56 protein-coding genes (1 of these 56 only partly in view) are annotated in these 57,671 nt (G+C 58.4%); 18 read left to right on the plus strand and 38 right to left on the minus strand.

The window, feature by feature from the left end:
- Positions 1-309 precede the first annotated feature (309 nt).
- Positions 310-648, minus strand: coding sequence for a hypothetical protein (locus IEW73_RS04305; protein ID WP_188671003.1), 339 nt, complete (start codon positions 646-648; stop codon positions 310-312).
- 661 nt (positions 649-1,309) lie between these two features.
- Here IEW73_RS04305 and IEW73_RS04310 point away from each other — a divergent pair.
- Positions 1,310-1,672, plus strand: a complete 363-nt coding sequence (locus IEW73_RS04310; protein WP_188671005.1) for a hypothetical protein — start codon at positions 1,310-1,312, stop codon at positions 1,670-1,672.
- Between the two features lie 38 nt (positions 1,673-1,710).
- On the opposite strand, the gene meaB is transcribed toward IEW73_RS04310, so the two are convergent.
- From meaB to IEW73_RS04325, 3 genes are read right to left on the minus strand one after another with little or no spacing between them, the layout of a single operon-like run.
- Positions 1,711-2,703 (minus strand): methylmalonyl Co-A mutase-associated GTPase MeaB, encoded by a 993-nt coding sequence (gene meaB, locus IEW73_RS04315; RefSeq protein ID WP_188671008.1) that lies wholly within the window; start codon positions 2,701-2,703, stop codon positions 1,711-1,713.
- A gap of 17 nt (positions 2,704-2,720) precedes the next feature.
- Entirely contained in the window at positions 2,721-4,985 is a 2,265-nt protein-coding gene (gene scpA / locus IEW73_RS04320; RefSeq protein WP_229675739.1) for a methylmalonyl-CoA mutase, read from the minus strand.
- Positions 4,982-6,889, minus strand: coding sequence for a methylmalonyl-CoA mutase family protein (locus IEW73_RS04325; RefSeq protein ID WP_188671010.1), 1,908 nt, complete (start codon positions 6,887-6,889; stop codon positions 4,982-4,984). The genes scpA and IEW73_RS04325 overlap by 4 nt, the downstream gene beginning before the upstream one ends.
- 188 nt (positions 6,890-7,077) lie before the next feature.
- Here IEW73_RS04325 and IEW73_RS04330 point away from each other — a divergent pair, with 188 nt between their 5' ends.
- Entirely contained in the window at positions 7,078-7,857 is a 780-nt protein-coding gene (locus tag IEW73_RS04330) for a TVP38/TMEM64 family protein (protein WP_229675741.1), read from the plus strand.
- Positions 7,858-7,983: 126 nt separating this feature from the next.
- A complete protein-coding gene (locus IEW73_RS04335; RefSeq protein ID WP_188671012.1) occupies positions 7,984-9,480 on the plus strand; it encodes a flavin-containing monooxygenase in 1,497 nt (498 codons plus the stop codon).
- On the opposite strand, the gene IEW73_RS04340 is transcribed toward IEW73_RS04335, so the two are convergent.
- From IEW73_RS04340 to IEW73_RS04350, 3 genes are all read right to left on the minus strand, one after another.
- The gene (locus IEW73_RS04340) at positions 9,477-10,613 is read right to left on the minus strand and encodes an SPFH domain-containing protein (protein WP_188671014.1); all 1,137 of its coding nucleotides are present in this window, start codon (positions 10,611-10,613) and stop codon (positions 9,477-9,479) included. The two genes, IEW73_RS04335 and IEW73_RS04340, sit on opposite strands and share 4 nt — an antisense overlap.
- A complete protein-coding gene (locus IEW73_RS04345) occupies positions 10,613-11,044 on the minus strand; it encodes an NfeD family protein (RefSeq protein WP_188671016.1) in 432 nt (143 codons plus the stop codon). The genes IEW73_RS04340 and IEW73_RS04345 overlap by 1 nt, the downstream gene beginning before the upstream one ends.
- An 80-nt stretch (positions 11,045-11,124) precedes the next feature.
- Positions 11,125-11,952, minus strand: coding sequence for a DUF3097 domain-containing protein (locus IEW73_RS04350; RefSeq protein ID WP_188672876.1), 828 nt, complete (start codon positions 11,950-11,952; stop codon positions 11,125-11,127).
- A 66-nt stretch (positions 11,953-12,018) separates the two neighbouring features.
- On the opposite strand from IEW73_RS04350, the gene IEW73_RS04355 reads away from it, so the two are divergent.
- Positions 12,019-12,828 (plus strand): Rv1486c family protein, encoded by an 810-nt coding sequence (locus IEW73_RS04355; RefSeq protein ID WP_188671018.1) that lies wholly within the window; start codon positions 12,019-12,021, stop codon positions 12,826-12,828.
- On the opposite strand, the gene IEW73_RS04360 is transcribed toward IEW73_RS04355, so the two are convergent.
- The 8 genes from IEW73_RS04360 to IEW73_RS16515 form a co-directional block, all read right to left on the minus strand.
- Positions 12,789-13,871, minus strand: a complete 1,083-nt coding sequence (locus tag IEW73_RS04360) for a ferrochelatase (protein WP_229675743.1) — start codon at positions 13,869-13,871, stop codon at positions 12,789-12,791. The genes IEW73_RS04355 and IEW73_RS04360 overlap by 40 nt on opposite strands.
- An 11-nt stretch (positions 13,872-13,882) precedes the next feature.
- Positions 13,883-14,674, minus strand: coding sequence for an NADH-dependent enoyl-ACP reductase InhA (inhA, locus tag IEW73_RS04365; protein ID WP_188671022.1), 792 nt, complete (start codon positions 14,672-14,674; stop codon positions 13,883-13,885).
- 41 nt (positions 14,675-14,715) lie between these two features.
- Positions 14,716-15,447, minus strand: coding sequence for a 3-oxoacyl-ACP reductase FabG1 (fabG1, locus tag IEW73_RS04370; protein WP_188671024.1), 732 nt, complete (start codon positions 15,445-15,447; stop codon positions 14,716-14,718).
- Between the two features lie 70 nt (positions 15,448-15,517).
- Positions 15,518-16,498 carry a VWA domain-containing protein gene (locus IEW73_RS04375; RefSeq protein WP_188671026.1) on the minus strand — a complete coding sequence of 327 codons (981 nt, stop codon included), beginning with the start codon at positions 16,496-16,498 and terminating at the stop codon, positions 15,518-15,520.
- Positions 16,495-17,535: a DUF58 domain-containing protein gene (locus IEW73_RS04380; RefSeq protein WP_188671028.1), complete on the minus strand. Its 1,041-nt coding sequence runs from the start codon at positions 17,533-17,535 to the stop codon at positions 16,495-16,497. Before IEW73_RS04380 ends, IEW73_RS04375 begins: the two co-directional genes overlap by 4 nt.
- Before the next feature lie 21 nt (positions 17,536-17,556).
- The gene (locus tag IEW73_RS04385; protein ID WP_229675838.1) at positions 17,557-18,558 is read right to left on the minus strand and encodes an AAA family ATPase; all 1,002 of its coding nucleotides are present in this window, start codon (positions 18,556-18,558) and stop codon (positions 17,557-17,559) included.
- Positions 18,559-18,740: 182 nt separating this feature from the next.
- Positions 18,741-19,358: a C40 family peptidase gene (locus IEW73_RS04390; RefSeq protein ID WP_279344866.1), complete on the minus strand. Its 618-nt coding sequence runs from the start codon at positions 19,356-19,358 to the stop codon at positions 18,741-18,743.
- A gap of 229 nt (positions 19,359-19,587) precedes the next feature.
- Positions 19,588-19,986: an NlpC/P60 family protein gene (locus IEW73_RS16515; protein WP_372433592.1), complete on the minus strand. Its 399-nt coding sequence runs from the start codon at positions 19,984-19,986 to the stop codon at positions 19,588-19,590.
- Between the two features lie 82 nt (positions 19,987-20,068).
- On the opposite strand from IEW73_RS16515, the gene IEW73_RS16520 reads away from it, so the two are divergent.
- On the plus strand, positions 20,069-20,305 hold the full coding sequence (locus tag IEW73_RS16520; RefSeq protein ID WP_229675745.1) for a hypothetical protein: 237 nt from the start codon (positions 20,069-20,071) through the stop codon (positions 20,303-20,305).
- 378 nt (positions 20,306-20,683) lie between these two features.
- Here IEW73_RS16520 and IEW73_RS04400 read toward each other — a convergent pair whose 3' ends face one another.
- Positions 20,684-21,253: an Rv1476 family membrane protein gene (locus IEW73_RS04400; RefSeq protein WP_188671032.1), complete on the minus strand. Its 570-nt coding sequence runs from the start codon at positions 21,251-21,253 to the stop codon at positions 20,684-20,686.
- A gap of 283 nt (positions 21,254-21,536) precedes the next feature.
- On the opposite strand from IEW73_RS04400, the gene acnA reads away from it, so the two are divergent.
- On the plus strand, positions 21,537-24,356 hold the full coding sequence (gene acnA, locus IEW73_RS04405) for an aconitate hydratase AcnA (RefSeq protein ID WP_188671034.1): 2,820 nt from the start codon (positions 21,537-21,539) through the stop codon (positions 24,354-24,356).
- Positions 24,357-24,474: 118 nt separating this feature from the next.
- Positions 24,475-25,053: a TetR/AcrR family transcriptional regulator gene (locus IEW73_RS04410; protein ID WP_188671036.1), complete on the plus strand. Its 579-nt coding sequence runs from the start codon at positions 24,475-24,477 to the stop codon at positions 25,051-25,053.
- Between the two features lie 31 nt (positions 25,054-25,084).
- Here the strand turns inward: IEW73_RS04410 and IEW73_RS04415 are convergent, their stop codons facing one another.
- Complete coding sequence (locus tag IEW73_RS04415; RefSeq protein WP_188672884.1) at positions 25,085-25,303, minus strand: helix-turn-helix domain-containing protein; 219 nt, start codon at positions 25,301-25,303, stop codon at positions 25,085-25,087.
- Between the two features lie 154 nt (positions 25,304-25,457).
- Entirely contained in the window at positions 25,458-27,089 is a 1,632-nt protein-coding gene (locus IEW73_RS04420) for an ABC-F family ATP-binding cassette domain-containing protein (protein ID WP_188671038.1), read from the minus strand.
- A gap of 196 nt (positions 27,090-27,285) precedes the next feature.
- On the opposite strand from IEW73_RS04420, the gene IEW73_RS04425 reads away from it, so the two are divergent.
- Entirely contained in the window at positions 27,286-28,053 is a 768-nt protein-coding gene (locus IEW73_RS04425; RefSeq protein WP_188671040.1) for an SDR family oxidoreductase, read from the plus strand.
- Positions 28,054-28,062: 9 nt separating this feature from the next.
- The gene (locus IEW73_RS04430; protein ID WP_188671042.1) at positions 28,063-29,178 is read left to right on the plus strand and encodes a lycopene cyclase family protein; all 1,116 of its coding nucleotides are present in this window, start codon (positions 28,063-28,065) and stop codon (positions 29,176-29,178) included.
- Between the two features lie 5 nt (positions 29,179-29,183).
- Here the strand turns inward: IEW73_RS04430 and IEW73_RS04435 are convergent, their stop codons facing one another.
- From IEW73_RS04435 to IEW73_RS04465, 7 genes are all read right to left on the minus strand, one after another.
- Positions 29,184-29,576: a metal-sulfur cluster assembly factor gene (locus tag IEW73_RS04435; RefSeq protein WP_188671044.1), complete on the minus strand. Its 393-nt coding sequence runs from the start codon at positions 29,574-29,576 to the stop codon at positions 29,184-29,186.
- 2 nt (positions 29,577-29,578) lie between these two features.
- Positions 29,579-30,049 (minus strand): Fe-S cluster assembly sulfur transfer protein SufU, encoded by a 471-nt coding sequence (gene sufU, locus IEW73_RS04440; RefSeq protein ID WP_188671046.1) that lies wholly within the window; start codon positions 30,047-30,049, stop codon positions 29,579-29,581.
- A complete protein-coding gene (locus tag IEW73_RS04445) occupies positions 30,049-31,329 on the minus strand; it encodes a cysteine desulfurase (RefSeq protein ID WP_188671048.1) in 1,281 nt (426 codons plus the stop codon). The genes sufU and IEW73_RS04445 overlap by 1 nt, the downstream gene beginning before the upstream one ends.
- A gap of 2 nt (positions 31,330-31,331) precedes the next feature.
- Positions 31,332-32,093, minus strand: coding sequence for a Fe-S cluster assembly ATPase SufC (sufC, locus tag IEW73_RS04450; protein ID WP_188671050.1), 762 nt, complete (start codon positions 32,091-32,093; stop codon positions 31,332-31,334).
- A gap of 39 nt (positions 32,094-32,132) precedes the next feature.
- Positions 32,133-33,356, minus strand: a complete 1,224-nt coding sequence (gene sufD / locus IEW73_RS04455; RefSeq protein WP_188671052.1) for a Fe-S cluster assembly protein SufD — start codon at positions 33,354-33,356, stop codon at positions 32,133-32,135.
- Positions 33,356-34,762, minus strand: a complete 1,407-nt coding sequence (gene sufB, locus IEW73_RS04460) for a Fe-S cluster assembly protein SufB (protein ID WP_372433609.1) — start codon at positions 34,760-34,762, stop codon at positions 33,356-33,358. Before sufB ends, sufD begins: the two co-directional genes overlap by 1 nt.
- 62 nt (positions 34,763-34,824) lie before the next feature.
- Entirely contained in the window at positions 34,825-35,643 is an 819-nt protein-coding gene (locus IEW73_RS04465) for a helix-turn-helix transcriptional regulator (RefSeq protein WP_188671056.1), read from the minus strand.
- A gap of 131 nt (positions 35,644-35,774) precedes the next feature.
- Between IEW73_RS04465 and mptB the strand changes: the two genes are divergently transcribed.
- The 4 genes from mptB (at position 35,775) to IEW73_RS04485 (ending at position 40,277) form a co-directional block, all read left to right on the plus strand.
- Positions 35,775-37,448 (plus strand): polyprenol phosphomannose-dependent alpha 1,6 mannosyltransferase MptB, encoded by a 1,674-nt coding sequence (gene mptB / locus IEW73_RS04470; RefSeq protein ID WP_268236259.1) that lies wholly within the window; start codon positions 35,775-35,777, stop codon positions 37,446-37,448.
- Between the two features lie 11 nt (positions 37,449-37,459).
- The gene (locus IEW73_RS04475) at positions 37,460-38,404 is read left to right on the plus strand and encodes an ABC transporter ATP-binding protein (protein WP_188671060.1); all 945 of its coding nucleotides are present in this window, start codon (positions 37,460-37,462) and stop codon (positions 38,402-38,404) included.
- Between the two features lie 4 nt (positions 38,405-38,408).
- Positions 38,409-39,206 carry an ABC transporter permease gene (locus tag IEW73_RS04480; RefSeq protein ID WP_229675747.1) on the plus strand — a complete coding sequence of 266 codons (798 nt, stop codon included), beginning with the start codon at positions 38,409-38,411 and terminating at the stop codon, positions 39,204-39,206.
- 90 nt (positions 39,207-39,296) lie between these two features.
- Complete coding sequence (locus tag IEW73_RS04485) at positions 39,297-40,277, plus strand: COX15/CtaA family protein (RefSeq protein ID WP_188671062.1); 981 nt, start codon at positions 39,297-39,299, stop codon at positions 40,275-40,277.
- Here IEW73_RS04485 and IEW73_RS04490 read toward each other — a convergent pair.
- Positions 40,222-40,539 carry a hypothetical protein gene (locus IEW73_RS04490; RefSeq protein ID WP_188671064.1) on the minus strand — a complete coding sequence of 106 codons (318 nt, stop codon included), beginning with the start codon at positions 40,537-40,539 and terminating at the stop codon, positions 40,222-40,224. The two genes, IEW73_RS04485 and IEW73_RS04490, sit on opposite strands and share 56 nt — an antisense overlap.
- A gap of 73 nt (positions 40,540-40,612) precedes the next feature.
- Between IEW73_RS04490 and IEW73_RS04495 the strand changes: the two genes are divergently transcribed.
- Complete coding sequence (locus IEW73_RS04495) at positions 40,613-41,581, plus strand: quinone oxidoreductase family protein (protein WP_188671066.1); 969 nt, start codon at positions 40,613-40,615, stop codon at positions 41,579-41,581.
- On the opposite strand, the gene IEW73_RS04500 is transcribed toward IEW73_RS04495, so the two are convergent.
- Positions 41,582-42,583: a heme o synthase gene (locus IEW73_RS04500; protein WP_372433608.1), complete on the minus strand. Its 1,002-nt coding sequence runs from the start codon at positions 42,581-42,583 to the stop codon at positions 41,582-41,584.
- A gap of 266 nt (positions 42,584-42,849) precedes the next feature.
- On the opposite strand from IEW73_RS04500, the gene tkt reads away from it, so the two are divergent.
- The 4 genes from tkt to IEW73_RS04520 are packed head-to-tail and all read left to right on the plus strand — an operon-like array spanning position 42,850 to position 47,703.
- Positions 42,850-44,952 carry a transketolase gene (gene tkt, locus IEW73_RS04505; protein ID WP_188671069.1) on the plus strand — a complete coding sequence of 701 codons (2,103 nt, stop codon included), beginning with the start codon at positions 42,850-42,852 and terminating at the stop codon, positions 44,950-44,952.
- A gap of 35 nt (positions 44,953-44,987) precedes the next feature.
- Positions 44,988-46,115: a transaldolase gene (tal, locus tag IEW73_RS04510; RefSeq protein WP_188671071.1), complete on the plus strand. Its 1,128-nt coding sequence runs from the start codon at positions 44,988-44,990 to the stop codon at positions 46,113-46,115.
- Positions 46,116-46,132: 17 nt separating this feature from the next.
- Entirely contained in the window at positions 46,133-46,876 is a 744-nt protein-coding gene (gene pgl, locus IEW73_RS04515; protein ID WP_188671073.1) for a 6-phosphogluconolactonase, read from the plus strand.
- Positions 46,873-47,703, plus strand: a complete 831-nt coding sequence (locus IEW73_RS04520) for a hypothetical protein (protein WP_188671076.1) — start codon at positions 46,873-46,875, stop codon at positions 47,701-47,703. The genes pgl and IEW73_RS04520 overlap by 4 nt, the downstream gene beginning before the upstream one ends.
- A 110-nt stretch (positions 47,704-47,813) precedes the next feature.
- Here IEW73_RS04520 and secG read toward each other — a convergent pair whose 3' ends face one another.
- From secG to IEW73_RS04575, 11 genes are all read right to left on the minus strand, one after another.
- Positions 47,814-48,047, minus strand: coding sequence for a preprotein translocase subunit SecG (secG, locus tag IEW73_RS04525; RefSeq protein WP_188671078.1), 234 nt, complete (start codon positions 48,045-48,047; stop codon positions 47,814-47,816).
- Positions 48,048-48,213: 166 nt separating this feature from the next.
- Positions 48,214-48,996: a triose-phosphate isomerase gene (tpiA, locus tag IEW73_RS04530; protein WP_188671080.1), complete on the minus strand. Its 783-nt coding sequence runs from the start codon at positions 48,994-48,996 to the stop codon at positions 48,214-48,216.
- 3 nt (positions 48,997-48,999) lie between these two features.
- Positions 49,000-50,223, minus strand: coding sequence for a phosphoglycerate kinase (locus tag IEW73_RS04535; protein WP_188671082.1), 1,224 nt, complete (start codon positions 50,221-50,223; stop codon positions 49,000-49,002).
- Between the two features lie 17 nt (positions 50,224-50,240).
- Positions 50,241-51,290 carry a type I glyceraldehyde-3-phosphate dehydrogenase gene (gap, locus tag IEW73_RS04540; RefSeq protein ID WP_188671084.1) on the minus strand — a complete coding sequence of 350 codons (1,050 nt, stop codon included), beginning with the start codon at positions 51,288-51,290 and terminating at the stop codon, positions 50,241-50,243.
- 67 nt (positions 51,291-51,357) lie between these two features.
- A complete protein-coding gene (whiA, locus tag IEW73_RS04545) occupies positions 51,358-52,335 on the minus strand; it encodes a DNA-binding protein WhiA (protein WP_188672893.1) in 978 nt (325 codons plus the stop codon).
- A 75-nt stretch (positions 52,336-52,410) separates the two neighbouring features.
- Positions 52,411-53,361, minus strand: coding sequence for a gluconeogenesis factor YvcK family protein (locus tag IEW73_RS04550; protein ID WP_188671086.1), 951 nt, complete (start codon positions 53,359-53,361; stop codon positions 52,411-52,413).
- On the minus strand, positions 53,358-54,242 hold the full coding sequence (gene rapZ, locus IEW73_RS04555; RefSeq protein WP_229675749.1) for an RNase adapter RapZ: 885 nt from the start codon (positions 54,240-54,242) through the stop codon (positions 53,358-53,360). Before rapZ ends, IEW73_RS04550 begins: the two co-directional genes overlap by 4 nt.
- A gap of 57 nt (positions 54,243-54,299) precedes the next feature.
- Positions 54,300-56,282, minus strand: a complete 1,983-nt coding sequence (gene uvrC, locus IEW73_RS04560; RefSeq protein WP_188671091.1) for an excinuclease ABC subunit UvrC — start codon at positions 56,280-56,282, stop codon at positions 54,300-54,302.
- A 29-nt stretch (positions 56,283-56,311) separates the two neighbouring features.
- A complete protein-coding gene (locus IEW73_RS04565; protein ID WP_188671093.1) occupies positions 56,312-56,821 on the minus strand; it encodes a PH domain-containing protein in 510 nt (169 codons plus the stop codon).
- Positions 56,818-57,303, minus strand: a complete 486-nt coding sequence (ribH, locus tag IEW73_RS04570) for a 6,7-dimethyl-8-ribityllumazine synthase (RefSeq protein WP_188671095.1) — start codon at positions 57,301-57,303, stop codon at positions 56,818-56,820. Before ribH ends, IEW73_RS04565 begins: the two co-directional genes overlap by 4 nt.
- Positions 57,300-57,671, minus strand: the 3' portion of a protein-coding gene (locus IEW73_RS04575) for a bifunctional 3,4-dihydroxy-2-butanone-4-phosphate synthase/GTP cyclohydrolase II (protein WP_188671097.1). Its footprint extends 888 nt past the window's final position; 372 of the gene's 1,260 nt are visible here — the last part of the coding sequence; its start codon lies beyond the right edge, outside the window — the gene reads right to left on this strand; the stop codon is at positions 57,300-57,302. The genes ribH and IEW73_RS04575 overlap by 4 nt, the downstream gene beginning before the upstream one ends.

Raw genomic sequence — 57,671 nt, forward strand, 5'->3', positions numbered from 1 at the left:
GTCGCAGACGCCCCGCGCTCACCACGCGGGTATCTTGCTGCCTTGGATTGCAGCGTGGGCAGCTGAGCGGGGAGGTAGTCTCTACGCGTGCCGCGGTGCAATCTTCGGTGAATCGAAGCGAAATGCTGGGCCGTTGACATTCGGTGGACGCAGCGCTTCTGACCTTACCGACCTGGCCAAGTCAATTCGCAAATGCTGTGTGGTGTGTAGTCCCAGAAGTCGCTGCAAGCTAGGGCTGGGTCGCTTCGGGCTCCGGAATACAACTGTCCGCCGGTGATAGTTCGTAGGGAGCTTGTCATAACCTCGCGGTCAGACTTTCACCGTGTAGCGGAGGGCCGCACCCACACTCAGGGCAAATGCCGCAGGGATGAAGTACGCACCCACAGACAGAAGCCCGAGTACGCAATAGCCTACAAGGAGGATGGCGCATAGCAGCACGACGATGCGGTGCCGATTGACCAGTGCGATGATCCCTAGTATCACGGGCACTGACAGAGAGATGTAAGCAGTTGGACCGCTTGCATCTACGACATTTGTGGCCGTAAGAAAATACGTTGCGGCGGCTACGGAACACGCGATGCTGACTGCAGCAAAGGGTCGGTGACGAGGAGCCTCCGCATTCGTTGCACCACCGCGAACGTGCGTCATACTCGGATTTTACTCCCGTCGAAGTGCATCGAACTGTAGGTCGCATTACCTACCCGCGGCACGAGCAAGTGGTTTTTGCCGCCTGCGCGAACTCAGCCTGCGCCTTTACGATCGACCTCGGCGCGCCAGGGCACTGAAACGAATGGCAACTCTAAGCAACCGTTGTCTAGTTCTAGCGTTCACACCCCGGCTGGTTTTTCACCTGACCTGCGGCGCAAGCTACCGCCATACCGGAACCTTGCGCACACGAGGAAGGGCTCGGACATGCGGCCTAGGAGGATCTTCAGGAGACGGTGGCCGGGCAGTGTTCGATCACGCACACTAGATTCCAGAACAGGGGCGGCCGAGCTCCTCACTGCGGCTGGCCACGAGATTGACGACGAACTGGTAGCGGAGGCACTGATCCTTACCCAGCCTATTGGTGTTGTCACAGGCGTGGACGGCTGCCAGTGGGGCTACAGTAGGCTCCACTGGCAGGGCATCTGCACTACCTGTTTGGAGGCGTACGGACAGGAAGGCTGACCACATGTCCCGAAAAAACTCCCGGATCGAGATCATGGTCCTGCTACTGGTAGTGGTTGTGAGTGGAGCCTTTTTGGTCATGCTATTTCAGGAAGTGGGGAAACCCAGGGGCCCGGAATGCAAGGAAGTTAGTTCGCAGGTGACTGATCGGATCGCGAGTCGTTCCCAAGGCGTAACCATCGTTCCTGTATCAGCGTCTGCCGTGCGCTCTCCCTGGATAGAAAATCACCTCAGTGATGCAGGGGCTAGCGGCTATTACGTAGTCGCGATGACGTTTCTTGATTCTGATGGGGCGACGCAGAGCGCGGTGTGGGGCGTCAGGACCGCGGCACCGCTTGAAGTGACGGAGTTGGAGGTCCGACTCGCGAGTCCGGATAGTGAAGCTATTGTCAGCTTGGACGAGACCGCGCACAGGGTGACGGACTGGCCGGACTATGCACGCATCGAAGATGCCCTGGACCAGTGGACGCTTGATGATGTCGGTCAATGTCTAGATAGATAATGTAGACAAGCCCCGAATGTCAGTTCAGAGCTGTGTCGTCACCCACCAGCAGGCCCTGACGATCCGTCGAAAGCGTCGAGAATCTGCTGAGCTCCGAGGGCCGCGGTGAGTTCGCCGCTTCTTACCGCTGCCTCGACGCCGCTGCGCATCGCCTTCACATCAGGATTGTCAGCGAGCCGCTGGAGCAACTGGTCGTGCACCATCGACCACGTCCAATCGACCTGTTGTTGTCGTCGGCGTTCGTCAAACACCCCGGCTTTGGTCAAAGTGTCGCGGTGCTTGAGGACGGTCTCCCAGAACGTATCCACCCCGACGTCTTCGAGGGCACTCATCGTGAGCACGGGAGGCTGCCACAGCGATTCTTTGGGGTGAATTAGCCTCATCGCGCCCGCAAGTTCCCTCGCGGCTTTCTTTGCGTCACGCTCGTGGGGTCCGTCGGCTTTATTGACCGTCACGATGTCTGCGAGTTCGAGGACACCCTTCTTGATGCCCTGCAGCTGGTCACCCGTCCGGGCCAATGTGAGGAAGCAGAAGCAGTCCACCATGTTCGCCACGGTCACTTCGGACTGCCCTACCCCCACGGTTTCGACAAGTATGACGTCGTAACCGGCGGCTTCAACAAGAACCATTGTTTCGCGAGTAGCCTTCGCTACCCCACCGAGGGTTCCGGCGGTGGGCGATGGACGAATGTAGGCATTGGGATCAACGGCCAGTCGCGCCATGCGTGTCTTGTCGCCCAGGATTGATCCACCGGTGCGAGTTGAGGACGGGTCCACGGCAAGGACAGCCACTTTGTGCCCCTGCGCGACGAGGTGCATTCCGAGTGCGTCAATGAACGTGGATTTACCGACGCCCGGCACGCCTGTGATCCCAACCCTGTAGGCGGACCCCGAGTCTGGAAGCAGTTTCAACAGGAGCTGTTGGGCACGGTCGCGATGGTCGCGGCGGGTGGACTCAACTAATGTGATCGCGCGTGCGAGGTCGGCCCGCCGATTGCTTCTAATAGCGTCGGCGAGTGCGTCTGTGTCCATGATTCAGGCATCCATACTCAGGCAGGCTCGCTTAGGTCATGCCCCAACTGGTCAGCCAACTTCTCCAAGAGATTGACAGCTGCATCTGCAATCACTGTGCCTGGTGGGAAGATCGCTGCCGCGCCAGCAGCGTACAGTTCATCGAAATCACCCGGTGGAATCACTCCCCCGACGACGATCATGATGTCGGAGCGGCCAACGGAGGCGAGAGCGTCGCGTAGGGCTGGAACGAGCGTGAGGTGGCCAGCCGCAAGCGACGACACACCAACAACATGCACATCGTTGTCGGCGGCCTGTTGCGCTACCTCACCAGGTGTTTGGAACAGTGGGCCCACATCGACGTCGAATCCTAGGTCCGCGAATGCTGTGGCGATAACCTTCTGGCCTCGGTCGTGTCCGTCTTGGCCCATCTTGGCGACAAGGACACGAGGTCGGCGTCCCTCTGCCTCAGCGAACTTTTGCACCACTTCCGTTGCTTTTGTCACGTTGGTCGCCGACCCTGCCTCATCCTTGTAGACCCCACTGAGGGTGCGGATTTCTGCCTGGTGTCGCCCAAATACTTTCTCCAAGGCGTCAGAGATCTCGCCCACGGTCGCTTTAGCTCGCGCCGCATCAATCGCCAATGCCAACAGGTTGGTTTCGCCAGGCTCATCGGGGTGCCCGGCCGCAAAGGTCAACCTGTCGAGGGCAGCCTGGACGGCTTGCGGACCACGATCAGCACGAAGTTGCTGCAATTTCTCTAGCTGCTCCGTACGTACTCGCGAGTTTTCAACCTTGAGAACTTCGATTTCGTGGTCATCGTCAACTTGGTACTTGTTGACGCCAATCACCGGTTGGCGACCAGAATCGATCCGCGCTTGAGTACGGGCCGCTGCTTCCTCAATGCGTAATTTTGGAATTCCATCATCGATGGCCTGCGCCATGCCGCCGTGTTCCGCAACTTCGTCGATGCGGGCCCTGGCGCGTTTGACGAGTTCGTGGGTGAGCCACTCCACGTAGTAGGACCCGCCCCATGGATCGATGGGCCGCGTCGTTCCCGATTCTTGTTGCAAGAGCAACTGAGTGTTGCGGGCGATTCGTGCCGAAAAGTCCGTCGGCAACGCCAATGCCTCATCCAGTGCGTTGGTGTGCAGCGATTGCGTGTGCCCTTGCGTCGCCGCCATCGCTTCAATGCAGGTACGCGCAACATTGTTGAACACATCTTGTGCTGTCAGCGACCAACCTGATGTTTGCGAGTGCGTACGAAGTGACAGTGACTTCGCATTCTTCGGGTTAAATTCGCTAACCAGTTCGCTCCACAGCAACCGACCTGCGCGAAGTTTGGCAACTTCCATGAAGAAGTTCATGCCGATGCCCCAAAAGAACGACAACCGCGGAGCGAACTTGTCGATATCGAGGCCAGCTTCGAGACCTGCTTTGAGGTACTCAACCCCATCAGCGAGGGTGTACGCCAACTCTAGGTCGGCGGTCGCTCCGGCTTCTTGAATGTGGTACCCCGAAATGGAAATGGAGTTGAATTTCGGCATCTTCGTGCTTGTAAACGAGAAAATGTCCGAGATGATCCGCATCGAAGGTTTCGGCGGATAAATGTAGGTGTTGCGGACCATGAACTCTTTGAGGATGTCGTTCTGAATGGTGCCAGCAAGCTTTTCTGGCGGCACGCCTTGTTCCTCGGCAGCGACCACGTACAACGCCAGAATGGGTAGTACCGCACCATTCATCGTCATCGATACCGAGACGCTGCCGAGGTCGATACCGTCGAAGAGTTGACGCATGTCAAGTATTGAGTCGATCGCAACACCGGCCATGCCCACGTCGCCTTCAACGCGAGGGTGGTCCGAGTCGTACCCGCGGTGAGTCGCAAGATCGAACGCGACGGACAGGCCTTTCTGACCTGCGGCGAGGTTGCGTCGGTAGAAAGCGTTGGACTCAGCTGCCGTGGAGAACCCCGCATATTGCCGGATGGTCCATGGCTGGTTTACATACATTGTGGGATACGGTCCGCGAACGAACGGGGCGGCTCCAGGCACACTGTCGAGTGGGTACCCTTCGGTCACCGCTGCGTCTCGGTCCGCTGCCGTGAAGACCGGGTTGACCGAAATGCCTTCCGGGGTATGCCACACCACGTCGTCGGCTGTGTAGTTGTTTGCTTCCGCTGCGGTCGCTGCAAAATTGGTTGCGTCGTCCCGTGTGGGAGGTGGACCGACCGAATCGTCGCCACTGCTCAGCGGAATGTCGCAGAACTGCGGGAATCCGGCTGGCCTGTGTTGCTGCGTTGTCACTTGACCCCCAACTTTTCGAGCATGTCACTCAGCGCCTGCACTGCGTCCATCCGGCCGGAGACAAAACCATCGGGCTCAGTTCCGCCGCTCAGAGCGCCACCACTGAGCGCTGAAGCGGAACCAGCGAGTAGCACCGTACGGCCGTCAGCCTTCAAGGCTTCAATGGCCGCGCTTGCTTCGTCGGCGTAACGCTTGTCTGAGCCGCAGATCACGATGAGCGCTGCGTTGGTTTCATCCGCTTGTTCTGCGATCGATTCGATATTCGTCACACCAGGGTTGATGGCTTCGATACCACCGGCGGCGAGAAGGTTCGTCACAAAGGTTGTGCGCACGTTGTGTTCCGCCAAAGGGCCCAGCGGGGCAAGGAGAACCTGGGGCCGTTCACCCGTCCGTGCAAGATGGTGATCTGACCTGTCGCGCAAGGACTCAAACGGTTCGGCATAGCGATGAACGCGCCCGCCCGGGAGGCGATGTGGAGCGTCACTGCTATCCGACGCGATTGGTTTCTCAGCGAGGTTCGGAAACTCGTTAATTCCCGTAATTTTCATTGTGCGCGAGGCGACTTGAGAGTCGCGTTCCTCGCGAGTGCGCGCAATGGTGGTGTGGAGTTCGCCAGATTTCACAACACTGAGGTATCCGCCGCCGCTTTCAATCTCCTGGAAGACCTCCCATGCCGCGTTCGCGATGTCAGCAGTGAGCCGCTCGACGAACCACGATCCGGCAGCTGGGTCGACGACCCGCCCCACGTTTGCTTCCTCAAGTAGTAGCAGTTGAGTGTTGCGGGCAATGCGCTGCGCAAATGACGCTGACACATCAAGCGCCGAAGCAGGCAAGGCGGAATCGAATGGTAGGACGGTGACAAAGTCCGCGCCACCAACACCTGCACCAAACGCGGCGACGGTCGTACGGAGCATGTTTACCCACGGGTCACGCTGCGTCATCATCGCCGACGACGTCACCGCATGCTGCGGTGCGTCACCACATTCCGGAGCCCCCAGCGCTTCCGCTACACGCGCCCACACCTGCCGGGCCGCCCTGAATTTAGCAATGGTGTGGAATTGGTCATCCGTGGCACCAAAGCGGAACTCAATCTGCGCTAGTGCCTGGGCTGCAGTGAGCCCATCGCTCATCATCGCGGAAACATATTCGACTGCCGCAGCGCACGCGGCCCCTAGTTCTTGCACATCGTGCGCTCCAGCATCGTGGAACACAGTGCCGTCGACGGTGATGGCCCGTATTTGTTCGTCGCGAGAACCAGCGGTTTTGGCCAGTGCCAGCGCCTCTGGCAGATCTACTGTCGCGGCCGTTGAACCCTCTGTTGCTGCAAAAGCGCTTGTTAGCGGTGTGGCACCGAGGCTGATGCGTACCGATGTGCGGTCGAACTCATTCTCCCGGCCACGTTCATCTAAGAGCGCCAACACAGCATTAGCTGCCGCGGCGGTGCGTGTCCCAGCGTCGAGGATGACGGGTGCGAGGTCCAAGTAAACGCCGCTCAATACGCGACCGAGTTCTTCGACGGCGATGTTATCGTCGCGGACTGTCACCCACAGCGCACCTGCACCATTTTGCAGCGCGCCAAGAATTTCATCGTTTAGATCGGCCGCGGTCGTTGCGCCATCGCCGAAACGGCACGTCACATACCAACCTTGGTGAACGTCGCGCAATGCGTTAGTGCCCCTGGTGAAGGGGAACTGCCCAGGCAATGGTTGCTCAGGGACTTCATCCTCGCTGGTGTAGAGGGGACGCACCGACAGCCCGTCCAGCGTATTTGCGACAAGGAAGTCGTCCGGAAGCTCGCCAAACTCTTCCGGTGCCTTGCCCTGACTCTTCGCGAGCACTGCCGCGACCGCACGCCGCCAAGACGTGAGATCCGGACCGGTGCTCGGTGCATCGTCGACCGTCATTGGAGAGAGTCTAGTGGGGATCACTCACGGTGGAGCAACATGCCACCCCTAGAAGCAGATTCGCCCGCGCTTTCGCACGTACGGCACCCGTTACAGCGTTAATTGACCATGTGAGATTCTTAACTTATTCCCAGATTGCGGCTGTCACAACTCGGACATTTGCAGTTCAGGCCGTATCCTTGGGTTTTATGACAAGTGACTCGCACGAGCCTAAAGGCGTCGAAGTTGGCGCATTCAGTGCTGATGTCACCACTGCCGAACCGCAAGCAGCCGAACCGCAGTCACGGTGGAAAGTTCGAGCGATCGCCGCGTCGCAATCTCCACGCGTTCGCATCAGTGCTGCACTGTTCATTGTTGTCGTAGCAGTTGTCGTGTTCATGAGTGTCCCAGTTCCCACCGTGGCTGAGATGCGCATTTGGGCGGCCGACCTTGGCCCCCTCTTTCTCCTCGCCTTTGCCGTCGTTAACTTCGTCGTCATCCTCTTCCCCGTGCCACGCACTATGTTCACCGTGACAGGTGGCGTCTTGTTCGGCGTTCTGCCCGGTATAGCGATATCCATCGTCGCCGGCGCATTGGCTGCTGTCGTGTCCCTCATCGTCGTACGCACGGTGGCCCGGGATTACGTCCACGCCCGCATCTCGATGCAGGCATTTCATGATGTCAACGAGCGCCTCGCTCGACGTGGCTGGCTCGCTGTGGCTTCGCTACGGCTCATCGCACCGTTGCCGTTCTCCATCGTCAACTATTCGTGTGGGCTGTCATCCATCCGCGTCATGCCCTTCACTGTCGCCACCATCATTGGCATGATTCCCGGAACCACCGGCGTAATACTCCTCGCCGATGCCATCACAGGGACTACAGATCCACGACTCATCGTCGTCTCCGGAATACTCATCGGCATCGGTGTCGTCGGGCTCATCATCGACAACAAGCTCTCCGCACGCGACGCACGCCTCGCGGCCGCTTAACGCCTCACCGTCGGCGGTCTAACAAAGAAAATACTGCGGGTCACAAACACGCCACAACATGGCACCGTTTCAGCAAGACTGTGTGTACTGGGTAGTTCTACACCAGCGCTGCGAAATGGAGACATCATGACAACCCCACCGCCAATTACTCCACTGCCACCCCACACACACGTCCTCATCGCAGGGGCCGGCTTTTCGGGCCTTGGCGCAGCCATTCGCCTCACGCAGAGTGGATTCACAGACTTTGTCATTCTCGAAAAAGCTGACGATGTTGGGGGCACATGGCAAGCAAACTCCTACCCAGGCTGCGCATGCGACGTGCCGTCAGTGTTGTACTCCTACTCGTTCGCGCAGAATCCCAACTGGAGCAGCAGCTTCTCCCCCCAGCCTGAAATCTATGCGTACCTCCAACGCACAGCACGCGAATACGGCATCATGCCAAAAGTTCGACTGAGCACCACGCTCGACGACGCGGCATGGGACGACAAAGCCAAGGTGTGGCGGTTCAATACGAGCGCTGGTCAACTCACCGCAGACATCTTCATCAACGCCACCGGGCCATTGTCTGAAGTGTCGATACCAACGATCCCTGGAACCGAAAATTTTGCTGGCGAAATGTTTCACTCAGCGCAGTGGAACCACGAATACGACTTGCAAGGAAAACGCGTTGCCGTCATCGGCACAGGCGCATCCGCAATACAGTTCGTGCCTGAAATTCAACCTTCAGTGGCGAGCATGATTCTGTTTCAACGCACCGCGCCGTGGATTCTCCCCCGCCGTGATCGCAAGTTCTCTGACCTCGAAAAGTCGTTGTTTCGACGGATTCCTTTATTGCAGCGTCTAGCCCGCTACACCACGTACTGGTACCGCGAAAGCTACGTCATTGGGTTCACGAAAATTCGATCAGCTCTGCGCATCGCCGAAGCCGTCGGGCGGTACAACATTCGCCGCCAGGTGAAGGACAAAGAACTGCGCAAGAAGCTCACCCCGTCCTTTCAGCTTGGGTGCAAGCGAGTCCTCATGTCCAACAATTACTATGCGACCCTCGACAAACCCAATACCGACGTCACCACCGCAGGAATCGCACGCATCACTGAGAACTCAGTTGTCGCCACTGACGGTGTCGAGTACCCCGTCGACTGCATTATTTGGGGCACCGGGTTCCATGTCACCGACACCGCCATCGCGCAGCACGTACGAGGCCGCACAGGGAAGACGCTCGAAGAAACGTGGCGAGGCAGTCCCGAGGCGTACCTCGGAATCACCGTCGCGGACTTCCCCAACTACTTCCACATGGTGGGTCCCAACACCGGCCTCGGACACAGTTCCATCGTGTTCATCATCGAAGCGCAGTTGCGCTACATCGTCGATGCCATCAAGTACGTCAACGACAACCACCTCGCCGCCATCGAACCGCTACCTGAAGCGCAAGACGAGTGGGTTGAACTTATCGAGCAAAAATCCGCAGGCACAGTGTGGCTCGAAGGCGGCTGCAATAGTTGGTACCTAGACGAAAAGGGACGGAACTCGACGCTGTGGCCCGGGTACACCTTCACCTACCGCAAGTTAACGGCGAAGGCGGACCCGGAGAAACACTTCGCTGAAGCTCAAGCCAGAAGCTAAGAGTCCTGCACTAGGCCGCGGCCAAGTTCGCCGAGCCCAGTCTCAATCGGCTTCTGTGCCTCAGCCTCGGCAGCCTTGACAGCGGCGTCGACAGCGGGATCAGTTCTGATGTCGAACCAATCTTCGATGCCCTCTGGGGTTTCCTCGGGACTGGGAAGATCGTCCTCGACTGAGCTCGGTTCAAACCGGAAAACGCCGTCCTTACCCGGTGCGCCCAATTGCTTCGCGAAACCCTGCAGCGCAGCGTTGTAATCGCTAGGCACAACCCACACCTTGTTTGCATCGCCTTCGGCCATCTTGGGCAAGGTCTGGAGGTAGGTGTAGGCCAACAACTCAGGCGTGGGCCGCCCCTTCTTGATGGCAGCGAAGACTTTCTCGATAGCTTTCGCTTCACCCTGAGCGTTCAGGTAGGCGGCGGCACGGTCACCCTGAGCGCGCAAGATCGCGGACTGCCGTTCACCTTCGGCGTCAAGAATGGTGGCCTGCTTTGAACCTTCCGCTTCGAGAATGCGCGCTTGCTTCTGCCCCTCCGCAGTCCGAATGGCAGACTCACGGTGGCCTTCAGCCGTGAGGATGGTGGCACGCTTTTCCCGGTCGGCCTTCATTTGCTTTTCCATCGACTCTTGCACCGATGGTGGTGGGTCAATACTGCGAAGTTCTACGCCACCGATCTTGAGACCCCAACCGGACGTCTTCTCATCCAGGGCGCCGCTGAGCTGTTGGTTAATGACGTCACGCGAGGTCAGGGTTTCTTCCAGCGTCATCCCACCGACAACATTGCGGAGTGTGGTGGTGGTGAGTTGCTCCACACCGCCGATGTAGTTGTTAATGCCATACACGGCAGCGCTTGGATCGGTGACACGGAAATACACCACTGTGTCGATCATGAGACGCAAGTTGTCTTTGGTAATCGCAGACTGCGGGGGGAAAGACACAACTTGTTCACGTGTATCTACCCGCGCACGAATCCGATCAGCGAAAGGAATGAGAAAGTTCAGCCCAGAAATAGTGCGGGTGTACTTGCCGAACCGCTCGACCACGGCAGACTCGGCTTGAGGTATCAGTGCGACAGACTTAGCGAGTACTACGACGGCAAGAACGATAAGTACCGCGACGACGAGTAAAACTTCCATCAGGGTTGCCTCCAAACGATGGCGGTCGATCCTTGGATTTGAGCGACAATCACATCAGTACCAGGTGGGTACTGTTCAGTCGGATCAATTGGCCGCGCGGTCCAGAGGTCACCGGACAAGCGAACCTGCCCCGCAGTGGCGCTGACTTCCTGTGTTACCACAGCTGACTTGCCCTCTAGCTCCGCAACGGTCCCCTCAATCGCGGGATGCGAGTGCAGCTTCTTCACCAGCAACGGTCGTACTCCGAGGAGCAGTGCGACCGACGTGCCGAGGAAGAACAGCGCGTCGACCCAAATCGGAAAGTCAAAGACTGCACTGAATCCCGCGGTTGCGAGCGCTGCACCGGCGAGCATTAAGAGGAAAAACTCGCCAACTACCATTTCGCCGACAGCAAGTACTGCGGCACCAATAAACCATAAGAGCGCTGTCACACACTCCATCTAACCGGCGTGGAACTCATGCGGCAACCTCTAGCCGGTAACGATCGCCACATGACGGCAGCGAAAGTGATCTAGGAACCGGGTTCCGTCACAAAGTCGACAAGCCGCTCAACAGCCCCGATCAGGTCCGACTCCAAGTCGCGGAACGACGAAACCGACGAGCTGACGTGAATCCAGCCGTCCTGTGGTGTTCCCCACCCAAGCGCGTCGCATATGCCGGTTTTCCAGTCCTGGCCCATCGGAATTCGTGGCCACTCCGTAATTCCGACTGCGCGGGGGCGCACAGCCTGCCAAATGTCAACAAAAGGATGCCCCGTAACCATGACGTGCTGTCCAAGGTTCTGCGTAAGCCGCGCCTCCTTTGAACCCGACACCAGGTGGTCCACGAGAACTCCCACCTTGCGGTTAGGGCCGGGTTGAAACTCAGCGAGTTTCGCACCCAAATTGTCTAGGCCACTCAAAGGCTCGACAACGACACCTTCGACACGTAGGTCGTGGCCCCACACCTTCTCCACCAGTTCAGCGTCGTGCACGCCTTCCACCCAAATGCGGCTCGCACGCGCAGTGCGCGCCTTAACATTGCTGACCCGAACAGAACCGGATGCACTGCGCGTCAATTTCTCTGGTGCTTTCGCAACGGGGCGGGTCAACGTGACGCGCTCGCCTTCCAGAAGAAACCCGCCGTCGCGCAGGCGGAACAACCGTGTACACCTCGCAGCGTCTTCTATGCGAAGGAAATCGCCGTCATACGTGCGCTCAAACCCCACAATTGCACCGCAGTACCCAGTGACGGCGTCTTCGACCACCATCCCGATTTCTGCGGCTAAAGCTGGGTAGGTTTTGCGTCGGTTCCGCGCATGACCACCGAGAATGTCACCTGTGTACCTGTTGTCCACCACAACGCAAAACAGTATCTGATCTGCGTGGATGGTAGATGTCGCCACGCCGATCTATGCTGTTTTGTCATGTCCTCTCCCAGTGCCACGCTCGCCGTATGGGGTAGCTCGTGGCTGAACGGCCACAGCGCCCCCGATGACGTCATTGACGCACTACACCAGTGGGCTCCGCTGCATTTCATCACTGTTGGTGAGCGCGTCACGCACGCACCGGCAATGGATAGCTGGGCTGAGGAGTCGGACGGTTCTGCAATGCACCTGCTGCGCCTACTGAGGCACGTCTGCGGGACAACCAGCGCAATCTCGGTGGTTCTGCCCGCTCCGGGCGACGCACGCGGACTTCCACCCGGTACAGCTTTCAGCGCAGCCGCATTCTCCGAGGGCGAAGCCGTCATTCTGCATTCTGACACTGAATCAATGGGACTTGTGCCCTCGGCCGAGGGAGACGAAGGGCTTTCCTGGTGCATTTTCCCGCTAGAGCAAGCCGCACCCCTCGTTCAACCACATCCGCTGGGGGAAGCTGAATACCTCTTACGAACGGCCACTCGCGATGCGGCCGCAGCACTAGGAACACTTGAGTTCACTGACCTCGCAGGCCCCGGCGACGTACGCCCACTCATCGTCGAGGCCCTTGCCGACCTTTCGACTTTCCGATACCCAGATTCCATACCCCCACGGGCAGCGCGGGTATTTGATTCCGCCAACGAGATCGACGCGATCTTGCGTGTAGCTGATGATCACAGCCCGTTGGGATCGCTGACCGCAACGGGCGCCACCGCCCGAGAGGACGTGCTGCGCCCGCTGCGCACAGCAGTGAGAGAGGCTCGACTAGCCGCTATTTATGCTTGCGCCGACGCTGGCCGACGACGCGGAATCTGACAACAGCCCTCACCGCAGGGCTCACCGTTCAAGGTCGCACCCCGCGAAGGTTGAGCACCGAGACGAACGGCCTGCGCACCCGACAGTTCCTCGTCGATGAGATCGACGATCATGGTTGCGAAACGGCTATCGGTGCCCGGAGTCGCAGCCCTGACGAGTTCCACATTGTGCTCGGCTGCCGCTTCCTGTGCCTCCGTGTCGAGATCCCACACCACTTCAAGGTGATCGGAAACAAATCCAACCGGACACACGATGACGCTGCGGTGGCCCTGAGCCGCCACGTATTCGATGTGGTCACAGATGTCAGGTTCAAGCCACGGGATCTGCGGTGGACCAGACCGCGACTGCCACACCACGTCGAACTCCGCAAAACCCGCTTTGCTCGCGCACAGTGCCGCGGCTTCGTTCACCTGTCGGCTGTACAGGTATCCGCCGTCGTCCGGAAGTCCACCGTGCGCATCAGCTGATTCCGGGACAGAATGCGCTGTGAAAACAAGCCTCGCACCTTCCCTACCAGATGGTGACAACTGCGCCTGCGCAGCCCTGATCGCATCGGCGAACATTTCCACCATCAAAGGGTGATCGTAGTAGTGGCGTAGTTTCCGCAAGTCAGGGGCATCATCGACCGATTCTCTCGCCCGTGCAATGTCTTCGTGGTACTGGCGACAGCCCGAATATCCGCCCCACGCTGACGTCGGAAAAACGAGTGCCCGCTTAACCCCATCGCGGGACATCTCAGCGACGGTGTCCTCCACCATTGGATGCCAGTTCCGGTTGCCAAAATAGATCGGCAACCGGATGCCCCGACCTGACAGTTCCTCCGCCACCCTGTTGATGATGTCGCGGTTCAGTGCGTTGATCGGAGACACACCTCCGAAGTGCATGTAATGCTCAGCCACATCGTCGAGTCGCTCAGGGGGCACATTTCTCCCCCGCGTCACGTTTTCTAGGAACGGTCGCACATCAGCTGGTTTTTCTGGCCCACCAAAGGACAAGAACAGCAGCGCGTCGTACCCCTGTTGGTCTTCGTTACATACACCCATGGAGTCCATTGTCAGAATGCTTGGGAACTTGTGCCACCGTCAACGTAAATAACCGAGCCAGTGGTCTTAGGCAACCAATCAGACAAGACAGCACATACCGTCTTCGCGACAGGTGTGGGATCGTCGGCGTCCCATCCCATAGGGGCACGTTCGTCCCACTTCTCGTTCATTTCCTTCAGTTCAGCGCCAGCGCCTGTTGCTGACCCTGCGATTGCCTTCGCAGCAAGTGTGCGAATGGGCCCGGCCGCGACCAGGTTGGAACGAATCCCGTGTGGCCCGACCTCGCGTGCGACATACCGGTTGATTGATTCCAGTGCGGCCTTGGACACACCCATCCAGTTGTAGAACGGCATCGCCAACCGTGGGTCGAAGTCCATTCCCACAATCGAGCCGCCTTCCGACATCAACGGCAACGCAGCTTTTGCCAGTGCCGCGTAAGAGTATGCGGAAATTTCCATCGCGACGGCTACATCGCTCCACGGCGAATCCATGAAGGGGCTGCCCAGACACGACGGAGGAGCAAACCCAATCGAATGGACGACGCCATCAATACCATCGACGTGTTCGCGCACACGGTCGGCGAGCGTGGCGAGGTGCTCCTCGTTCTGAACGTCTAGCTCAATAACCGGCGCTGGTTTGGGTAGTCGTTGTGCGATCCGCTCAATGAGCCGCATCCGAGCAAACCCTGTTAGTACCACTGTCGCGCCCTGCTCCTGCGCGGCTTTGGCCACGTGGAACGCAATAGATGAATCTGTGATAACTCCAGTGATAAGGAGCCGTTTTCCTGCGAGCAGACCGCTCACGTGAGACCTCCGATAGCGAGAAAAAGGGGTGGGTGAAAAGCCTAGTGGCCCATGCCGAGGCCGCCGTCAACCGGGATGACAGCGCCAGATACGTAACGGGAGTCTTCGGAGGCGAGGAAGCTCACGGCAGCAGCAACTTCCTCAGCCTGGCCTGGTCGGCCTAGCGGGATTGCGTCCACGATCATTTTTTTGTGGGAGTCGGCGAGATCAGACGTCATATCCGTATCGATGAAACCGGGCGCAACCACATTCGCGGTGATGTTCCGCGACCCAAGTTCACGTGTCAACGACCGTGCCATCCCGATCACACCTGCCTTGGAGGATGCGTAGTTGACCTGACCTGGTCCCCCACCAAGTCCGACAACCGATCCAAGGAAAATGAACCGCCCGAAGCGTGCGCGCAACATCGCGCGGGTCGCCCGCTTGGCAACCCGAAATGAACCGGTGAGGTTGGCATCGATGACGCGTTGAAACTGGTCGTCACTCATGCGCATCAATAGGGTGTCATCGGTGATGCCTGCGTTCGACACAAGCACCTCCACTGGCCCCTGGTGAGCTTCTACCTCGCTAAACGCGGCATCAACTGAATCGGTGTCGGTGACATCGCACTGAACCCCAAAAAGTCCATCGGGCACCGAAGAACCGCGGTGGGTAACGGCGACTTTGTGTCCATCGGCGGCGAGTCGTCGGGCAATGGCAAGACCAATTCCCCGGTTACCGCCGGTGACGAGAACTGATCGAGGTGTGAATCCACTAGATACGTCAGTAGGCATGACTGCCAACCTATCGGTAGCCGCCAATGTTTCGGGCAGCGGCACGGCAAATCGAGACAAGCTCGTAAGTTCAGGGGATTCGTCGACTGACAAACAACGCAATCGCACCGGACGCAGCCACGAAGATCGTGCCCAAAATCAGCCACGGTTGGCTGGCATCGCCTCGCACTATTTCATACCCGATCTGCGATTCCAGATTCTCGTACACCGCTTCAAGTTCCGCCTGTGTCGCGGCCGCATAAAAATTGCCGTCAGTAATCGACGCAATCTCCTGCATCGAAGGTTCATCGACGGGCACATCGATGACCTGTCCCTCGATAGCAACGGTGCCGAGCATCGTCCCGAACGCGATGGTCGAAATTGGGATGTCACGATCTGCGGCCAGACGTGCCGCAGTGAATCCTCCTCGTGGTGCGTCCATATCGGCGGGCACAGTCTGTTTACCGTCAGACAAGAGGACAATGTGCGCGGGCGGGGGGCCTTCCTCGCCAGGGATGATGGCGGCGAGAGCATCAATTGCTTGCAATGAGGTGAAGATCGCTTCACCGGTAGCTGTACGTTCGGCGAGTTCGAGTTGCTCAATTGCTCGGACCACAGGCGCACGGTCAGTCGTTGGGGGCACCAGCACCGATGCAGTACCGGCGTAACTGACTAGGCCGAGGTTGAGTCCGCGTGGAAGTCCTTCCGCGAAACTAATTGCAGCTTCCTGCGCAGCAATAAGCCGAGAAGGCAACACGTCTGTCGCCTCCATCGAGAGCGACACGTCAATTGCCAGCACGACAGTCGCACGATCACGCGGTTCACGTTGCTCTTTAGTCGGCGATGCCAATGCAATAGTGAGCAAAGCCAGCCCCACTAACAACAGCACCGCTGGGACGTGTCGTTCCGCACGGGGGCGCCGCGGAGCAATCTTGTCCAACATCGCCAGGTTAGTGAATCGAAGGACATTACGTTGCCTCAACCGCTGCGCGACAACGTAGCCGCCGACAAGGCACGCAACGATGATCAAAAAAGCCAGCCACCAGGGACTAGTGAACCCGGACAAGCTCATCGAATCGCCCCCGGCGCAGTGCGGGGCCGCGCTTGAGTGGCGAACTGGTAACGCCTCGCCGCAACAAATCGCACAATATCTCCGATCCAGTCGCTGTCGGTGCGCAGCGTCAACCTCGGACATCCACACCGACGCAACGCAGTCTCAACCTCTTTGCGTTGCAGGTCCGCCGCAAGCGCAAAGTCACGGCGCAGTCGCTTCGTTGTCGTCACGTCTCGCGTCTCACCGGTCTCTGGGTCTTGCAGCAATACGCGGCCAACATCGGGGAGTTCAAGATCGCGAGGGTCGATCACTTCGATCGCGACGAGGTCATGTCGGCTCGACACTGCCCTTAATGTTCGTTCCCAATCGATCGGTCCCAAAAAGTCACTGATAACGACCGCAAGTCCGCGCCGCCTAGGAGGTCTGCGAATTGCATCAATCGCTTGGTCGAGGCTTCCGCGGGTACCGGCGGGCGCTCGTGGGGTGGTCGCGATCTTCCTCAACAATATTTGGCGGTGATGCAAACCCGAACGGGCGGGAATACGTATCGTCTCGTGCCCATTCGACACCAAAGCACCAATTCGATTCGCCCCGCCACCAGTCAGGTAAGTCACCGCGGCCGATGCGGCAACAGCCAGATCCCGCTTGTCACTGTCCGCCGTGCCGAAGTCGAGGCTCGCCGACAGGTCCAAAATGATCCACGTCTCCAGTTCCCTATCAGCAACAGTCTGGCGGACATGGGGATGCGTTGTGCGAGCCGTGACTGACCAGTCCATTTGACGCACGTCATCGCCAGGTTCGTAGGGACGCGCATCCCCTGGTTCTGATCCGGGACCTGGGATCAAACCCAGGTGTTCACCATGCAAGATGCCATCAAGTTTGCGCTTAACGGTTAGCTCTAAGGTGCGTAGAGCGGCAGCGAGTTGCGGGTCACGAAGTTCACCGCGGGCAAACGACGGCGGGGCAGGATGCGTCAGCGTCCTTTTAACGGGCCCTGTTTGGGGTGAGGGCGTTGATGGGGAGGGCGTTGATGGGGAGGGCGTTGATTCAGCCATGTAGCGGTCTCACACCCCCGTTCAGAACTGCGACTGACGGGGACTAGCACCCACCGGCTGCGCCGTCACTTGGGGTAGCCCGACGGTTTGCAGGACACGGTCAATAATGACGTCTGGAGTGACGTCGTCGGCCATCGCGTCGAAACTCAACACAAGCCGGTGCCGCAGCACGTCGGGAATGAGTTCAACAACGTCCTGCGGTATCACGTAGTCCCGGCCACGCATGAGCGCCAACGAGCGCGCTGCAGCAATGATTCCCAACGTCGCACGGGGTGATGCCCCATACGCCAGCCACTGCGCCACATCATCAAGTCCGACCGCACCGGGGTCACGTGTCGCCGCGATGACTCGTACTACGTAGTCAATGAGTGCGTGGTGAACAAAAACATTTCGGGCCGACCGCTGCAATCGAACTACCTGGACGGGATCAAGGATTGGCCTCGCTTTGGGTGCCTCGACACCCATGCGGTACACAATCTCGCGTTCCTCTTCGACCGTGGGATACCCAACGAGAACCTTGAACAAGAAGCGATCCCGCTGTGCCTCTGGCAGCGGATAGACGCCTTCGCTTTCGATTGGGTTCTGAGTCGCGAGAACCAAGAATGGCTCCGGTACCGGGTATCGCTTGCCGCCGATCGAAACATGATGCTCAGCCATCACTTCGAGCAACGCCGACTGCACCTTCGCGGGGGCGCGGTTGATCTCATCGGCGAGAACAAAGTTGGCCACAACAGGGCCGAGTTCCGTATCGAACTCCTCCCGGCCTTGCCGGTAAATACGAGTACCAATCAAGTCCGTTGGCACGAGGTCTGGTGTGAACTGCACCCGGGAGAAACTGCCACCTATCACCGTCGACATTGTGGACACTGCCAGGGTCTTTGCGACACCAGGCACACCTTCTAGAAGGACGTGACCTCCCGCGAGCATCCCCACGAGCAGTCGCTCAACCAGCCGGTCTTGCCCGACGATCACCCGCTTGATCTCGTGTGCGGCACGCTCAAGGACCTGCGCGTCCTCGGTCAGTGTCGCGGATGGTGGAAGCCCCGGTTCGCTGGATCCGGCGCCATCTCGTTCGTTAGTCCGCTCAAACGTCACTGTCGTTGACCACCATTGTCGCTCGGGAAGGCCGAAGCCAACCAATTGCAATACAACGACCACTATTCCAGGTTCAATCCCACAATGCCCGTGGCTTGTTCAACGGCGGGTCACAACATGCGCACAACGAACGGAACAATTTCATCCCATCGCACAGGAGCGACCTGTACGTAACCACCCGAGAGTGGCGACTCGACCATCATGTTGTCTCCCAAGTACAAGGCAACATGATCACGTCCGTCCTCTCCCCAGAAGATCAGATCCCCGCGCTCCCTCAGCTCAATCGGCACCCACGTGCCAGCGTGCAACATGTCTCCGCTGTATCGCGGCAGCCAGATGTTTTCTCCAGCAAACGCAAAGACCATCAACCCTGAGCAGTCAAAACCGACCTTTTCGAAGTCTCCGTGTGCATCCGCCACCCCACCGTCGCGAATTCCGATGCTTGGACCATATGCCCCTCCGCCGCCCCAGGAGTAAGGGACACCGGTCTGTGCAATCGCGCGATCGATGACGTGTGTGATGCGGTCAGATCGCCCCGGGTCGAACGACTCGATCGCAATATCGTGCACAGCGGGACCTGTGTCGGCCCGTGCAGAAAAGGGGGCCTGCGACAAGCCCGCGAGTGTCACCAACATAATTCCGGCAACAAAAGTAATGCGGAAACACTTATATGTTATTCGAAGGCCAGGTTTGACCCGTTCCCGCAAAACCGGACTGTGTTGAACCACTGAAATCCCCTTGTCCCTGCCCAATTTCGCAGGAGGGAAATCGCTTTAGTTGCGCCTTTCAAACGAACGCCAGTAAACAGAATGAGAAATATTGGCGTATTTGAGAGCCCTCGCTGCACTGTGAGCAAGGTATGACACAGGTGGCGCGCTTCAAGGACCATTCAGGACAATGTTTCACATCTGAAATCGAATCAGACTGACCCGTTACATTGAGTTAATTATCCACGCATCAGAGAAGGCGGACTGCCGATGGTTGGATACCATGCCAGTTTATCGGAGCGATTCGGACAAGTGCCCCTGAATGCGGCGCTTCGACCACTCGACCATCACCAAGATAAATAGCAACATGATGACTGCCATTTGGACCCCAAAATAGCAGGTCACCACGCTTTCGCTGCGCCAAAGGGACACGAGTACCACTGGTGTAAATCGACGATGTCGTGCGCGGCAGCATGACCCCAGCACCGGCAAACGCAAACATCACCAGACCAGAACAGTCAAACCCGATCTTGTTGTAATCGCCGTGCCGGTCCGCAACCCCGCCATCACGAATACCGCGGGTGGGCCCGTGTATGTTGCCGCCACCCCACGCATATGGCACACCGACCTGCGAAAGTGCGCGGTTCACAACAATATCCACTCGCGCTGGCGATGGATCTGGTGCAACCGTTCCTGGCGGTACCGGTTTCGGAGCTGGGTCCGCGACAGGCGTGCCCGAATTTCCACCGATGGGTGCCCCCATGCTGCCCGTGTCAAGTGACCCGAACAACGGTTCGGAAACTGCGGTTGTCGCCGTAGAAAGCATCACTGCCGAAGTAAGACAGGCCACGCCACACCATGCTGTTGATCGCATGAGTCGAGATCTCGAACTCATCATTCGCCCCATACGGTTTCTCCTCGTTAATACGCCAATTGTGAGCGCACACGTTTCTGCCGAAACTAATTGAATTTCGGAAGAGCACGCGCCAAGGAGAAAAGTACGTCACGAAACAATCACGACGGGTAACTTTGGCAGAAATTACAAACATGTAATTTATCTGAACAGGTTATGCAACACTTTGCCGCAATAGCTATAAACAGGTACGTTTTTCGTCGACATTAATGTAATTACAACACATAGTTGCTGGTCACAATTTTCATGCGCGTACTGACCCAGTCACCCCAGTCTCAAAAAGTCATGACGGCTAAATTTCTTGCAACCACCGAGTGCGTACAACCGATTTTGGACACTCCATCAACGGACCTCGCATCGCTTCAAACGCCAAAAATCCGGTTGCGCAACCTCATTGGAGGCAGGTGCGCAACCGGATCTGTCGACAAAACTCTTAAGCGTTGCGTGAAGGCTCTATCGGCCCAGCATCAGTCGCGGCTGGGCCATTCAGCGCCGGGTCAATCGCGGCTGGGGCAATCGCGGCTGGGTCATATCCCCGCCGTGTCCACCAGCGCAGCGCGACTATCGTCGCCGCAACGAAAAATAGTAAGGCGAAGGTAAGTTCAGTCCACGGAAATCCGGGCGAGGTTACGTCATCAACGAACATCGACGCAGCTTCCACAGGATCGCGGTGCACAATTTCGGTCTGCGCACCTTCGAGAGTGAACCGGTCAATACTGTCGCTAAAGGTGCCCACAACATTGGGGCTCATAACCAATACGGTCCCCCCATCGGCAGCGCCCACATCGTTGGCAAGGTCGCGAAGTTCACCGCCGTACCTCGGGTTATACGGGATAGCAATTATTTTGAGGTCGATTCCGTGGTCAGCAGCATCGGACACTACGTCGCGTAGCGCTGCAACGTCAGCTTCGGGGGCCCACACGTTGTCTTCAGCCAAGCTCGCGAGCACTTCATCAAGATCAATTCCGGGCGGCAACCCTGTCACATGCGGACCGTTACCCATATCTGCAGACCTTTCGCTACGCACTCACTTACCCTCAGAGGTTACGACAACTGACGCAGTGACCGAGCGTTCGTGTTGTCGGTCGCGTGTCCGATTCAGCTATTGACCCCCCAAAATTTCACAGTACGATCGTACTGTTAGACTATTTTTGCCAGCCATAGCGCAAACCACACGACGTCCTGGCATCCTCACAGATGACGCGTCGCACAGAAGCACTGTGGATGGCGCGCGACCCGTCGGCACAGCCCAGCTGGCGGAAGACTTATCGACGAGTGGAGCTGACGTGAGCACCAGCATTGATTCTTTTGGAGCGCGCGGAACACTGGAGGTTGGGGACAAGTCTTACGAGATCTTCCGCCTCAACAAGGTTTCCGGCGCTGAAAAACTTCCCTACGCACTTAAAGTCCTCGCGGAGAACCTTCTTCGCACTGAGGATGGCAAGAACATCACCAAAGAGCACATCGAGAAAATCGCTTCATGGGACCCTTCCGCGCAGCCCAGCGTAGAAATCCAATTCACCCCTGCGCGCGTCATCATGCAGGACTTCACCGGTGTGCCGTGCATCGTGGACCTTGCAACTATGCGAGAAGCTGTTGCAGCGCTTGGCGGCGACCCTGACAAGGTAAACCCGCTCGCTCCAGCTGAGATGGTCATCGACCACTCCGTCATCATCGATGTCTTCGGCCGTGCCGATGCATTCGAACGCAATGTTGACATTGAATACGAGCGCAACGGCGAGCGTTACCAGTTCCTCCGCTGGGGCCAAACCGCATTCGACGACTTCAAGGTTGTCCCCCCAGGCACAGGCATCGTGCACCAGGTCAACATTGAGTACTTGGCCCGCACAGTGATGACCCGCCCGAACTCAGCTGGCGTACTCCAGGCTTACCCCGACACATGCGTCGGTACCGACTCGCACACCACGATGGTGAACGGTCTCGGTGTACTTGGCTGGGGCGTCGGCGGCATTGAGGCCGAGGCAGCCATGCTCGGCCAGCCAGTCTCCATGCTTATCCCACGCGTCGTCGGCTTCAAGCTCACCGGTGAAACCACACCTGGCGTAACCGCGACCGACGTAGTACTCACCGTCACCGACATGCTTCGCCGCCACGGTGTTGTCGGTAAGTTCGTCGAATTCTACGGTGACGGCGTTGCTGAGGTTCCGCTAGCCAACCGCGCAACACTTGGCAACATGAGCCCCGAGTTCGGCTCCACGGCCGCGATCTTCCCGATCGACGAAGAGACGATCACCTACCTGCGTCTAACAGGCCGCTCTGACGAGCAACTTGCGCTCGTCGAAGCCTACGCAAAAGAGCAGGGCATGTGGCATGACCCCGCTCATGAACCTGAGTACTCCGAGTACATCGAACTCGATCTCAGCACCGTAGTTCCGTCGATTGCTGGCCCGAAGCGTCCTCAGGACCGCATCGCGCTGACGGACGCCAAGACTGCGTTCCGCAAGGACATCCACAACTATGTTGAGGAAAACCACGTAACGCCGCACACTCACCTAGACGAAGCCGTCGAGGAATCGTTCCCCGCCAGCGACCCAGCAGCACTGTCGTTCGCTGACGACGGCGCAGTAGACGTCCAGTCTGCAGCTAACGGCTCAGAGGGCCGCCCAAGCAAGCCAGTCCACGTGAAATCGGATGACCTCGGCGAGTTCGTTCTCGACCACGGCGCCGTCGTGGTCGCCGGAATCACCTCCTGCACCAACACCTCAAACCCATCGGTGATGATCGGTGCGGCACTCCTCGCCCGCAACGCAGTCGAAAAGGGCCTCTCATCCAAGCCATGGGTGAAAACCTCCATGGCCCCAGGTTCACAGGTCGTCAACGACTACTACAACAAAGCGGGCTTGTGGCCGTACCTTGAAAAGCTGGGCTACCACCTAGTGGGCTACGGTTGCGCAACATGCATCGGTAACACCGGACCTCTTCCAGAAGATGTTTCGAAGGCCATCAACGACCACGACCTCACCGCTACCGCAGTGCTGTCGGGTAACCGAAACTTCGAAGGCCGCATCTCCCCCGATGTGAAGATGAACTACCTCGCATCGCCGCCGCTGGTTATCGCCTACGCCCTTGCCGGCACAATGGACTTCGACTTCGAAGTTGATCCGCTGGGCAAGGACTCAGACGGCAACGATGTCTTCCTGCGCGACATCTGGCCTTCCCCCAAGGAAATCCAAGACACCATCAACTCCGCTATCAGCCAGGAGATGTTCACCAGCTCCTACGCGGATGTGTTCAAGGGCGACCACCGGTGGACATCACTGCCCACACCTGAAGGAAAAACCTTCGAGTGGGATCAGAACTCCACCTACGTGCGTAAACCACCGTACTTCGATGGCATGCCACACGAGCCCAACCCGGTCACGGACATCAAGGGCGCACGCGCCATGGCCGTCCTCGGCGACTCGGTCACCACTGACCACATCTCGCCAGCCGGAAACATCAAGCCAGGCACGCCAGCAGCTCAGTACCTTGAGGCCAACGGTGTCGGACGCAAGGACTTCAACTCCTACGGTTCACGCCGCGGAAACCACGAAGTCATGATCCGGGGCACGTTCGCCAACATTCGCCTGCGCAACCAGCTTCTTGACGAGGTTTCCGGTGGATACACCCGCGACTTCACCCAAGAAGGCGGACCACAGGCATTCATCTACGATGCATGCCAAAACTACAAGGAAGCCGGCATTCCTCTCGTCGTCCTCGGCGGCAAGGAATACGGTTCCGGTTCGTCACGCGACTGGGCAGCCAAGGGAACAGCACTCCTCGGAGTCCGCGCAGTCATCACCGAGTCGTTTGAGCGTATTCACCGTTCAAACCTCATCGGTATGGGCGTAATCCCGCTTCAGTTCCCTGAAGGTGAAAACGTCAAGACATTGGGACTTGACGGCACCGAAACCTTCGACATTGAAGGTATCGAGAAGCTGAATGACGGCTCAACCCCAGAGACCGTGCACGTCATCGCAACGAAGGAAGACGGACGCAAGGTGGAATTCGACGCGGTTGTTCGCATCGACACACCAGGTGAAGCCGACTACTACCGCAACGGTGGCATCTTGCAGTACGTGCTGCGCAACATGATCAAGGCGTAACAGCCACTCCCGGTCCCTGCGCAGCCACAACCGTGGCATAGAAGGGCCCGGGCTCATCCGATAAGCATCGATGCGCCCGGGCCCTTCTCGGTACCACCCCATCGAAGGGCTAATTGTCATGCCCAGAGTCAGTGAAGACCATCTCGCTGCACGTCGTACCCAAATCCTCGACGGTGCCCGTCGTTGTTTCGCCAAATTCGGGTACGAAGGCGCCACAGTGCGTCGACTTGAAGAAACAACAGGTCTCTCACGTGGTGCGATTTTCCACCACTTTCGTGACAAGGACGCATTATTTATCGCGCTCGCTCATGAAGATTCGCGACGAATGGCCGACACAGCAGCCGAGCAAGGCCTAGTGCAGGTGATGCGCAATATGCTCACCCACCCCGAACAATTTGACTGGCTCGGCACCCGACTCGAAATCAGTAGGCGGCTCCGAACCGATCCGGACTTCCGCCGCGAATGGTCAATTCAGGCTGCCGAACTAACAGAAGCAGCTGCGGCACGGCTCGAACGCCAACGCAGCCGTGGGCGAATCCGTGAAGACATCCCCACTGCCGTGCTTCTGCACTACCTCGACCTAGTACTCGAAGGACTCGTGGCACATGTCGCGTCTGGGCAGCCCACAACTCACCTCGACGCGGTGCTAGACCTCGTCGAAGACTCCGTCAGGCGCAAACCAGCATCAAATATCTGATAGCGCACTGTCGTGGCTGGTCGCCGACTACCTACGCTCGTTTGCGACGATTCGCGCCACCTCGGCCCCGCAACGGTACATCTGACTCGACAAGCATCTTGTGCACAAAGCCGTAGCTGCGGCCAAGCGACTCGGCGAGAGACCGAATACTTGCCCCAGACTCATATTGTTTTCGAATCTCATTGCGAATGGATTCACGAGATTCGCCCGTAATTCTCGCGCCTTTGCTGAGCCCCGCTGATGCCGCCATCATCACTACCTCCACTGGCTCGACACCGTGCGTACCCTCCTAATTGCTACAGGTAAAGCACTGGTAGTACTCAGCGTAAACAATGTTGAAACACCTGGCTACGGGCACAGTGAGACCTGTTGCCACACACCACCTCTGGTGCCGTCAAAAACCGTCACGCGAGCTGGATTAGCTCAAGATATTCCTCTGACCAGTGGTCTTCAGAACCATCCGGCAACATGATGATCCGCTCCGGGTTCAATGCTTCTGCAGCCCCAGGGTCGTGTGTCACCAAAACAACCGCGCCCTCATACGTGCGCAGCGCATCCAGTACTTGCTCACGCGACACCGGATCAAGGTTGTTTGTCGGCTCATCGAGCAACAGCACGTTGGCCGCGGACGACACCAGACCAGCCAACGCCAATCGAGTCTTCTCGCCACCTGACAATGTTCCTGCGGGTTGTTCAAGCTGTGGACCGGTAAACATGAATGCGCCAAGCAAACTGCGCAATTCCTGTTCAGCGGCATCAGGGGATGCAAACCGGATGTTGTCCCACACTGAAAGCTTGTCATCCAACGTGTCATGCTCCTGCGCGAAGTACCCGCGCTTGAGACCAAAACCGGGTTCGATCTGGCCAGTATCAGGCTGTTCCATACCGGCAAGCATCCGCAGGAGCGTTGTTTTTCCCGCACCGTTAAGGCCAAGGATCACTACCCTACTGCCCTTGTCGATGGCCAAGTCCACCCCAGTGAACACTTCCAACGACCCATACGACTTCGACAACCCCGAAGCCATCAACGGTGTACGGCCACACGACGCTGGTGACGGGAACTTGATCCGCGCCACCTTATCGGCAACTCGTTCTGCATCAAGTTCGTTCATCATTCGTTCCGCACGACGCAGCATGTTCTTGGCTGCAGCAGCTTTGGTGGCCTTGGCACCGAGCTTGTCAGCCTGCGTCTTGAGAGCTGAGACCTTCTTCTCGGCGTTCGCACGTTCCCTACGGCGCCGCGCCTCATCTGTGGATCGGGCGTCGAGGTACTTCTTCCAGTCCATGTTGTAAATATCGGCTTCGCCTCGAACAGCGTCCAGAAACCACACCTTGTTGACTACCGAGTCAAGAAGCTCGACATCGTGCGAGATCACGATGAGTCCGCCGTCATGGTTCTGAAGAAACCCGCGCAGCCAGTTAATTGAATCCGCGTCCAAGTGGTTTGTGGGCTCGTCGAGCAACAGGGTCGTACCGGACTTGCCACCTGAACCATCAGATGCTGAGAACAAGATGCGAGCAAGCTCTACGCGTCGTCGCTGCCCACCCGACAGCGTACGCAACGGTTGGTTAAGGATTCGGTCTTCAAGCCCCAGCGAATTGCAGATTCGTGCCGCTTCACTTTCAGCGGCATAACCGCCGAGTGAGGAGAATCGATCCTCCAGGTTTCCGTACTTACGGATCGCTTTGTCACGCGCCGCCTCATCAGCGTGCTCCGCCATCTGCACCTGGAGCTTTTCCATCTTCGCCAAAATTTCGTCGAGCCCCCTGGCCGACAACACGCGGTCTTTAGCCAACTGGTCCAAGTTGCCTTCGCGTGGGTCCTGCGGCAAGTACCCAACGCTGGTTGAACGCGTGACAGTACCGGCGTATGGCTCACCTTCGCCTGCAAGGATCCGCATTGTCGTTGTTTTCCCGGCGCCATTTCGGCCGACGAGACCAACGCGATCACCGGGCTGAACTCGAAGAAGCGAACCCGGTGCACTCAATAATGTGCGCACTCCAGCTCGAACTTCTAAATCAGTAGCGGTAATCACATACACTCCAGAGTGGTTAGGTAAAAATTCGACGTGACGGCGAAAAACCTCGACTTACGGCACGACATCAGCTCTTCAGAGTACCCTGTTGCCCCTGCTTAGCGCGATGTCACAAATCACATACCAGTCGAGCACGACACGGTGACCCCGGGCTGCTGATTATCGCTCAGCAACCGCACACCACTACGGTGGTTGCATGACCTCTCTCGATCTCGCGGGCCGCACCGCTCTTGTCACCGGCGCTAGCCGTGGAATCGGCAAAGCCATCGCCGCCGAATTACTCCGGCGCGGAGCAAATATTGCGATCACTGGCCGCAAGACTGAACCGCTCGAAGCAACCGCTCTCGAACTCGCAGAAAACGCTGGTCAAGCCGGTGTTGTTGCCCTGCCAGGAAATACGGGCGACCCAGAATCTCGGCATGGAATCGTCGCCGCCACGCTCGATCGCTTCGGTTCGCTCGACATCCTCATCAACAACACAGGCATCAACCCTGTGTACGGTCCACTGGTCGATGCTGACCTCGCAGGCGTCGCAAAGATTTTCGACGTCAATGTTGTCGCGGCCCTCGGCTACGTCCAGGAGGTACACAAAACCTGGATGGGCGAACATGGCGGATCGATCGTCAACATTGCAAGCGTCGCGGGTTTGCGCTCTAGCGGAGTAATTTCCGCCTATGGCGCATCCAAGGCTGCGCTTATTCGACTCACTGAGGAACTTGCATGGCAGCTCGGCCCCACCGTCCGGGTCAATGCTGTTGCGCCCGGTGTCGTTAAGACCAAGTTCGCTGAGGCACTGTATGCGAACAACGAGACGCAAGCGGCACAGGCATACCCAATGAAGCGACTGGGTACCCCAGACGATGTTGCACGTGCGGTCGCGTTCCTCGTGTCGGACGACGCATCGTGGATCACAGGGGAAACACTGCGCGTCGATGGCGGGTTGCTTGCCACAGGCGGACTGTGAGCGTCAGCGTTGCATCTCACGACAGATGTAGTCGTCGCGGGTCTAGGGCCGTCTGGTCGCGCAGTCGCCGCCCGCTGCCTTGCTCGCGGGCTTTCTGTCGTTGCGATTGACCGGCACGCGCATCGAAGGTGGACGCCAACCTACGCCGCGTGGCTAGACGAGCTTCCGCAATGGGTGCCGCAGGACGTGATCCGATCGCGGATTCACCGTCCGCAATCATGGGGCAACCAGAACTGGACCATCCCGCGTGAATACGTAGTGCTTGATACCCCAAAGCTGCAAACATCGCTGTCCCTGAGTCATGGAACGGTTCTTTCCGGCGACGTGGAGGAAGTGGCCCCGCAGCGTGTGCGCCTCACAAATGGCGACGAGGTGCGCGGTCGCGTTGTGATCGACGCGCGTGGTCTTCCTCGTGAAAAGGATGCTCCAGAACAGACTGCATTCGGTGTCTTTGTGAGGCGGGAGCAGGCGAAACCAGTTCTCGGAGATGCACCCGGGCTATTTATGGACTGGCGTGGAAGCGGCAAATATTCGCAGCCATCGTTTCTGTACGCGATCCCTGTCGACGAGGACACTGTGTTGCTTGAAGAGACGTGTCTGGTCGGTGCGCCCGCGGTGCCGCTGGATGAACTTCAAAATCGGCTACGCGCTCGGCTGCGGCGGCACGGGGTGTCACTGTCCGGCCAGGAACCCGTCGAGCGGGTTCGGTTTCCGGTATCCGGCCCGGCGGTGGTTACCAACAATCGCCCGGGAATGATGACTGTTGGTGCCCGCGGGGGGTTTCTGCATCCGGCCACGGGCTTTAGCGTGGCACGGTCGCTCACGATCGCCGACGAGATCGCCCGTTGCGTTGAAGCCGGAATTACTGATCTCGATCCACTAGTGTGGACTGCGCGTTCGCGTGCGGTGTACAAGCTACGCCTACGCGGCCTGCGGGTATTGCTCGGCATGTCAGGTGCCGAACTACCAGAATTCTTCGACGCATTCTTTGCGCTGCCGGTGGATCGACAACGGGCATACGTTTCCGACGCTGAAGATCCTGTGGCGTTGTCTCGCGCGATGCTAGCAATGTTCAAGGGCGTCGCATGGAAACAGCGCGCAAAACTGATGCGCGCTGTTGTCTAGATTCCTTAGACGGTGAACCCAAGGGCACGTAGTTGCTCACGGCCATCGTCTGTGATTTTTTCTGGCCCCCACGGTGGCATCCACACCCAGTTGAGTTCGAGGTCGTTGACCAGACCACTCTTCACTAGAGCTGACCGGCACTGTTCCTCGATAACCTCAGTAAGCGGGCATGCGGCTGAAGTTAATGTCATGTCGAGTCGAGCGACGCCTTCGTCGTTGACTTCAATGCCATAGACAAGCCCGAGGTCGACAACATTGATGCCGAGTTCAGGGTCCACGACATCGCGCATCGCCTCTTCGAGATCGTCATACGATGCGCCGATCGCTGGCGAAGCGGGGCCATCTGTCGAGGCTACTGTCGCCTCGTCATTAGTTGTGGTGTCCGTTGATTCGCTCATGATTAGTCTTTTCCATTCGCGGTGCTAGCCTTGCCGGCTGCATCTGTTATCTGGACGACAGCGTCTTTGAATGCCATCCATCCAAGTAGTGCACATTTCACTCGGGCGGGATACTTAGCAACCCCGGCAAACGCGATTCCATCTCCCAGGATATCTTCATCACCTTCGACGGTGCCGCGGCTGCTGATCATCTCCTGAAACGCACCCACAATCGTGAGCGCCTCATCCACCGGCTGGCCAATAATCAGATCGGCGAGTACAGACGTTGACGCCTGACTGATCGAACATCCCTGACCGTCGTATGAAACATCAACGACGGTGTCTCCATCGAGATGCACTCGGAGCGTCACATCGTCGCCGCACGTGGGGTTGATGTGGTGAACCTCAGCATCGAAGGGTTCACGCAAGCCACGGTGGTGAGGGTGTTTGTAGTGGTCGAGGATGACCTCTTGATACATCTGATCGAGACGCATTACACCGTCCCAAAAAATGTTTGCGCCCGACGGATCGATGCCACCAGGGTGTCAATCTCGTCGAGGGTGTTGTACAGGTAGAACGATGCTCTCGCGGTTGCCGCGATCTTGTATCGCTGGTGCAGCGGCCATGCGCAATGGTGGCCTACGCGCACGGCAACTCCGTCGTCATCGAGGACTTGCCCGAGATCGTGGGCGTGGATTCCCTCGACAACAAATGACACAGCGGCGCCGCGTTGCTCGCTTGTTAAGGGGCCAACGATCTCAACGCCATCGATACCGCTCAACGCCTCAAGCGCGGCGGAGGTCAATGCGTGTTCGTGCGCTGCAACATTGTCCATCCCAAGTGCGTTGAGATACTCGACTGCCGCACCAAGAGCCACCACCTGTGAGGTCATCGGCACTCCAGCTTCAAACCTCTGCGGCGGCGGAGCGTAGGTGCTGGCGTCCATCCGAACCATTTCGATCATCGAACCGCCGGTGATAAATGGCGGCATCGCATTTAAAAGTTCGGATCGTGCATAGAGAACACCGACCCCTGACGGACCGAGCATTTTGTGCCCTGAGAACGCGGCGAAATCGACATCGAGTTCACGAAAGTTCACTGGCATGTGCGGGACTGACTGGCACGCATCCAAAACAACAAGCGCACCTACTGCCCTTGCTCGCCGAGCAAGCTCAGCTACGGGACTGATCGCCCCGGTCACGTTCGACTGGTGCGTAAAGGCAACAACTTTTGTGCGTTCACTCAATTCCAGCGAATCGAGATCAATTCGGCCGTCATCGGTGACGCCATACCAACGCAAAGTCGCCCCGGTGCGTCGGCATAGCTCCTGCCACGGCACAAGGTTGGCGTGATGCTCAAGTTCGGTGACGACAATTTCGTCGCCCTCCCCCACGCAATACTCGCCAAAGCGATCGTCACCGAGCGTGTAGGCGACGAGGTTGATAGCTTCGGTTGCGTTCTTGGTGAAGACGATGTTGCTGTCATTAGCACCAACAAAACCTGCGATAGCTGCCCGAGCGAACTCGTACGCATCTGTCGCTTCCTCTGCCAACTGGTGCGCGCCGCGGTGGACCGCAGCGTTGGAGGTGGTCAGAAAGTGTCTTTCTGCGTCGAGCACCTGAACAGGTCGTTGCGACGTCGCGCCCGAATCGAGGTAGACGAGTGGTTTCCCACCCCGCACCGTGCGGTGCAGGATAGGAAAGTCCTCGCGAACGCGTGCGACATCGAGTGCCCCGGTGGTCGGCGCGGGCGCGGGCGTCGCATACGAAGTCATAGCTAGACCGCCGCCTTGATGAAGCGCTCGTAGCCGTTCTTTTCCAGTTCGTCAGCGAGTTCTTTGCCGCCCGATTCGACAATGCGGCCAGCGGCAAAGATGTGTACGAAATCTGGTTCGACGTACCGCAAGATGCGTGAGTAGTGCGTAATCAGAAGGATTCCGCCGTTTTCGCGCTCCTTGTAACGATTGACGCCTTCGGACACGACGCGAAGAGCATCGACGTCAAGTCCAGAGTCGGTTTCGTCGAGGATCGCGATCTTTGGCTTGAGCAGCCCAAGCTGGAGGATTTCGAGGCGCTTCTTTTCGCCACCGGAGAAACCTTCGTTTACTGAACGCTCAGCGAAGGTCTTATCGATGTCGAGTTCGCCCATCGACTCTTTTACTTCCTTCACCCAGTGGCGAAGCTTTGGGGCTTCTCCGCGCACTGCGGTAGCGGCCGAGCGGAGGAAGTTCGACATCGAAACGCCAGGAACTTCTACCGGGTACTGCATGGCGAGGAACAAGCCTGCACGTGCACGCTCGTCAACGCTCATCTCTTGCAGGTCTACGCCGTCGAGCAGGATGGATCCCTTGGTGACGGTGTACTTGGGGTGCCCAGCGATGGCGTAGGACAAGGTGGACTTGCCGGAGCCGTTAGGTCCCATGATGGCGTGGGTTTCGCCAGATTTGATGGTGAGGTTGACGCCCTTGAGGATCTCAATGGGGGCATCGTCACCGGGGTTGATCTCAACGTGGAGATCACGGATTTCCAGGGTGGACATGAATTTCCTTAAGCAATGGTGAAGTTAAATGTGGACTAGTTACACACCGACGGCAGCGAGTTCAGCCTCAATAGCGGCGTCAACGCGTTCGCGCACATCCGGGACGACAATACGATTGATGAGCTCACGGAAGAAGCCACGGACAACGAGTCGCCGCGCTTCTTTCTCCGGGATTCCTCGTGATCGAAGGTAGAACAGCTGTTCATCATCGAACCGCCCGGTCGCACTGGCGTGCCCTGCGCCCAAAATCTCGCCGGTCTCAATCTCAAGGTTAGGGACTGAGTCGGCACGGGCGCCATCGGTGAGTACGAGGTTGCGGTTGAGCTCGAAGGTTTCGGTGCCTTCTGCTGCTGCACGGATGAGCACATCGCCGATCCACACAGTGTGTGCATCTGGTCGACGAGAGTCAGGATCACCCTGCAGGGCACCCTTGTACACCACGTTTGACTTGCAGTGAGGAACCGCATGGTCGACGAGAAGTCGGTGTTCGATGTGCTGGCCGTCGTCGGCGAAGTACAGGCCGAGCATCTCAGCATCGCCACCGGGTCCTGCGTAGCGAACATTGGTTGTTACGCGGGAGAGGTCTCCGCCGAGGCTGACTGCGAAGTGCCGGATAACTGCGTCGCGGCCGACGTGGACGTGCTCTGTTCGCACATGCACGGCATCTTCAGCCCAGTCTTGCACCGACACGACGGTGAGGTGCGCACTGTCGCCCACAATGTATTCAACATTGTCGGCCATGGTGCCACTGCCCTTGTGATCGAGCACAACCACTGCTTTCGCAAATGGCTCAAGCCGAATCTGGGTGTGCCCGTAGGCGGTGACGTTTTGACCTGGTCCAGTGAGAACAACCGTGACCGGGTCACTGATTTCTTCCTCACGAGCCACAGTCACCACGGTCGCCGACGTGAACGACGAATAAGCCTGCGCGGCCACACGGTCCGCAGGTGTCCCTGCTTCGCCAAGTCGCTTGTCCTCGCGGCCAACCGTTTCCACGGTCACGCCTTGAGGGGCAGTGACGTCGACGGAAAACTCGCCGGTCGCTGCGGCAGTGCTGTCGTGAAGGCCTCGGAGTCGACGCATGGGAGTGAAGCGCCAAATTTCGTCTTTGCTTGAGGGAAGCTCAAATGCATTGACGTCGAATGACGCGAACAATTCTCCCTTGTTTACTGCTGGAGTCTGCACAGCCGGTTCGAGGATCTCCCCACCGTTTGCGCCTTTCACTCCTGCAGTCTCGACACCAGCTGGTGTACTGGCTGCCACTAGCCCACGGCCCCTTCCATTTGAAGTTCAATAAGGCGGTTTAGTTCGAGCGCGTATTCCATCGGAAGTTCCTTCGCGATGGGCTCAACAAAGCCGCGAACGATAAGCGCCATGGCTTCGTCTTCGTTGATGCCGCGGCTCATGAGGTAAAACAGTTGATCTTCGCTGACCTTGGACACTGTGGCTTCGTGACCCATCGTCACGTCGTCTTCACGAATGTCGACATATGGGTACGTGTCCGAACGGCTGATGGTGTCCACGAGCAGCGCGTCGCATTTCACTGTGGACTTTGAACCGTATGCACCCTTGGCTACCTGAACCAGGCCGCGATACGAAGCCCTGCCACCGCCGCGGGCAACAGACTTGCTGATGATTGTCGACGAGGTGTGAGGGGCCAGGTGCAGCATCTTCGCACCAGTGTCTTGGTGCTGTCCCTCACCAGCGAACGCCACAGACAGAACTTCGCCGTGGGCGTGTTCGCCCGTCATCCACACTGCTGGGTACTTCATCGTCACCTTGGAGCCGATGTTTCCATCGATCCACTCCATGGTGGCGCCTTCTTCAGCCTTGGCGCGCTTGGTCACCAGGTTGTAGACGTTGTTCGACCAGTTCTGGATCGTCGTGTAACGGCAGCGTCCGCCCTTTTTCACGACGATTTCCACAACAGCGGAGTGCAACGAGTCCGTCTTGTAGATCGGCGCGGTACAACCTTCCACGTAGTGGACGTAAGCGCCTTCATCAACAATGATCAGGGTCCGCTCGAACTGACCCATGTTTTCAGTGTTGATGCGGAAGTACGCCTGAAGCGGAATGTCAACGTGCACGCCTGGTGGGACGTAGATGAAAGAACCGCCCGACCACACCGCGGTGTTCAGGGCCGAGAACTTATTGTCGCCAGCGGGGATCACTGTCGCGAAGTACTCACGGAACAATTCCGGGTGCAACTTCATTGCACTGTCGGTGTCGAGGAAGATGACACCTTGCTCTTCGAGATCCTCACGGATCTGGTGGTATACAACCTCAGACTCGTACTGAGCTGCGACACCCGAGACGAGGCGTTGCTTTTCAGCCTCGGGGATGCCCAGGCGGTCGTAAGTGTTCTTGATGTCTTCGGGAAGGTCTTCCCACGAAGCTGCCTGCTTCTCGGTGGAACGCACGAAGTACTTGATGTTGTCGAAGTCAACGCCCGACACATCTGCGCCCCATGTAGGCATAGGCTTGCGGTCGAAGATGCGAAGTGCCTTCAAACGCACATCAAGCATCCACTCGGGTTCGCTCTTCTTTGACGAAATGTCGCGCACCACATCTTCGGAAAGACCGCGACGGGCAACGGAGCCCGCTTTATCGCTGTCTGACCAGCCATAGCTGTAGTGACCAAGCGAAGCGATGGTCTCATCCTGGGTCATGGGGTCCTGACCAGGCTGCTGTGTTACAGCAGTTCCTGGCAGAGCCGACTCTGACGTTACGGTCATGCGCGCTCCTCCCGGAGTCGTGTTGTACCTGCTGCGGGCTGTGCAACAGACGTCGACTGGGTTTCGTGGTGGTCAAGCAACAATGCGGTGGTGTGCACCGGCAAGGGTACGTGTGTCGTGCAGGCGCAGTCACCGTTGGCGATGGTGGCAAGTCGCTGCACATGCGTCTCGAGAACTTCCGAGAACACCTGTTGTTCGGCTTCGCAGAGCTCAGGGAACTCCGCTGCCACGTGCGAGACAGGGCAGTGATGTTGGCAAATCTGCACTCCAGTGCCTACTCGCCGTGTTGATGCAGCGTATCCCGCAGCGGACAACGCTTCTGCGATGCGCTCTGCGGCACTTTCAATTGACGCGGTCTCAGTGCCGAGCGATTCTCTCTGAATAGCGCCGACGATCGAGCGAACGCGCCGATCCGCGAAGCCCTTGATGGCACTGTCACCGCCGACATCACGCAAAGCGCGCATAGCTGCAGTAGCGAGGTCGTCGTACGCATGGCTTAGCCGTTCGCGACCTGATGCTGACAGCATGTACTTCTTCGCTGGCCGTCCGCGTCCTCGTTGCTGGTAACGGGTTGGCGGCGCCACTTCGGCGTCACCATTATCGATTAATACATCGAGGTGGCGACGCACACCAGCAGCGCTCAAACCGAGCGTTGAGCCAATATCCGTAGCGCAGATTGGCCCTTGCTCAAGTAGAAGCCGTACGACCTCTGCGCGTGTGTGCCCCTCGTTGGCGAATCCGCCGGGAGACACGGCTGCACGCGCCGGGCGTTGCGCCCTGCGTTGCTCACCTGGTGTCGTTCCCAATGTTTTCACAACACTAGTGTGACGGAATTCAGCTAAACAGTCTACCCAGGGCACCCTTAGCCGAAGGTAAATTGGGCCTGCTCCCGCCAATCCTCCGGCACACTGATCTGACTCCGCGCGCACCCAGTACGCTTCCTATTGTGTCGGACACGCCTCATGCAAGCCCCAAAGGTAGAGCCTCCGCGACACTGCATGCCCGACGCAGCCGCCTAGCACGCCTCGACGCCAGCGTCGCACACCTCCATGGCGACGAAACGAGCAAGCCTGGCCTCGACCAGCGCGAAACCAAACAGCTCACGCACGTACGCAGGTTCGGCGCTGCGGGCGCCATCCTCATGGCTATAGCAGCACTTGGTGCTGGGGCCCAGCCGGTACTTCAAAATCCCGTCGTCGGACTTCGACTCCTCGGACTTCCAGCTCGCATGACCACGGTGTCACTCACACTCGGCATCACCGGCACAATCATGGTGATGCTGGCGTGGCTCATGCTCGGGAAATTCGCGCTAGGCAATTTCGTCACTCACTCGTCACCCCGACGAATCTCGCGCACGCAACTCGACTACACCCTGCTTTTGTGGATCACTCCACTACTTTTGGCACCGCCGATGTTCAGCCGAGACGTCTATTCGTACCTAGCACAAAGCGAAATCGGCGCTCGCGGCCTCGATCCATACGCACTAGGCCCAGCACAGGCCCTCGGCGTTGATCATGTGCTTACACGCACTGTCCCCAATATTTGGCGGGAAACACCAGCACCATACGGCCCGCTCTTTCTTTGGATGGGCGAAGGCATCGCCTCCATCACCGGATACAACATCGTTGCCGGAATCCTTCTACACCGGGTACTCGCAGTAATCGGTGTCCTCATGATCATTTGGGCGCTGCCGAGATTGGCGAAGCGCTGCGGAGTTGACCCGGTTATCGCCCTCTGGCTCGGCGCAGCCAACCCACTCGTCATATTTCATCTCGTGGCGGGGATTCACAACGAAGCACTCATGATCGGCATGATGGTGGTGGGCCTTGAACTCGCGCTTCGCGCCGTAGAAAGCACCGCCCCTCTTCGAGGCCCCATGTTGGCGCTCCTCCTAGGGGGTGCCTTAATAATTGTGCTTTCCGCCACCATCAAGATCCCCTCCATCCTTGCCCTAGGATTTGTCGGAATGGCCCTGGCCAAACGCTGGGGCCGAGGATTCCTCTCCATCATTCTTGCTGCGATTCTTCTCGCCGTGGTCGCCGTGGTCGGCATCGTTGCCATGAGCATTGTCAGCGGGCTCGGCTTCGGATGGGTCAACACCCTAGGTACAGCAAACGCAGTTCGAAGTTGGATGTCCGTTCCAACATTGCTCGGCCTCGGAACCGGGCAAGCAGGGGTTTACCTCGGACTAGGCGACCACACGACAGCAATACTCAACGTAACCCGACCAATAGCCGCGGTCGTCGCCGGATTTGTCATCGTCCGAATGCTGTTCGCGACACACGCCGGACGACTCCACGCCGTAGGCGCCCTCGGCGTATCCATGGCAGCAATGGTGTTTCTGTTTCCCGTCGTGCAGCCGTGGTACCTGCTGTGGGCCCTAGTTCCCCTCGCGGCGTGGGCCACTCGGCCGGTCTTCCGAATCCCTGCCATCGCCATCTCCGCGATCATCAGCATCATCCTCATGCCCAACGGTGCTGAATACGAACCGTGGGTCATCGCACAAGCAGTTTTCGGAGCCATCGTCACACTCACCGTGCTGTTCACAGTGCTCTATACCCGGCCCGTGTGGCGCGAATTCCTCGGCGACGTTTTCCACAAACAGCCACAGACGGCATAATCTGAACCGTCGTGACCACTCAATCGTCGAAGCCCACCGCTCACGCCGTCCAACTCAACGGCGTCTACAAGCGATTCGGCTCCACGCTTGCCGTCAATGGGCTTGATCTAGAAGTCCCCACCGGGACGGTCCTTGCGCTACTTGGCCCCAATGGGGCCGGTAAGACTACGACCGTCGAAATGTGTGAAGGATTCCTCAATGCCGACGAAGGCACTGTCCGAGTTCTCGGGCTAGATCCAGCCACTGAGCGCGAAAAACTAAGTCCACGCATTGGCGTCATGTTGCAAGGCGGCGGCGCCTATCCAGGTGCTCGCGCTGGCGAAATGCTCCGCCTCATCGCTCAGTATTCCCAGAACCCGCTTGATCCCCAGTGGCTCCTCAGCACTCTCGGACTGTCCGACGCAGCACGCACTCCCTACCGTCGCCTGTCCGGCGGGCAACAACAACGACTAGCGCTCGCGTGTGCGCTCGTCGGCCGACCCGAACTAGTGTTCCTCGACGAACCCACCGCAGGACTTGACGCCCAGGCACGCATCCTCGTGTGGGAACTCATCGAAGCCCTCCGCCGCGACGGCGTCACTGTGCTTCTCACCACACACATGATGGACGAAGCCGAGTACCTCGCCGACCACATCGTCATCATCGATCACGGCAGGGTCGTCGACAGCGGAACACCAACCGAAATCACGAGGCGCGGCGCACAGGGGCAACTTCAATTCATGGCTCCCCCCGGACTTAATCTCACCCTTCTCCGCGACGCACTGCCCGAGGGATACCTCACCCGTGAAGCGAACGCCGGTGTATACACCGTCGAAGGCGAGATAACGCCGCAGGTCCTGTGCACAGTCACCGCGTGGTGCGCACAAATGAATGTGCTCACCACCAACCTGCGCGTCGAGCAACGCACGCTCGAGGATGTATTCCTCGATCTCACCGGACGTGAATTGAGAGGCTAACCCAGTGACCACAAGCGCCGGACCCCGCGCCAATCGCTTTCCTGTGGGCACCTTCACCCCACATCCTCAGCCGAACAAGGCACTTCCGATGTTGGGCGCACAAACGCGCCTAGAGTTACTTCTGTTGCTACGCAACGGCGAACAACTGCTTCTCACACTTCTCATTCCCATTACTTTGCTCATCGGATTTACCGTCATGCCGTTTGGGGATATACCCGAACCGCGTGCCGCTGCCGTCATTCCGGGCATCCTGGCCCTTGCCGTCATGTCCACCGCGTTCACAGGCCAAGCCATTGCTGTCGGTTTTGACCGACGTTATGGGGCGCTTAAACGCCTCGGCGCAACCCCACTACCGACATGGGCGATTATTGCGGGCAAGTCCTGCGCGGTTGTGTTGGTCGTGTGCTTACAGATGATCATTCTCGGGACCGTCGCGGTTGCCCTCGGCTGGCGCCCAGGTTTCGGTGCACTGCTCGCCGCGGTACCCGGCGTTGCCCTTGGCACGGTCGCATTCGCTGCAATGGGCTTGTTCCTCGGAGGATGGCTTCGGGCAGAAATTGTTCTCGCGCTCGCAAATATTCTCTGGTTCGTGCTCGCGGGCGTCGGCAGCATCGTCCTCATGGCGCACATAAGCGGCGAAACCGGCTATAGAGGAATTGCGCAACTGATTCCATCTGGAGCTCTCGTTGATGCCCTAAGCGTTGGATTAGGCGGCGGTACGAGCCTATTGGGGTTGGCGGTACTGGCAGTGTGGGCGGGAATCTTCGGGTTCGCTGCGATGCGCACATTCCGGTTTACCTGAGCGCCTGTTTGCGCCCAGCTATCCCTGTTTTTCCGGCATGACGCACAACGAGATGCAAAGCACACCGAGATACCGTTTACCATCGACACTGTGATCCGTGCATATCTCAGCCTGGTTGACCGCCTACCGTTGCCGTCCTTGAGGACCCAAAAGATCATCGCGATCATTGTGATCCTTACTCAGGCGGGCATCGCCGTCACCGGCTCAATCGTTCGAGTCACAGCATCCGGCCTGGGCTGCCCAACCTGGCCGCAATGCTTCCCCGGTTCCTTTACACCTGTGCCGGTCGAGGAAGTGGCGACGCTGCACCAACTCGTTGAGTTCGGAAACCGTCTGCTCACATTCGTGGTTGTGGCTGCAGCAATCGCGGTCGTACTTGCCGTGACGCGTGCGCGTCGTCGACGTGAAGTCATCGCATACGCGTGGGTAATGCCACTGTCGACACTTCTTCAAGCAGTCATCGGCGGCATCACAGTGCTCACAGGGCTGCTGTGGTGGACAGTCGCCATTCACTTGCTTGTTTCTATGGCCATGGTGTGGGTTGCCACCATCTTGTACGCCAAGATCAGCGAACCAGACGCCGGTGCGTATCAGCGAGTAGCTCCGGTTGCACTGCGGAACCTCACCGCTCTGTCCGGCGTAGCGCTCGCGGCCACACTGGTAGCGGGAACAATGGTGACCGGCGCAGGTCCGCACGCCGGAGATAAGAGCATCGAAAACCCAGTACCCCGGCTAGAAATAGAGATCACGACCCTCGTGCATCTGCACTCGCAGCTGACGATTGGGTACTTGGCCCTCATCGTAGGGTTGGGCTTCGGTCTTGTCGCTGTTTCAGCACCGAAGAATGTGCTGCGCAACCTTGGCCTACTCGTGGCCGCAATACTCGCACAAGGGTCGCTCGGAATTGTTCAGTACTTACTTCAGGTACCGGCGCATCTCATCCCGTTCCACATTGCGGGCGCCGCGTTATGTGTCGCCGCGACGGCCGCCCTGTGGTCGAGCATGGTGACTCGAACTACGAATTCGCTACCCAGCCAGCCATCCGGCGTGCGTGTTCCGGAGCCGGTGTAACCACCGAAGTCAGCTCGCGATCCCACTCAGATTGTTCGAGATTGTCAACTTGCGCAATCAAAGCTTTCGCGGTCGCCAAGTCGGCGACAACCTGATCGCCCAAAATTCCGTCGGACCCAACGAGGGTGACGCGCACACCAATGCGCCCGATGGGCTGCAACACAGCCTTCGCTGAACCACCATGGGCGCCAATGAACTCCTTGACCGCGGAAACGGCACTGCTTGGCACTGAGGGGCCCTCTTGAATCTGCTCGTCACTCATAGGCCATAGATTACCGGACCGCGTTCGGCGCCGTATCCCCCCACCGTCGATGCAAACCGTGTAGAAAACGAGAATGCACGCAATAGAGGTACGAAATCATGGTGGCCCCGAAGAACTGAAGTACGTAGAAGTGCCCGACCCGAGTCCCTCAGGGGGCGAAATGCTTGTTCGCACCACGGCGATCGGCGTGAACTTCATCGACGTGTACTTCCGAACTGGTATTTATCCAACCGAACTTCCGTACATTCCCGGTTCTGAGGCGACGGGAGTCGTTGAAGACCCAAACGGTGCTGAGGGCTTCTCAACGGGCGACCGAGTCGTGTGGGCGACCGCGCCGAGCAGTTACGCCGAACTCGTGTGCGTGCCCGCTACCGCTGCAATCCCTGTCCCCGACGGTGCTTCGGACGCGGTTGCGGCGTCCGCCCTCCTACAAGGAATGACTGCGCACTATCTGATCAACTCGGTGTATCCCGTGCGATCAGGGGACACGATCCTCGTTCACGCTGGCGCGGGCGGGGTCGGTCAAGTACTGACCCAGTTAGCAGTAGCCAAGGGAGCCGAAGTCATCACGACAGTGTCAACGGACGCTAAGGCTGATTTGTCGCGCCAGGCTGGTGCAACCCATGTACTGCGCTACGGGCCCAATCTTTCGCGGCAAGTTCGCGACCTTACCGACGGTGAGGGTGTGGCAGCGGTCTTTGATGGCGTCGGCAAAGACACGTTTGATGCGAGCCTTGATAGCGTGCGGGTTCGCGGCACTGTCGCTCTATTCGGAGCCGCGAGTGGGCCCGTTCCGGCCTTCGACCCACAAAGGCTCAACAAAGCCGGGTCAGTGTTTCTCGCTCGACCTTCGCTTGGTCATTTTGTCCGGACTCGTGACGAACTGCTGTGGCGCGCTGGCGACGTGCTCGACGCAATCGCTGAGGGATCGCTCACAATCCAGGTCGGCGCCGAGTACCCGTTGCGCGATGCTGAGCAAGCTCACCGAGATCTCGAGGGACGCATGACAACGGGTTCGATCGTCTTGCTACCAGGTGAGTAACTACCAGCCCAGCAGTGCAGGGACTGTTGCGAAGCCAAGTACAGAGTCAACAGCGAGGCCAAAGAACACTGCGGCTAGGTAGTTGTTCGACATCAAGAAGAGCTTGAGTGGCCGTACGGGCACACCAGCCTTGACGCCCCGGTACAGGCGATGAGCCATGATCAAGAACCACAGACCCGCGACAACAGCGATGGCTGCGTAGATCACTCCGGTCCACCACGCCAAGACCACTGTCGTGATGACTGTGGCCCAGGTGTAAATGACGATGCGTTTAGTTACGCCGATCTCGTCCATCACCACGGGAAGCATGGGTACGCCCGCAACGCGGTAATCCTCCTTGTACCGCATCGCCAACGCCCACGTGTGGGGCGGCGTCCAGAAGAAGACGATGAGGAACATGACAAACGCAGGCCACTCAATTGTTCCAGTGGTGGCAGCCCAACCGATCATCACTGGCATGCAGCCAGCGGCACCGCCCCACACAATGTTCTGCGAAGTCCGGCGCTTCAACACCATCGTGTAGACGAAAATGTAAAACAGGATAGTTGCTACAGCGAGCACACCCGCGAGCAGATTTGTCGCCCACCACAGCCAAGTAAACGACGCAACTCCAAGGGCGAGCCCAAACACCAAAGCGTGAGAAGTTGGAACCGCCGACCTCGCGAGTGGGCGACGCGCCGTGCGTTTCATCACCTTGTCGATGTCAGCGTCGACAACACAGTTCAAGCTGTTCGCGCTCGCGGCTGCCATACCGCCACCAAAGAGTGTCGCCAAGATCAAAAGCGGGTCAACGGTGCCCCGCGACGCCAGCAACATGGCAGGAATGGTGGTGACGAGAAGAAGTTCGATGACACGAGGCTTGGTGAGCGCAACATATGCCAAAACCTTTTGGTTGGCTCGCGCGACAACCCCCTCAGACGTGCGACGATCCCCCGTTGTCGAGGCATCACGCGCACTCGGGGCGAAGCCGTGACCGCTGCCTTCCTGCGCCCTAATCCGCACTACTTCTCCTAGCGATTCCTGGACTGAAAGCTCTGTTCTGCGGCTCAGCCACACACCAGGGCCGCTCGCCAGGATCATCGAGTATTTCCAGCAACTACAATCCATGATGGTAGACGGCGGTGGCGCCCTTTCCGAATCACGGTAACCCATCATCACTATCTAGCGACGCGCTGCCGCAAGATTCGGTGTCGCCACCGCTCTAATGGCACCATTACAGTTGACGCACAGGTCCGCAACAATTCCAGCATGCCAGGAGAAGCCCACCAGTGTCGGTTACAGACGAAATCCGCACCCTGACCACCCCTCACCTTCCCGACGACTGGACGGAGTTGGACACCAAAGCTGTTGACACCATCCGCGTGCTGGCAGCAGACGCTGTTCAGAACGCCGGCAACGGTCACCCCGGAACAGCGATGAGTCTCGCACCGTTGGCGTATGCGCTATACCAGCGCATCATGCGCCACGACCCATCCGACCCGGATTGGGTTGGTCGCGACCGATTCGTTCTGTCGTGTGGGCACTCAAGCCTCACGCAGTACCTTCAGCTGTTCATGTCCGGCTACGGTCTCGAGCTTGACGACCTTAGGGCACTCCGTAAATGGGGAAGCCTGACCCCTGGCCACCCTGAATACGGTCACACCGCAGGTGTGGAGATCACGACCGGTCCACTTGGGCAGGGCCTCGCATCCGCTGTCGGTATGGCGATGGCGACACGTCGCGAACGTGGCCTTTTCGACCCTACCGCCGCTCCTGGCCAAAGTGTGTTTGACCACAACATCTACGTCATCGCTTCGGATGGAGACATCGAAGAAGGCGTTACGTCAGAGGCCTCTTCGCTCGCTGGTGTGCAGGAACTCGGCAACCTCATCGTTTTCTACGATGACAACAAGATTTCCATTGAAGACGACACCGCGATCGCCCTTAGCGAAGACGTCGCCAAACGCTACGAAGCGTACGGCTGGCATGTGGAATACGTAGCCGGCGGCGAGAATGTCACTGGCATCCTCGACGCTGTCGAGCGGGCTCAGCAAATCACCGACAAACCATCGATGATCATCGTGCGAACCATCATCGGTTACCCAGCGCCAAAGAAGATGAACACTGGTTCATCACACGGCGCTGCGCTCGGTGTCGATGAAGTCGCAGGAGTGAAAACGGCGCTGGGGTTTGACCCAGACAAGCATTTCGATGTGGATTCTGCCGCCCTAGATCACGCACGTGAGGTTGTTAAGCGCGGCGCGCAGGCACACGCGGAATGGCAAGAAAAGTTTGACGTATGGGCCAAGGAAAACCCCGAAGCCAAGGCACTGTTTGACCGCCTCGCGGCACGCAAACTTCCCGAGGGGTGGGAGCAGAAGCTACCGACGTGGGAACCTGATCAGGCAGGTGTAGCTACTCGCAAGGCATCGGGCAAGGCGCTGGCAGAACTCGGACCTATCCTCCCCGAACTGTGGGGCGGTTCCGCTGACCTCGCCGAGAGCAACAACACCACAATTCCCGGCTCGCATTCGTTCGGGCCGGAGAGCATCTCCACGAGCACATGGAATGCCCAGCCATATGGTCGCACTCTGCACTTCGGTGTCCGCGAGCACGCCATGGGGTCAATCCTCAACGGCATCGCTCTGCACGGCCCAACACGGCCTTACGGTGGCACGTTCCTGGTGTTCAGCGACTACATGCGACCAGCTGTGCGACTCGCGGCGTTGATGAACGTGCCAGCGCTGTACGTGTGGACACACGACTCCATTGGTCTTGGCGAGGACGGCCCTACCCACCAACCAATCGAGCACCTAGCGTCCCTGCGCGCGATACCCAACATGTCGACGATCCGTCCCGGCGATGCCAACGAAACGTCAGCAGCTTGGAAGGCCGCACTCGAGCACCTCACAGGGCCTACCGCGCTAGCCCTCACCCGCCAGAATGTTCCAGTCCTCGAAGGGACGAAGGAAAAGGCATTCGACGGCGTCAAACGAGGCGCATACGTCCTCGCAGAAGCAGGTTCTGACCTCCAGGTCGTCATTCTTGCGACTGGATCCGAACTGCACCTCGCTACCGAAGCACGAAGCGCCCTCGAAGCTGAAGGCATCGGAACACGAGTTGTGTCAGTTCCCTGCCTCGACTGGTTTGAACAACAAGACAAGGCATACCAAGACGAGGTTCTTCCTCCGCAGGTTCGCGCCAGGGTCTCCGTCGAAGCGGGCATCGCAATGCCATGGCACCGTCACCTCGGTTCTTATGGCGAAGCCGTGTCGATTGAACACTTCGGTGCCTCAGCCGACTACAAGACGTTGTTCCGCGAGTTCGGTATCACAACCGACGCGGTCGTCGCTGCGGCCAAGTCGTCAATTACCAAGGCTGCTGCACAGTAATTTTCGACACCGTCCACAACTTTCAGGTGATCACAGTGACCCAGAACGAGAACTTAGCCCAACTCAGTGCCGCAGGCGTTTCGGTGTGGCTCGACGACCTTTCCCGAGATCGGTTGACGTCGGGAAACCTTGCTGAACTCATCAACACCCGCAGCATCGTGGGAGTAACAACCAACCCGACGATCTTCCAAGGTGCACTCACCAAGGGTGATGCATACAACGATCAGTTCAACACCCTCGTCGACCAAGGTGCCGACGTTGATGAAGTGATTCGCGTTCTCACCACAGACGACGTCCGCAATGCGTGCGACGTCCTAGCGCCCGTCTTCGAGCAGTCCGGCGGCGTTGACGGGCGAGTTTCGATCGAAGTGGATCCTCGCCTCGCCCACGACACCGACAAGACTGTCGCGCAGGCGCTGGAACTATGGAAAATCGTCGACCGGCCGAACTTGCTCATCAAGATTCCGGCAACGCAAGCCGGTCTACCGGCCATTTCCCGAGTCATCTGCGAAGGAATCAGCGTCAACGTGACTCTGATCTTCTCTGTTGAACGCTACGAAGCCGTCGTTGGCGCCTACTTGGCAGGTTTGGAACAAGCCCGCCAGATTGGGCGAGACATCTCCCACATCCACTCCGTGGCATCGTTCTTCGTGTCGCGCGTGGATACCGAAATTGACGCACGTCTCGAAGCTATTGGCACAGACGAGGCTCTCGCCTTGCGCGGCAAAGCAGGAGTTGCCAACGCGTGCTTGGCATACGCGGCGTTTGAGCGGGTGTTTGCCGGATCGAATGATCTCTGGAATTCCCTGGCAGCGATCGGCGGCAAAGTCCAACGACCGCTGTGGGCGTCCACTGGCGTAAAGAATCCCGCATACCCGGACACGCTGTATGTCACGGAACTGGTGGGTCCACACACCGTCAACACCATGCCGGAAAAAACACTCGAAGCAACTGCGGATCATGGTGAGGTTCGCGGCGATACTTTGAGCGGAACGGCAGAAGCTTCGCAAGGTGTTTTCGATGCACTTACAGCTGTGGGAATCGACCTTGCCGATGTGTTCGAAAAGCTCGAAACTGAAGGTGTGGAGAAATTCGAAACCTCGTGGGGAGAACTTCTCGATGCCATTGACGCCCAGATCACCGCAGCACGCGGGCGGAACTGAAACCGAAGCACACCACCATGTCGTCGCCTGAGATTTTGCTTCACCCCGATCAGGACTCACTCGCGAGCGCTGTAGCCGCAGCGCTTGTGAATGCGATCGAGGAGGCTCAGCGACGCCATGGGAGCGCGGGAATCGTACTCACGGGTGGAACAGTCGGCATCGAAGCTTTGCGGCATCTACGGCGCCGTGAAGCCGATGTCGACTGGTCCCGCGTTCACATCTTCTGGGGCGATGAGCGATTCTTGCCGACAAACCACCCTGATCGAAATGAAGTCCAAGCCACGGACGCATTGCTCTCCCACGTTCCCATCGACCCGGCAAACGTCCACCGGATGCCTGCCGATGAGGGCGAGTACCAGAACAATCCACATGCCGCTGCGCAGGCTTACGCTGACACCCTCAGCGCCCTAGCTGACTCCCCCGGCGGATTGCCTAGATTCGACGTTCACTTGCTGGGAATGGGACCAGACGGTCACATCAATTCACTTTTCCCGCACACGCCCGCAACATTGGTGCGCGACGCTTATGTCGTGGCCGTAACCGATTCGCCAAAACCGCCGCCGCAACGCATCACACTGACGTTCCCGGCCGTGCAACATAGTGGCGAAGTGTGGGTGCTTGTCGCCGGTGAGTCCAAAGCTGACGCTGTGGCAGCTGCCATCGGCGGTGCAGAACCACCCGACATCCCCGCAGCCGGAGCTCGCGGATCAGATCGCACTGCGTGGTTCCTCGACACAGCCGCAGCAGGAGCATTGCAATGAAACGCAACGAAGTTGCGAACCTTGCAGCCTTTCTCACCTTCGCTGGAGGGCTACTTTTTCAGTTCGGGGCACTGTGGTCCGACGTTCCATCTGACAGCGAAATCGCGCGGCGCATCGTTCTCGTGGGCTGTGTCGCAATACTGATACCCGCAGCATTGTTGGTGTCGCGACACTACCAACGCTCATCCGCACGGTTCATCGGCACCGTATACCTCGGATTCGCTGTCACCAGCGTGACGATGGACATCGCATCTCACCGTCTGTGGGAAGCAGGTCTTGGCGCGATCGGAACCGCCATGATTTTCGGCGCCGCATTTGCCTTTGGAGTGCCCGAGTGGATCAACAAGGTCACCCAATCCCCCGACGCCACAGGTAAGGCCTACATACCGGCCGCCAACGCCACCGCCCCCGTGGCCACAGCCACGATGGTGCCACGCACACTAAGGCGCCACGAAACCATCAATGTTGTGGTCGCCGCGACCCTGAGCATCACCGCAGCATTCATGACCATCACCCGCTGGATGGAAGTGAGCCGCCCACCCGACGTTTCCCTCGGCGCGCATTGGCAATCCTGGGTGCTAGCGCTCTGCTTCGTCATCATTACCGTGGTGAGCACATGGAGCGTCCGCAACTACTGGCGCCCCACAGTGCCGTTCATCTCCACCGTCTACGCCAGCCTGGGTGCGGTGGCTGTGCTCGGCTACATCGTCAACGGCCGGTATGCCACCGCCGCGAGCATCATCGTCGCAACGCCCATTCTCATCATGTTGGCGAACTACCCCCCAGCGCGGGCTTACCTGCACAAAAAGACAGGCTCACCCGCGTAGATCGCTCGGGTTAGAGATCTCGACTTGCCCCACGGTTGCTAGCGGACGCTCGACTCAAACCAAAAAAGCACCCCGCGACCCATCGGGCGCGGGGTGCTTTCATCGTGTGGTTAGCCGTATCGAACGAATAGCCCCATACCGACGATCGACACCGCCCAGATGACAGCAACGTACACGGTAAACCGGTTGAGGTTTTTTTCGGCAACTGATGAGCCTGAAAGACTTGATTGCATTCCGCCGCCGAAGAGGGAAGACAAGCCGCCACCCTTGGCGCGGTGCAGCAGCACAAGCATGATCATCAGCAGGCTGGTTCCGACCAGCAGTACGTCCAGGAACAGTGACATGAAGGTCCTTTTGCAGTCTTTCACTTCAGCGCTTTACAGCGCGGCGGGTCTGGCACAGGGTGAGTCGGGTAGAGCTTACCTTCCCACGGGGTAAGTCTCGAATACAGCGCCACGCGCCCTGATACTGCGGGCGGTGAAGACTTCCCCGTGTGAACTAGCTACCAAGCTAGAACGGTCCTCCGGCTGCAACGGCGCAGAGTTGAGCGAATTCGTCGGATTTCAATGACGCACCACCCACGAGTGCGCCGTCTACATCCGATTCGGCAACAATGGACGCGATGTTCTTTGATGTCACCGAGCCGCCGTAGAGAACACGGGTTTTCGCTGCTGTTTCTGGGGAGGCAATGCGAGATAGTTCGGACCTAATTGCGGCGCATACTTCTTGTGCATCTGCGGCTGAGGCGACTTTTCCAGTACCGATCGCCCACACGGGTTCATAGGCGATGACGATTTTTGCGAGTTCTTTTTGGGTGAGTCCGTCGAGTGATCCGCGAAGTTGGTTGATGTTGTAGTCAACGTGGTCACCGGCTTCGCGAATATCGAGTCCCTCGCCGATGCAGATAATGGGGGTGATTCCATGCTTCAGCGCAGCTTTGGCTTTGCGGGCAACGACAGCATCGTCTTCGTAGTGGTATGTACGTCGCTCTGAGTGGCCCACAACTACAAACGTGCAGCCGAGTTTGGCGAGCATGGGCCCACTGATGTCGCCTGTGTAGGCACCGGAGTCGTGCTCAGACATGTCTTGCGCGCCGTAGCGGAGTTTCAGTTTGTCGCTGTCGACGATCTGTTGGACGCTTCGTAGGTCGGTAAATGGTGGGATGACGGTGACGTCCACCTTAGCGTAGTACTTCTCCGGGAGCGCGAAGGCGATCTTCTGGACAAGTGCGATCGACTCAAGGTGGTTCATGTTCATTTTCCAGTTGCCCGCAATGAGGGGTTTACGCGTCACAGTTCACCCTTCCTGGGTTGTGCTCAGTACGGATATACCGGGCAACTCTTTGCCTTCGAGGTATTCGAGTGACGCTCCACCACCGGTTGAGATGTGCGAAAACCCGTCTTCCGGCAAGCTCAGGCTGCGCACTGCAGCGGCTGAATCTCCGCCACCGACGACGCTGAATGCACCCTTTTTGGTGGCTTCGATAATCGCTTCCGCGATCCCGCGGGTGCCGACGGAGAATTTCTCGAACTCGAACACGCCCATCGGACCGTTCCAAAAGATCGTGTTCGCGTTGGAAAGCACTGCCGCAAACCGACGAACCGACTCGGGTCCGATGTCAAGGCCAAGCCATTCGTCTGGAATTGCGGTGGTGGCGACTGTGTTGGATTCGGCGTCAGCTGCAAACCTGTCGGCGACCAGGACATCGACAGGCAGTTGAATTACGTCGCCGTATCGGTCAAGAAGGTCCTTGCAGGTGTCGATCATTTCTTCTTGCAGCAGCGACGCTCCAACGGGGAAACCCTGTGCTGCGAAGAAGGTGAAGCACATTCCGCCACCAATGACTAGGGTGTCCACTTTAGGTGCGAGGGCTTCGATGACAGCAAGCTTGTCGGAGACTTTAGAACCGCCGAGGACCACCGCGTATGGGCGTTTGGGGTTCTCCGTCAACGCTGCGAGCACGTCTACCTCAGAGGCGACGAGGCCGCCAGCATAACTGGGCAGCAGGGTGGCTACGTCGTAGACCGATGCTTGTTTGCGGTGCACTACCCCAAACCCATCTGATACGAAAGCACCGTCTTTGCCAACTAGCGCGGCAAATTCTTTGGCGAGTGCGGCCCGCTCCGCGTCGTCCTTGCTTGTCTCGCGTGGGTCGAAGCGAACATTCTCCAGTAGCAGCACGTCGCCTTCAGTGAGTCCGGCGGCGCGTTCCTGCGCGTCTTGACCGACTACGTCACCGGCAAGCTGAATGTAACGATCGAGTTCATCGCCTAGTCGGTACGCAACGGGAGCTAGAGACAAAGCAGAGTCGACGGCGCCTTTGGGGCGGCCGAGGTGCGCCGCCACTATCACTCGTGCTCCCGCGTCAGCCAGCGCACCAATGGTGGGTGCGGAGGCGATGATGCGGCCAGCGTCGGTGATCACTCCATCTTTGATCGGGACGTTGAGGTCAGAACGAACGAGCACCGTCCGGCCGTCGACGCCTTCGTCGAGGAGTTCCGCCAAAGTCTTCACAGTCATGAATATATTCCAGCCCCTTATTTGAGTGACGTACCAATCAAGGTAACAAGATCGGCGAGACGGTTGGAGTAGCCCCATTCATTGTCATACCAGCCGACTACCTTCACTTGATTGTCGATCACCTTCGTCAAAGGAGCATCGTAAATCGCGGATGCTGGGTCGGTGACAATATCGCTGGATACGATTGGCGCGTCGCTATACCTGAGAATGCCTTTCATCGGCCCCTCGGCGGCAGCTTTCATCGCAGCATTGATGCTGTCCACTGATACTGCGCCTCGAACAACAACCGTGAGGTCGGTAACTGATCCTGTGGGGATCGGCACCCGCAACGCGTAGCCATCGAGTTTCCCATCGAGGTGCGGCAATATAAGCCCAATTGCTTTTGCGGCACCTGTCGTTGTGGGAACCACATTGATAGCAGCAGCCCGCCCACGGCGAAGGTCCTTGTGCGGGGCGTCCTGCAAGTTCTGGTCTTGCGTGTAAGCGTGAATCGTGGTCATGAGCCCGTGCTCGATGCCAAATTCGTCATCCAACACCTTCGTCAACGGCGCAAGGCAGTTTGTGGTGCACGAAGCGTTCGAGATGATGGTTTGGCTACCGTCGTACATACCGTCATTGACGCCCATGACGATGGTGACATCTTCGCCTTTGGCAGGTGCAGAGATAATCACCTTTTTCGCCCCAGCGTCGATGTGGCCTCTCGCCTTTGCCGCATCTGTGAAGATCCCAGTCGACTCGATAACGACGTCCACGCCGAGGTCTCCCCACGGAATCGCCGACGGGCCTTCGCTTACCGAAAGCGTGCGGAGCCTTCGTTCCCCGACGATGATGTCATCACCGTCGACTGAAACATCATCTGGCAGACGCCCGAGAACCGAGTCGTACTTAAGCAGGTGGGCAAGCGTTTCGGGGGCGGTCAGGTCATTGACCGCCACGATTTCGATTCCACTTGCACCCTCCCCACTTGCACCGTTTCCTTTGGCACCGTGAGCGTTAAGTGCGTCTACAGCTCGGTAAAAGTTACGACCGATGCGACCAAAACCATTGATACCTACGCGGACTGGCATTGAAGGCTCCTTCGTGTTCGCAGGGCGCTTTAGCGCCTTAAACCCGAGTAGGCATTGGTTCACCGACTCAGGCTTCCTCCAGCAACTCTGGTGTGACCGCGGATTCGGTGTCGGGTATACCGATTTCGCGGGCTTTCCTATCAGCCATCGAGAGTAGTCGCCTAATGCGTCCGGCAACAGCATCTTTTGTTAACGGTGGATCAGCAAGTTGACCCAGTTCCTCCAGCGACGACTGCCTGTGCTGAATGCGCAAACGCCCAGCTGCACACAGGTGCTCCGGTGCGTCATCTCCGAGGATTTCGAGCGCGCGCTCCACTTTCGCGGCCGCTGCAACTGCTGCGCGGGCAGAACGACGAAGGTTGGCATCATCGAAATTGGCCAACCTATTCGCGGTGGCGCGCACTTCGCGGCGGATCCTGCGTTCCTCCCACACCAGGCGCACATCCTGTGCACCCATCCGTGTAAGCAGAGCGCCAATTGCGTCGCCGTCGCGTACGACTACGCGGTCGGCACCACGAACTTCCCGAGCCTTGGCGGCAATTCCCATCCTTCGAGCGGCACCGACGAGCGCCATCGCAGCCTCGGGCCCAGGGCAACCGATTTCGAGTGCGGCAGATCTGCCTGGCTCAGTGAGTGAACCGTGCGCGAGGAAAGCGCCCCGCCACGCTGCCTCCGAGTCCGCGATGCTGCCGCCAACCACATGGGCCGGCAAACCACGGACTGGGCGTCCACGCAGGTCGAGGAGACCCGTCTGACGTGCAAGTGCCTCGCCATCTTTTGCGACGCGCACGACGTAGCGAGTGTTCTTACGTAGACCACTCGCGCCGATGACGTGTATCTCCGACTGGTAGCCATACAGGTCCTGGATTTCTCGCCGGAGCCGCCGCGCGATCGACCCTAAGTCGATGTCTGCCTCTACGACGACGCGCCCCGCAACGATGTGCAGCCCACCTGAAAACCTCAGTAGTGCTGACACTTCAGCTTTGCGTGCGCTTACCTGAGTAACAGGCAAACGGCTGAGTTCATCCTTGACCTCCGCAGTCATTGCCACGGTGTCGTTTCCTTCCGGTCGATCATTGAGTCACAGTGTTTCAGCTTGGCAACCACAACTAGTTCCCTTTCACCCTGTAGGGGTGGGCAGCAAGTCGCCGAGCACCGCACCAAGTTTTGCTGTGTCGTGCTTGTTTGTTCCCGCCACAGCTACGTCGGCATAGCGGACTTCGGCGCCTAGTTGTGCAGCCGCTCGGGCAAGGTGGGCGCGCTCACTGCCTGGAAGCACTGTGCTGCCATCCACGATGACCTTGTCGACTCTGAAACTAGGTGCGTGTTGCGAGAGTACGTGAAGATGCCGCTCTGCGGAGAATCCGGCCGTCTCTCCAGCTTGTGGTCCCAGGTTCAGTACAAGCGCACGGCGGGCTTTTGTTGCCATCAATGCTTCGCGTTGTTCGGGCACCAGCACATGCGGAATGACACTACTAAACCACGAACCTGGACCGAGAACTACCAGGTCAGCGCGTTCGATTGCCTCCACCGCTTCGGTGCACGCCACAGGGTTTCCAGGTAGGAGCCTAACTCGCCGAACTCGCCCTGGAGTGGTCGCCACCGCAACTTGTCCGCGAATAATGCGACTTATGCGAGGATCTTCCTCAAGACCCACCACATCAGCTTCGATCTGCAACGGGATAGTAGCCATCGGCAACACTCGACCTTTGAGCTGCAAAATTCGCCCAAGCTCATCCAACGCCGGAATGACGTCGCCGAACACTTCCGTAAGCCCAGCAAGAATTAAGTTTCCGACGGCGTGGCCGGCAAGGGCGCCAGTCCCGCGGAAGCGGTGTTGCACAACGTCACGCCACAACTGTGCGTGCGCGTCATCGCCTGCAAGAGCGGCCAACGCCATACGTAGGTCGCCCGGAGGCACCAGGTTCAGTTCGGACCTCAGCCGCCCCGACGAGCCACCGTCGTCCGCAACTGTCACGACCGCAGTAATGTCAGACGTGAGATTCCGTGCAGCGCTGAGTGTGGCGTACAGCCCATGGCCACCACCAAGCGCAACGATTGATGGTGTCATTCCTTCCCCAAATCGCGATGGCGTGTGCGGACTGAAAGGTCGGTATCTTCCGACAACATCCGCACTATTGCCTCGGTCATGGCGACGCTCCTGTGCTTTCCCCCGGTGCATCCCACGCCGATGGTCATATACCTCTTGCCTTCCACCCGGTAACCCTTGAGCACCGGGGCTAACAGTTCTCGAAACGTGGTCAGGAACTGTTGGGCTCCGTCCTGGCTGAGCACGTAGTCACGCACACCGTCATCCTGCCCGGTGTGGTGTTTAAGTTCCGGAATCCAGTGCGGGTTGGGCAAGAACCGCACGTCCACCACCATGTCGACATCTAAAGGGACGCCATACTTAAAACCGAAGGACAGGACGGCTACGCGAATTTGTTTGTTATCGGGGTCCTCAAACGCAGGCTCTAAGCGCGCACGGAGGTCATGGACAGAGAGGTTGGACGTATCGATGACAACATCGGCCATACCTCGCACCGGCGCTAGGAGTGTGCGTTCAGCACTGATGCCTTCGAGAAGTGTGCCGTCGCCTTGCAGTGGGTGACTGCGTCGAACCTGCTCGAACCTGCGCACAAGGACCGCATCCGACGCTTCGAGAAACAGAATTCGCGGTTGAATATTGCGGGCCCGTAGCTGGCTGACAACCGTTTCCAACCCTCCGGTGAATGCTCTGCTGCGCACATCAAGAACCATCGCGAGCCGCGTGATGGGTTGATTTTCATGCAGGCTTAAGTCGACCACCTCGGGCACCAACTCAGCAGGGATATTGTCCGCCACGTACCAATCGAGGTCTTCGAGAACCTTGGCGGAAGTCCCGCGGCCTGCGCCTGAAAGGCCCGTAACCAGGGTGACCTCAATGTTGGGGGGGCTTGTGTGCTCAGTCACGCGCCATCCCCTCCTGTCCATTTTCGATGAGTTGCCATTGTGTGCCTTCCGCTGAGGTTATTCCACTGCAGCCGACTCTGGGGTGACCTGGGGCGAAGAAACTTGATGTAATGATTCATATATCGCCTGGGCGGTGTGCGCCCCGATCCCTGGAACCTCAACAATTTCCTCAACTGTTGCCGATTTTAGGTTTGCCACTGAACCGAAATGAGTTACCAGCGCTGTCTTACGCACTTGTCCTAGGCCCGGAATGGAGTCAAGCACCGATGCCGTCATGCGCCGCGACCGTTTGCTGCGGTGGTACGTGATCGCGAACCGGTGTGCCTCATCCCGCACTCTTTGCAGCAGAAACAGTGCGTCACTACTGCGCGACAGGATCGCTGGGTACGGATCGTTTGGCAGCCACACTTCTTCGAGTCGTTTCGCCAACCCGATGACGGACACATCGGTGATACCTAATTCGTCGAGCACTGCCGCGGCGGCGTTGACCTGCGGCGCACCTCCGTCGACGATGAAGACGTTCGGTGGATACGCAAACCGCTTAGGCCTTCCGGTCTCCGGATCTAGACCTGGCGTATTTTCAAGGGGCACATCCAGAGGCAACGCATCAGCCTTGTGTCGCATGAAGCGACGCCTCGTCACCTCCGCGATGCTGCCGACGTCATCTGAACGCCCGTCTCCTGCCGCTTCCTTGATGGAGTAGTGCCTGTAGTCGGACTTTTTCGGTAACCCGTCCTCAAACACGACGAGTGAACCGACTACATCGGTGCCTTGAACATGGCTGATGTCGACGCATTCGATGCGCAGTGGTGCAGTGTCGAGTTCGAGGGTTTCCTGCAGTTCCTGCAACGCCGCCGACCTCGCTGTAAGGTCGCCCGCACGCTTCATCTTGTGTTGCGCGAGGGCCTCCACAGCGTTGCGGTGCACCGTCTCCGCGAGGGTCTTTTTGTCACCACGTTGCGGAACTCGAACACGAACATTCGAGCCCTTCTTTTCGCTCAGCCAAAGTTCCACCAAGTCGACGTCCTGAGGTAGTTCAGGAACGAGAATCAACCTCGGAATTGGGCTGCTCCCACCCGGTGATTCTTCGTTGCTGTCAGCCTGTTGTTCGCCGTAGAACTGAGTGAGGAACTCCTCAACAATGTCGGACCGATTTGGCTCCCCAATGCGTTCGTTTACCCAGCCGCGTTGGCCACGAACACGCCCCCCTCGAACATGGAATACCTGCACCGCTACTTCGAGTTCGTCGTGTGCAAACGCGACTACGTCCGCGTCCGTACCATCACCGAACACGACGGATTGTTTCTCCAGGGCAGTGCGCAGTGCACCGATATCGTCGCGGAGGCGCGCGGCACGTTCGAAATCGAGCGACTCCGACGCAGTCGCCATCTGCTTCTCAAGATCCCGGACAAGTCGATCCGTCTTTCCTGCGAGGAAATCACAAAAATCGTTCACGATCTGGCGGTGTTCGTCCACCGTGACAGCGCCCGTGCACGGCGCTGAACACTTGTCGATGTACCCAAGCAAACACGGACGCCCCAATTGTTGATGACGCCGAAGGACCCCCGCCGAACATGTTCTCGCCGGGAAGACCCGCAACAACAGATCAAGTGTTTCCCTGATCGCCCACGCGTGCGAATACGGACCGAAGTACCGCACACCTTTGCGGCGTGGACCGCGGTAGACGAAAAGCCGCGGTATCTCCTCCCCCATTGTCACAGCGAGAACTGGGTAGGACTTGTCGTCCTTGTACCGGACATTGAACGGCGGGTCGAACTCTTTGATCCAGTTGTATTCGAGCTGCAGCGCCTCAACCTCGGTTGACACAACAGTCCACTCGACTCCGGCAGCAGACGTAACCATGTTGCGGGTACGGGGCTGCAACCCGGCAAGGTCGGCAAAATACGAATTCAATCGGCTGCGTAGGCTTTTCGCCTTACCTACATACAGCACCCGACCGTTGCTGTCGCGGAATCGGTAAACACCTGGTTCAACGGGGATTGAACCAGGTGCCGGTCGATACGTTGAGGGATCTGCCACCAGACCAGACTAGTGCCCCAGACGAGTGCCTAGGAATCGTGCGACAGCTCAGCTGAATACTTGCCTTCAAGTTCGCGGAACTTCTCCACAGCGGCGACAGCATGCCCCCGGTCGGTGGATTGAATGGCGAGAACGGGAATGTACTCGTCCTCGGGCAGCTCAAGGCGTGCCCAGCTTCCACCAGTGCGGAAACTAAGTCCGCCGACGGTCTCCCACGGCACGACGCGTTCGGAGAAAAAGTTCCGGACGCCAACTCCGCTTGCACCCACTCGTAGTCGTGGGCGCGCCAGCAGCAGGAACAGGCTGCCGAAGAACGCTCCGAGCAGGACCATAGCGATCTGGTCGACGAGGCGGAAATACACACCAGTATTTGCGCTGCCCAGCAGAATTCCGAGCACAACGAAAGTCAAGAACATCGCTAGAGCGGCAACAGCTGCCCAACGCGGCATCTTTCGCGCCCGAACCACCAATTCCCATGTGTTCGTCCGCTCAGGCGCCTTACCAACTGGCGTCTCACTACTTGGGGTCGTACCACTCATGTTGCATCCTTCGCGCGCAAGTTCCGCAGTGTCACAGCCAGGTCGAGTGCCGCACCAGTTGCCTGAGCGCCCTTATCCTCAAAAGAACCCGGCAAACCGGCACGATCCCGCGCCTGGGACTCGGTATTCACCGTGAGAACACCGTTTCCGACGGGCACGCTTTCATCAAGCGACACTCGAGTGAGGCCATCGGTGACTGACTGGCACACGTAATCGAAGTGAGGGGTTTCGCCGCGAATCACGACACCGAGCGCGACCACCGCGTCATGAGTGCGTGCAAGTTGTTGGACGGCAACAGGAATCTCGAGGGAACCGGCAACGCGAACAAGCGTCACATCGGTGACCTTGTGTTCTTCCACGACGCGCATAGCGCCAGCGATCAAAGCTTCCGCGAGCTCACTGTGCCACTGCCCTGCCACAATTCCCAGTGACACTGAACTTGCTTCCGACAGCTGCAAATCCGGCTGACCTTCGCCACTCATGTTGCACTCCCCCCAGAAAATCCCAAGTCGTCCAACCCGTCCAAATGGTGCCCCATACGGTCCCGCTTCGTCCGTAGGTAATGAATGTTCTCCGAGTTCGCACGAATCGGCATTTGTACGCGCTCGGTGATCGACAAACCATAGCCATCGAGGCCGACACGCTTTGCGGGATTGTTGGTCAACAACCGCATGCTGGTAACACCGAGATCCACCAGAATTTGCGCCCCGGTGCCGTAGTCACGGGCGTCCGCTGGCAAACCCAAGGCGAGGTTGGCATCAACGGTATCTGAGCCGCTGTCCTGCAATTGGTACGCCTGAAGCTTGTGCATCAAACCGATACCACGCCCCTCATGGCCCCTCATGTACAG

It is taken from the genome of Hoyosella rhizosphaerae (assembly GCF_014643175.1).
GTDB lineage: Bacteria > Actinomycetota > Actinomycetes > Mycobacteriales > Mycobacteriaceae > Lolliginicoccus > Lolliginicoccus rhizosphaerae.

Excerpts from the sequence above, each read along its gene's own strand:
- IEW73_RS04400 (WP_188671032.1), bottom strand. The coding sequence starts at position 21,253 with ATGGGTAACGGTCCGCATGTGACAGGGTTGCCGCCCGGAATTGATCTT.
- meaB (WP_188671008.1), bottom strand. The coding sequence starts at position 2,703 with ATGGACACAGACGCACTCGCCGACGCTATTAGAAGCAATCGGCGGGCC.
- IEW73_RS04305 (WP_188671003.1), bottom strand. The coding sequence starts at position 648 with ATGACGCACGTTCGCGGTGGTGCAACGAATGCGGAGGCTCCTCGTCAC.
- whiA (WP_188672893.1), bottom strand. The coding sequence starts at position 52,335 with ATGACTGCGGAGGTCAAGGATGAACTCAGCCGTTTGCCTGTTACTCAG.
- pgl (WP_188671073.1), top strand. The coding sequence starts at position 46,133 with ATGTCGTCGCCTGAGATTTTGCTTCACCCCGATCAGGACTCACTCGCG.
- ribH (WP_188671095.1), bottom strand. The coding sequence starts at position 57,303 with ATGAGTGGCGAAGGTCAGCCGGATTTGCAGCTGTCGGAAGCAAGTTCA.
- IEW73_RS04375 (WP_188671026.1), bottom strand. The coding sequence starts at position 16,498 with ATGAGCTTGTCCGGGTTCACTAGTCCCTGGTGGCTGGCTTTTTTGATC.
- sufC (WP_188671050.1), bottom strand. The coding sequence starts at position 32,093 with ATGTCCACCCTGGAAATCCGTGATCTCCACGTTGAGATCAACCCCGGT.
- IEW73_RS04415 (WP_188672884.1), bottom strand. The coding sequence starts at position 25,303 with ATGGCGGCATCAGCGGGGCTCAGCAAAGGCGCGAGAATTACGGGCGAA.
- IEW73_RS04435 (WP_188671044.1), bottom strand. The coding sequence starts at position 29,576 with ATGAGCGAATCAACGGACACCACAACTAATGACGAGGCGACAGTAGCC.
- IEW73_RS04325 (WP_188671010.1), bottom strand. The coding sequence starts at position 6,889 with ATGACGGTCGACGATGCACCGAGCACCGGTCCGGATCTCACGTCTTGG.
- IEW73_RS04495 (WP_188671066.1), top strand. The coding sequence starts at position 40,613 with ATGCACGCAATAGAGGTACGAAATCATGGTGGCCCCGAAGAACTGAAG.
- IEW73_RS04520 (WP_188671076.1), top strand. The coding sequence starts at position 46,873 with ATGAAACGCAACGAAGTTGCGAACCTTGCAGCCTTTCTCACCTTCGCT.
- IEW73_RS04330 (WP_229675741.1), top strand. The coding sequence starts at position 7,078 with ATGACAAGTGACTCGCACGAGCCTAAAGGCGTCGAAGTTGGCGCATTC.
- gap (WP_188671084.1), bottom strand. The coding sequence starts at position 51,290 with ATGCCAGTCCGCGTAGGTATCAATGGTTTTGGTCGCATCGGTCGTAAC.
- fabG1 (WP_188671024.1), bottom strand. The coding sequence starts at position 15,447 with ATGCCTACTGACGTATCTAGTGGATTCACACCTCGATCAGTTCTCGTC.
- IEW73_RS04550 (WP_188671086.1), bottom strand. The coding sequence starts at position 53,361 with ATGACACCATCAATCGTTGCGCTTGGTGGTGGCCATGGGCTGTACGCC.
- IEW73_RS04360 (WP_229675743.1), bottom strand. The coding sequence starts at position 13,871 with ATGGGTGTATGTAACGAAGACCAACAGGGGTACGACGCGCTGCTGTTC.
- IEW73_RS04565 (WP_188671093.1), bottom strand. The coding sequence starts at position 56,821 with ATGAGTGGTACGACCCCAAGTAGTGAGACGCCAGTTGGTAAGGCGCCT.
- IEW73_RS04425 (WP_188671040.1), top strand. The coding sequence starts at position 27,286 with ATGACCTCTCTCGATCTCGCGGGCCGCACCGCTCTTGTCACCGGCGCT.
- IEW73_RS04445 (WP_188671048.1), bottom strand. The coding sequence starts at position 31,329 with ATGACTTCGTATGCGACGCCCGCGCCCGCGCCGACCACCGGGGCACTC.
- sufB (WP_372433609.1), bottom strand. The coding sequence starts at position 34,762 with ATGACCCAGGATGAGACCATCGCTTCGCTTGGTCACTACAGCTATGGC.
- IEW73_RS04535 (WP_188671082.1), bottom strand. The coding sequence starts at position 50,223 with ATGACTGTGAAGACTTTGGCGGAACTCCTCGACGAAGGCGTCGACGGC.
- sufU (WP_188671046.1), bottom strand. The coding sequence starts at position 30,049 with ATGCGTCTCGATCAGATGTATCAAGAGGTCATCCTCGACCACTACAAA.
- IEW73_RS04490 (WP_188671064.1), bottom strand. The coding sequence starts at position 40,539 with ATGAGTGACGAGCAGATTCAAGAGGGCCCCTCAGTGCCAAGCAGTGCC.
- IEW73_RS04340 (WP_188671014.1), bottom strand. The coding sequence starts at position 10,613 with ATGGAAGTTTTACTCGTCGTCGCGGTACTTATCGTTCTTGCCGTCGTA.
- IEW73_RS04355 (WP_188671018.1), top strand. The coding sequence starts at position 12,019 with ATGTCCTCTCCCAGTGCCACGCTCGCCGTATGGGGTAGCTCGTGGCTG.
- IEW73_RS04380 (WP_188671028.1), bottom strand. The coding sequence starts at position 17,535 with ATGGCTGAATCAACGCCCTCCCCATCAACGCCCTCCCCATCAACGCCC.
- IEW73_RS04410 (WP_188671036.1), top strand. The coding sequence starts at position 24,475 with ATGCCCAGAGTCAGTGAAGACCATCTCGCTGCACGTCGTACCCAAATC.
- secG (WP_188671078.1), bottom strand. The coding sequence starts at position 48,047 with ATGTCACTGTTCCTGGACGTACTGCTGGTCGGAACCAGCCTGCTGATG.
- IEW73_RS04335 (WP_188671012.1), top strand. The coding sequence starts at position 7,984 with ATGACAACCCCACCGCCAATTACTCCACTGCCACCCCACACACACGTC.